Source organism: Moraxella lacunata, assembly GCF_002027545.1.
In the GTDB taxonomy this organism is placed as follows: domain Bacteria; phylum Pseudomonadota; class Gammaproteobacteria; order Pseudomonadales; family Moraxellaceae; genus Moraxella; species Moraxella lacunata.
The window spans coordinates 1-57,671 of the sequence record NZ_MXAN01000012.1 but is presented as its reverse complement, the minus strand read 5'-3'; the positions used below and the strand labels follow the sequence as shown (position 1 = coordinate 57,671).

At 43.0% G+C, this 57,671-nt stretch carries 48 protein-coding genes, 2 tRNA genes, 3 pseudogenes and 1 CRISPR repeat array (1 of these 54 running past the window's edge); of the genes and pseudogenes, 38 read left to right on the top strand and 15 right to left on the bottom strand.

Annotated features, from left to right (window positions below):
• From B5J94_RS02605 to B5J94_RS02590, 4 genes are all read left to right on the top strand, one after another.
• On the top strand, positions 1-1,487 hold the 3' portion of the coding sequence (locus B5J94_RS02605; protein ID WP_062498788.1) for an AbgT family transporter. It extends 85 nt beyond the left edge of the window; the window shows 1,487 of its 1,572 coding nt (coding positions 86-1,572); the start codon falls outside the window, past its left edge; the stop codon is at positions 1,485-1,487.
• A gap of 346 nt (positions 1,488-1,833) precedes the next feature.
• Positions 1,834-1,923: transfer RNA gene (locus tag B5J94_RS02600), tRNA-Ser, on the top strand.
• A gap of 103 nt (positions 1,924-2,026) precedes the next feature.
• Positions 2,027-2,103: transfer RNA gene (locus B5J94_RS02595), tRNA-Arg, on the top strand.
• A 553-nt stretch (positions 2,104-2,656) separates the two neighbouring features.
• A complete protein-coding gene (locus B5J94_RS02590) occupies positions 2,657-3,208 on the top strand; it encodes an RDD family protein (protein ID WP_062498800.1) in 552 nt (183 codons plus the stop codon).
• A 173-nt stretch (positions 3,209-3,381) separates the two neighbouring features.
• Here B5J94_RS02590 and B5J94_RS02585 read toward each other — a convergent pair whose 3' ends face one another.
• Positions 3,382-3,789, bottom strand: coding sequence for a hypothetical protein (locus B5J94_RS02585; RefSeq protein ID WP_062498789.1), 408 nt, complete (start codon positions 3,787-3,789; stop codon positions 3,382-3,384).
• A gap of 192 nt (positions 3,790-3,981) precedes the next feature.
• Positions 3,982-4,836 carry a bifunctional DNA-formamidopyrimidine glycosylase/DNA-(apurinic or apyrimidinic site) lyase gene (gene mutM, locus B5J94_RS02580; protein WP_062498790.1) on the bottom strand — a complete coding sequence of 285 codons (855 nt, stop codon included), beginning with the start codon at positions 4,834-4,836 and terminating at the stop codon, positions 3,982-3,984.
• Positions 4,837-5,240: 404 nt separating this feature from the next.
• On the opposite strand from mutM, the gene B5J94_RS02575 reads away from it, so the two are divergent.
• From B5J94_RS02575 to def, 5 genes are all read left to right on the top strand, one after another.
• Positions 5,241-5,648 carry a hypothetical protein gene (locus tag B5J94_RS02575; RefSeq protein WP_143821885.1) on the top strand — a complete coding sequence of 136 codons (408 nt, stop codon included), beginning with the start codon at positions 5,241-5,243 and terminating at the stop codon, positions 5,646-5,648.
• Positions 5,649-5,660: 12 nt separating this feature from the next.
• Positions 5,661-6,125, top strand: coding sequence for a hypothetical protein (locus B5J94_RS02570; RefSeq protein ID WP_062498792.1), 465 nt, complete (start codon positions 5,661-5,663; stop codon positions 6,123-6,125).
• A 118-nt stretch (positions 6,126-6,243) separates the two neighbouring features.
• Positions 6,244-7,905, top strand: a complete 1,662-nt coding sequence (gene ettA / locus B5J94_RS02565) for an energy-dependent translational throttle protein EttA (RefSeq protein ID WP_062498793.1) — start codon at positions 6,244-6,246, stop codon at positions 7,903-7,905.
• A gap of 69 nt (positions 7,906-7,974) precedes the next feature.
• Positions 7,975-9,270 carry a hypothetical protein gene (locus B5J94_RS02560; RefSeq protein ID WP_062498794.1) on the top strand — a complete coding sequence of 432 codons (1,296 nt, stop codon included), beginning with the start codon at positions 7,975-7,977 and terminating at the stop codon, positions 9,268-9,270.
• Positions 9,271-9,445: 175 nt separating this feature from the next.
• The gene (def, locus tag B5J94_RS02555) at positions 9,446-9,958 is read left to right on the top strand and encodes a peptide deformylase (RefSeq protein ID WP_062498795.1); all 513 of its coding nucleotides are present in this window, start codon (positions 9,446-9,448) and stop codon (positions 9,956-9,958) included.
• An 82-nt stretch (positions 9,959-10,040) separates the two neighbouring features.
• Here def and ompR read toward each other — a convergent pair whose 3' ends face one another.
• Both ompR and thiM read right to left on the bottom strand, forming a co-directional pair.
• The gene (ompR, locus tag B5J94_RS02550) at positions 10,041-10,787 is read right to left on the bottom strand and encodes an osmolarity response regulator transcription factor OmpR (RefSeq protein ID WP_062498796.1); all 747 of its coding nucleotides are present in this window, start codon (positions 10,785-10,787) and stop codon (positions 10,041-10,043) included.
• 317 nt (positions 10,788-11,104) lie between these two features.
• Positions 11,105-11,926 carry a hydroxyethylthiazole kinase gene (thiM, locus tag B5J94_RS02545; protein WP_062498797.1) on the bottom strand — a complete coding sequence of 274 codons (822 nt, stop codon included), beginning with the start codon at positions 11,924-11,926 and terminating at the stop codon, positions 11,105-11,107.
• A 190-nt stretch (positions 11,927-12,116) separates the two neighbouring features.
• Here thiM and B5J94_RS02540 point away from each other — a divergent pair, with 190 nt between their 5' ends.
• From B5J94_RS02540 to B5J94_RS02530, 4 genes are all read left to right on the top strand, one after another.
• A complete protein-coding gene (locus B5J94_RS02540) occupies positions 12,117-12,392 on the top strand; it encodes a GNAT family N-acetyltransferase (RefSeq protein WP_062498798.1) in 276 nt (91 codons plus the stop codon).
• A gap of 159 nt (positions 12,393-12,551) precedes the next feature.
• Entirely contained in the window at positions 12,552-12,854 is a 303-nt protein-coding gene (locus B5J94_RS02535) for a 4a-hydroxytetrahydrobiopterin dehydratase (RefSeq protein WP_062498799.1), read from the top strand.
• Between the two features lie 342 nt (positions 12,855-13,196).
• The gene (locus B5J94_RS14915; RefSeq protein WP_265734258.1) at positions 13,197-13,319 is read left to right on the top strand and encodes a hypothetical protein; all 123 of its coding nucleotides are present in this window, start codon (positions 13,197-13,199) and stop codon (positions 13,317-13,319) included.
• A gap of 96 nt (positions 13,320-13,415) precedes the next feature.
• Positions 13,416-14,525: an AOC03_06830 family ribosome hibernation factor gene (locus tag B5J94_RS02530; protein WP_062501299.1), complete on the top strand. Its 1,110-nt coding sequence runs from the start codon at positions 13,416-13,418 to the stop codon at positions 14,523-14,525.
• A 74-nt stretch (positions 14,526-14,599) separates the two neighbouring features.
• Here B5J94_RS02530 and B5J94_RS02525 read toward each other — a convergent pair whose 3' ends face one another.
• Entirely contained in the window at positions 14,600-15,463 is an 864-nt protein-coding gene (locus tag B5J94_RS02525; RefSeq protein WP_062501300.1) for a PhzF family phenazine biosynthesis protein, read from the bottom strand.
• Positions 15,464-15,577: 114 nt separating this feature from the next.
• Here B5J94_RS02525 and B5J94_RS14655 point away from each other — a divergent pair, with 114 nt between their 5' ends.
• The 4 genes from B5J94_RS14655 (at position 15,578) to tmk (ending at position 18,057) form a co-directional block, all read left to right on the top strand.
• Positions 15,578-16,000, top strand: a complete 423-nt coding sequence (locus tag B5J94_RS14655) for a hypothetical protein (protein WP_228144504.1) — start codon at positions 15,578-15,580, stop codon at positions 15,998-16,000.
• The gene (gene mltG, locus B5J94_RS02520; RefSeq protein ID WP_228144503.1) at positions 15,918-16,658 is read left to right on the top strand and encodes an endolytic transglycosylase MltG; all 741 of its coding nucleotides are present in this window, start codon (positions 15,918-15,920) and stop codon (positions 16,656-16,658) included. The genes B5J94_RS14655 and mltG overlap by 83 nt, the downstream gene beginning before the upstream one ends.
• Positions 16,659-17,146: 488 nt before the next feature.
• A complete protein-coding gene (locus tag B5J94_RS02510; protein ID WP_143821884.1) occupies positions 17,147-17,398 on the top strand; it encodes a hypothetical protein in 252 nt (83 codons plus the stop codon).
• A gap of 8 nt (positions 17,399-17,406) precedes the next feature.
• A complete protein-coding gene (gene tmk / locus B5J94_RS02505) occupies positions 17,407-18,057 on the top strand; it encodes a dTMP kinase (protein WP_062499349.1) in 651 nt (216 codons plus the stop codon).
• A 189-nt stretch (positions 18,058-18,246) separates the two neighbouring features.
• Here tmk and B5J94_RS02500 read toward each other — a convergent pair whose 3' ends face one another.
• The 7 genes and pseudogenes from B5J94_RS02500 to B5J94_RS02470 form a co-directional block, all read right to left on the bottom strand.
• Positions 18,247-19,881, bottom strand: coding sequence for a surface lipoprotein assembly modifier (locus B5J94_RS02500; protein WP_062499350.1), 1,635 nt, complete (start codon positions 19,879-19,881; stop codon positions 18,247-18,249).
• 1 nt (position 19,882) lies between these two features.
• Positions 19,883-22,879 (bottom strand): lactoferrin/transferrin family TonB-dependent receptor, encoded by a 2,997-nt coding sequence (locus B5J94_RS02495; protein ID WP_062499351.1) that lies wholly within the window; start codon positions 22,877-22,879, stop codon positions 19,883-19,885.
• Between the two features lie 214 nt (positions 22,880-23,093).
• The gene (locus B5J94_RS02490) at positions 23,094-25,709 is read right to left on the bottom strand and encodes a transferrin-binding protein-like solute binding protein (protein WP_062499352.1); all 2,616 of its coding nucleotides are present in this window, start codon (positions 25,707-25,709) and stop codon (positions 23,094-23,096) included.
• A gap of 429 nt (positions 25,710-26,138) precedes the next feature.
• Entirely contained in the window at positions 26,139-26,540 is a 402-nt protein-coding gene (locus B5J94_RS02485; protein ID WP_062499354.1) for an ExbD/TolR family protein, read from the bottom strand.
• Positions 26,541-26,551: 11 nt separating this feature from the next.
• Positions 26,552-27,100, bottom strand: coding sequence for a MotA/TolQ/ExbB proton channel family protein (locus B5J94_RS02480; RefSeq protein ID WP_062499355.1), 549 nt, complete (start codon positions 27,098-27,100; stop codon positions 26,552-26,554).
• A gap of 105 nt (positions 27,101-27,205) precedes the next feature.
• Positions 27,206-28,225 (bottom strand): energy transducer TonB, encoded by a 1,020-nt coding sequence (locus B5J94_RS02475; RefSeq protein WP_062499356.1) that lies wholly within the window; start codon positions 28,223-28,225, stop codon positions 27,206-27,208.
• Between the two features lie 127 nt (positions 28,226-28,352).
• Positions 28,353-28,658 (bottom strand): annotated as a pseudogene (locus B5J94_RS02470) (IS982 family transposase); the annotation flags it as partial.
• A gap of 761 nt (positions 28,659-29,419) precedes the next feature.
• Here B5J94_RS02470 and B5J94_RS02460 point away from each other — a divergent pair.
• Entirely contained in the window at positions 29,420-32,641 is a 3,222-nt protein-coding gene (locus tag B5J94_RS02460) for a lactoferrin/transferrin family TonB-dependent receptor (RefSeq protein WP_062499885.1), read from the top strand.
• A 152-nt stretch (positions 32,642-32,793) separates the two neighbouring features.
• Here B5J94_RS02460 and B5J94_RS02455 read toward each other — a convergent pair whose 3' ends face one another.
• On the bottom strand, positions 32,794-33,111 hold the full coding sequence (locus tag B5J94_RS02455; RefSeq protein WP_062499883.1) for a PepSY domain-containing protein: 318 nt from the start codon (positions 33,109-33,111) through the stop codon (positions 32,794-32,796).
• A 471-nt stretch (positions 33,112-33,582) separates the two neighbouring features.
• On the opposite strand from B5J94_RS02455, the gene B5J94_RS02450 reads away from it, so the two are divergent.
• Both B5J94_RS02450 and B5J94_RS02445 read left to right on the top strand, forming a co-directional pair.
• Complete coding sequence (locus B5J94_RS02450) at positions 33,583-35,094, top strand: surface lipoprotein assembly modifier (protein WP_062499881.1); 1,512 nt, start codon at positions 33,583-33,585, stop codon at positions 35,092-35,094.
• 274 nt (positions 35,095-35,368) lie between these two features.
• Positions 35,369-37,540 (top strand): transferrin-binding protein-like solute binding protein, encoded by a 2,172-nt coding sequence (locus B5J94_RS02445; RefSeq protein WP_062499879.1) that lies wholly within the window; start codon positions 35,369-35,371, stop codon positions 37,538-37,540.
• A gap of 593 nt (positions 37,541-38,133) precedes the next feature.
• Here B5J94_RS02445 and B5J94_RS14910 read toward each other — a convergent pair.
• Both B5J94_RS14910 and B5J94_RS14905 read right to left on the bottom strand, forming a co-directional pair.
• Positions 38,134-38,376, bottom strand: a pseudogene (locus tag B5J94_RS14910) (IS5/IS1182 family transposase); the annotation flags it as partial.
• 18 nt (positions 38,377-38,394) lie between these two features.
• Positions 38,395-38,610: an IS5 family transposase gene (locus tag B5J94_RS14905; protein WP_062501747.1), complete on the bottom strand. Its 216-nt coding sequence runs from the start codon at positions 38,608-38,610 to the stop codon at positions 38,395-38,397.
• Between the two features lie 315 nt (positions 38,611-38,925).
• Between B5J94_RS14905 and dapA the strand changes: the two genes are divergently transcribed.
• The 18 genes and pseudogenes from dapA (at position 38,926) to dapE (ending at position 57,618) form a co-directional block, all read left to right on the top strand.
• Complete coding sequence (dapA, locus tag B5J94_RS02425; protein ID WP_062501463.1) at positions 38,926-39,828, top strand: 4-hydroxy-tetrahydrodipicolinate synthase; 903 nt, start codon at positions 38,926-38,928, stop codon at positions 39,826-39,828.
• A gap of 23 nt (positions 39,829-39,851) precedes the next feature.
• Entirely contained in the window at positions 39,852-40,148 is a 297-nt protein-coding gene (locus B5J94_RS02420) for a hypothetical protein (RefSeq protein ID WP_228144502.1), read from the top strand.
• A gap of 82 nt (positions 40,149-40,230) precedes the next feature.
• Complete coding sequence (gene purC / locus B5J94_RS02415; protein ID WP_062501461.1) at positions 40,231-40,944, top strand: phosphoribosylaminoimidazolesuccinocarboxamide synthase; 714 nt, start codon at positions 40,231-40,233, stop codon at positions 40,942-40,944.
• Positions 40,945-41,198: 254 nt separating this feature from the next.
• A pseudogene (cas1f, locus tag B5J94_RS02410) lies at positions 41,199-42,151 on the top strand (type I-F CRISPR-associated endonuclease Cas1f).
• A 9-nt stretch (positions 42,152-42,160) separates the two neighbouring features.
• Positions 42,161-45,202 (top strand): CRISPR-associated endonuclease Cas3'', encoded by a 3,042-nt coding sequence (locus tag B5J94_RS02405; protein ID WP_062499418.1) that lies wholly within the window; start codon positions 42,161-42,163, stop codon positions 45,200-45,202.
• A gap of 187 nt (positions 45,203-45,389) precedes the next feature.
• Positions 45,390-46,340: a type I-Fv CRISPR-associated protein Cas7fv gene (gene cas7fv / locus B5J94_RS02400; RefSeq protein ID WP_228144500.1), complete on the top strand. Its 951-nt coding sequence runs from the start codon at positions 45,390-45,392 to the stop codon at positions 46,338-46,340.
• Positions 46,341-46,349: 9 nt separating this feature from the next.
• Positions 46,350-47,393, top strand: coding sequence for a type I-Fv CRISPR-associated protein Cas5fv (gene cas5fv / locus B5J94_RS02395; RefSeq protein WP_062499416.1), 1,044 nt, complete (start codon positions 46,350-46,352; stop codon positions 47,391-47,393).
• A 15-nt stretch (positions 47,394-47,408) separates the two neighbouring features.
• Positions 47,409-48,023: a type I-F CRISPR-associated endoribonuclease Cas6/Csy4 gene (cas6f, locus tag B5J94_RS02390; protein ID WP_079363911.1), complete on the top strand. Its 615-nt coding sequence runs from the start codon at positions 47,409-47,411 to the stop codon at positions 48,021-48,023.
• A gap of 177 nt (positions 48,024-48,200) precedes the next feature.
• Positions 48,201-49,309: a CRISPR direct-repeat array (repeat unit 28 nt; unit sequence GTTCCTTATCGCATAGATAACTTAGAAA).
• Positions 49,310-49,434: 125 nt separating this feature from the next.
• Positions 49,435-51,873, top strand: coding sequence for a DNA topoisomerase (ATP-hydrolyzing) subunit B (gene gyrB / locus B5J94_RS02385; RefSeq protein WP_062499412.1), 2,439 nt, complete (start codon positions 49,435-49,437; stop codon positions 51,871-51,873).
• A gap of 103 nt (positions 51,874-51,976) precedes the next feature.
• Positions 51,977-52,342: a hypothetical protein gene (locus B5J94_RS02380; RefSeq protein ID WP_062499410.1), complete on the top strand. Its 366-nt coding sequence runs from the start codon at positions 51,977-51,979 to the stop codon at positions 52,340-52,342.
• A complete protein-coding gene (locus tag B5J94_RS02375; RefSeq protein WP_143821883.1) occupies positions 52,317-52,898 on the top strand; it encodes a transcriptional repressor TCF25 family protein in 582 nt (193 codons plus the stop codon). Before B5J94_RS02380 ends, B5J94_RS02375 begins: the two co-directional genes overlap by 26 nt.
• A gap of 1 nt (position 52,899) precedes the next feature.
• The gene (locus B5J94_RS02370) at positions 52,900-53,100 is read left to right on the top strand and encodes a hypothetical protein (protein WP_079363909.1); all 201 of its coding nucleotides are present in this window, start codon (positions 52,900-52,902) and stop codon (positions 53,098-53,100) included.
• A 229-nt stretch (positions 53,101-53,329) separates the two neighbouring features.
• A complete protein-coding gene (locus B5J94_RS02365; RefSeq protein WP_062501075.1) occupies positions 53,330-54,067 on the top strand; it encodes an IS1096 element passenger TnpR family protein in 738 nt (245 codons plus the stop codon).
• A gap of 32 nt (positions 54,068-54,099) precedes the next feature.
• Positions 54,100-54,705, top strand: coding sequence for a 2OG-Fe(II) oxygenase (locus B5J94_RS02360; RefSeq protein ID WP_062501077.1), 606 nt, complete (start codon positions 54,100-54,102; stop codon positions 54,703-54,705).
• 10 nt (positions 54,706-54,715) lie between these two features.
• Positions 54,716-55,606 carry an ADP-ribosylglycohydrolase family protein gene (locus B5J94_RS02355; RefSeq protein ID WP_062501079.1) on the top strand — a complete coding sequence of 297 codons (891 nt, stop codon included), beginning with the start codon at positions 54,716-54,718 and terminating at the stop codon, positions 55,604-55,606.
• Between the two features lie 65 nt (positions 55,607-55,671).
• Positions 55,672-55,965, top strand: a complete 294-nt coding sequence (locus tag B5J94_RS02350; RefSeq protein ID WP_062501080.1) for a type II toxin-antitoxin system TacA family antitoxin — start codon at positions 55,672-55,674, stop codon at positions 55,963-55,965.
• Positions 55,962-56,426, top strand: a complete 465-nt coding sequence (locus B5J94_RS02345; protein ID WP_062501082.1) for a GNAT family N-acetyltransferase — start codon at positions 55,962-55,964, stop codon at positions 56,424-56,426. Before B5J94_RS02350 ends, B5J94_RS02345 begins: the two co-directional genes overlap by 4 nt.
• A 13-nt stretch (positions 56,427-56,439) precedes the next feature.
• Positions 56,440-57,618 (top strand): succinyl-diaminopimelate desuccinylase, encoded by a 1,179-nt coding sequence (dapE, locus tag B5J94_RS02340; RefSeq protein WP_062501084.1) that lies wholly within the window; start codon positions 56,440-56,442, stop codon positions 57,616-57,618.
• Positions 57,619-57,671: the final 53 nt, after the last annotated feature.

The following is a 57,671-nucleotide window of genomic DNA, read 5'->3' as shown; positions in this document are numbered from 1 at the left end:
TTTTATTTGTATGGATGTCGGTCATTCTGCTTGTAGCGTCTGCCATTTTGTCAATGATGGGCGTGTCGGTGGTTGATCCACGTCCAGAGGGTGCTAAGGGGCGTGGCGAAGATGGCATGATTTATGTTGTCAATCTCTTAAATGGTGATGGACTTGCTAAGATTGTTGAAAATCTGGTATCCAACTTTACAGGATTTATACCACTTGGGACGGTGCTTGTCGCCTTGCTGGGGGTGGGAATTGCTGAGCGTTCAGGCATGATTTCAGCAGCTTTGCGTGGGCTTGTCATGAACGCTCCACCAAAGATGGTAACTTTTGTGGTGGTCTTTACAGGCATCATGTCAAACACCGCCTCAGAGCTTGGCTATGTGGTGCTAATTCCATTGGCGGCGATGATTTTTCATTCATTGGGCAGGCATCCATTGGCAGGGCTTGCTGCTGCCTTTGCAGGTGTGTCGGGTGGGTATAGTGCCAATTTACTCCTTGGTACGGTTGACCCACTGCTGTCGGGCATCAGTCAAGAAGCGGCACGCATCATTGACCCTGAGTATGTCGTGGGTGCAGAAGCCAACTGGTATTTTATGGCGGTGAGCACATTTTTGGTGAGTGGCATTGGCTACTTTGTTACCGAAAAAATCGTAGAACCATCTTTGGGTAAATACAATCCTGATGATGCCGATGACCCAAGCGTACTTGATACTAAGGTAGAGAGACTGACTGCTTTGGAGAAAAAGGGACTGCTTTGGTCGGGCGTGTCCATGTTGATTTTTTGCTTGCTGCTTGCGTGGACGATTGTGCCTGCCGATGGGATTTTAAGGCATCCTACAACAGGTCTTGTGGCAGGGTCGCCTTTTTTGCATGGAATTGTGGTGTTTATTTTTGTGTTCTTTGCCATTCCAGGGATTGTGTATGGTAAGATTACAGGCACCATCAAGACCAATGATGATGTGGTAAATGCCATGAGTGCTGCCATGAGTTCGCTTAGTATGTACATCGTGCTGGTGTTCTTTGCCGCTCAGTTTACCGCCTTTTTTAATTGGTCAAACATCGGTTCGGTCATGGCGGTATCAGGGGCAAATTTCCTAAATGACATTGGGTTGACAGGACCTTTGTTGCTCGTGGGCTTTATTTTGATTTGTGCCTTTGTCAATCTCATGCTAGGTTCAGCATCGGCTCAATGGGCGATTACCGCACCGATTTTTGTGCCAATGCTCATGCTGACAGGCTATGCCCCAGAGATGATTCAGGCGGCTTATCGTATCGGCGATAGCAGTACCAACATCATCACGCCGATGATGAGCTACTTTGGGCTTATCATGGCAGTGGCGATTCGCTACAAAAAAGACACAGGGGTCGGCACGCTCATGTCGCTTATGATTCCGTACTCGCTCTTGTTCTTGGTGGGGTGGACGGTGCTGTTTTGTGTTTGGGTGTTTGCCTTAGGTCTGCCCGTAGGGCCAGGGGCTGCGACTTATTACACGCCTTAATCTTATTAGACGATAAAAAATCCCTTGTTTGATGACAAGGGATTTTTAAAGTGGTTTACTAAACCATTTATCAGGTCATTTACTAAGCCATTTGCCAAACTGATTTGCCAAATCATCTAAAATAAGTTTGGTTTGTTGGGGCAGGATTGTCTTTTTGTAAAATATGTCAAGCAAAAGCGTGTGGGGAATGAAGAGGTCAATTTTTATGGTGTGTAGCGATGGGTTTGGTGGGGGTTTTTGATGGTTTTTAAAAATTTATCGCAAAAATTTAAAAAACCCCTTGCATTTTTGCCAAACTTTGCTATAATCATCGCCCACAGCTTTTGACAAATTTGTCAATCAAAACGGTGACGTGGGTGAGTGGCTGAAACCACATCCCTGCTAAGGATGCATACGGGAAACTGTATCGAGGGTTCGAATCCCTCCGTCACCGCCATTTATTTTAAAAAATAAATAAAAAGGCTTGACATCCTAAATTTTTGATGTATAATAGCCCACCACAACGAGTGGTAAAGATTGATAATCACATCAGTTGTACTGCACCCGTAGCTCAGTTGGATAGAGCACTTGGCTACGAACTAAGGGGTCGGGAGTTCGAATCTCTCCGGGTGCGCCATATACCAAACACCAAAACTTGATTAAGTTTTGGTGTTTTTGTTTGTGTGGGTTTGTCAAATGGATTTGTCAAATGGATTTATAAAGATAATTTGATGGTTTGACATGGCATAAATTTAGGGTTTGGCTTAGCTTTTGAGATTAAGTATGCCATTCTCAACTTTGTATAAATGATTGGTTTATCAAGGGCGAATTGCAATTCACTCCTACGACCCAAAAAATAATTATCAAATAATCAATAAGTTACCATTTTAAGTAATGAAGTATCAAGTGTCAAATAGTCATTTATGTAAGACGGATGAAAGCGTGAAATTTTATCAAATGCCAATAAAATGGTATTAATGACAATCGCACCCTAAGACTTTAACACATAAAAGTGTCATAAATGTTCAACACGCCCCAAAAGTCATGGTAAAATAAAGCCTATTTTGACTCTATTTATCACCATGGCTAAAAAAAACAAAACCCCAAAACCCCGTCCATCAACTAAGACACACAGCGAAGACAAGCCCATACAGGTAGACCCTGATGAGCTACCTGCCATCGCCAAACCCTTGGTGCGAGTGACGGCACTACTATATGATGGCATGTTGATATTGGCGATGTTGTTTTTGGTGGGGACGATTGGGGCGGTGGTCGGTACGCTGTTGTTTATGGAAGTGGGGACGGACTCGGCACACGCCCAAAGACTGCCAACTTGGTATCAAAATGGGGTCATGACACCGCTGTTTGTGCTGACCTTGATAGGTTTTTATGGACTGTTTTGGCGAAAATCAGGGCAGACGCTCGGCATGCAGACATGGCGATTAAAGACAGTGGATAACGCAGGACATCTGCTGACGTGGGTACAAAGCACTCGCCGTATCATCAGTGCCTGCCTACTGCCCATACTCTGTGCGACCATCGGTGGGGTGCTACACGGCTCACGACTGGCGGTGCTGATGAGTGCCATGCTGGGGTTTTTGTTTAATTATCTGTTTTGTGCGTTCAATACTCGGGGGCTTGCGGTGCATGACATGCTATCTAACACCATCACCTTAAAAGTTCCCAAAATCCAACATGAAAGCCTATGGCAATCATGGCGTAAAAAACAAGAAACTCCCTAATAAACAAGAAATCTAAAAATCGCCCAGTCTGTATGGATTGGGCAATTTTATATAAGGGCTTTGATTTGTAAAGTTTGCCATATTATCACTTTGATATCCAAATAAAAAACCTATTTACCAAAGGGCGGTAAATAGGTTGGAGAAACAAAAACAAGTAAAAAATCAGCCATCAATCAACGTGGGTTTACAACCACATTTTGGTCGGTATTGATGATAATCTCAGAAGGTCTGTCCACAACGATACGTACTTCGTTAGGGTTTACTTCGTTGGCGTTACGATAGTTGTCATAGGCTTCGGTACAGCCCACACAGCGAGAGAGTGCCGACCAAGGCTTGACAACCAAAGTCTCATAAGAACTCTCCACGCTACCTGATGCCATAGAAAATGGTAAGCCTACCGCATGAAGTGCTGTGCCTGCAACCGCACCAACCAACTGTAATGGTTTGGCAACGGTAATATCAAGCACCGCAGAGCCATAGGTAGGACCAAAATGCTCTTCATCAATCTCGATGGCAGCGTGAGCGGTGGTGCTGATAAGGGCGGTGGCAGTCAGTGCCAATAAAGTGTGTTTGATTTTCATGAGAGTATCCTAATGGGGGCGATTTGCCCAAGATAGATTTATGCTATTATTAAAACAAGTTCCGCCCATATTATCAAGCCTATTTTGCCAGAAAGTGGGTGGACGGTAAAATTTTCCGACAAGGGGTAAACAAATCGGTAACATTTGGCGATGCCCAATGATTGCTAAAAGCTAATGAATTAAACAGTTGAATTAAACAGTGGGGTTAACAGCTGGGTCAAGTGGCTGACAGCTCGGGCAGTACACACTGGCTCGCCCACCGATTTTAATGTTTTCCAAAATCTCTTGGCATGCCGTACATGGCTCACCTGCTCGTCCATAAGCCAGTAGGATTTGTTGAAAATAGCCCGTTTTGCCCGCCCCTACGGTAAAGTCCCGAAGACTTGACCCGCCTTGTTCGATGGAGCGAGCGAGTATCGCCTTGATGTTATCGACCAGTACAGCCATCTTGTCTTTATCTATCTGATGGGCAGGCGTGGCAGGGTGTACGCCTGACATGAACAGGCTCTCCACGGCGTAGATGTTACCCACACCAACCACGATGGACTGCTCCATGATGACGGATTTGATGGGGCGGGCGATGGGGCGCTTGGGGTTTTTGTGAATCAGCCCGTGCAGATAGTCAGCATCAAAGGCATCATCCAAAGGCTCTACCCCGAGTTTGTCAAGATAACGCTCGGCATCATCTGCCCACATCACCATGCCAAAACGCCTGGGGTCATGATAATGCAGACGCACCGATGAGTCATCAAAGCCAAAGATGACGTGGTCATGCTTGCGTGGGGCAAGGGAGTCATGTTGTTGCAGACTGCCTGACATGCCTAGGTGAATGAGCAGGCGTAATGGTGAGCCGTTTTTATTAAAATCAAGCAGTAGATATTTGGCACGGCGAACCACACGCACAAGTTTCGCCCCGATAAGCTCGTCTAGGTCGTCTGGTATCACTTCACGCAAGCGATGAGCGGACGTGTAAATGTCGCTGACACGCTGACCGATGAGTGGGGCAAGGCTGGCTTTGGTTGTTTCAACTTCGGGTAATTCGGGCATGACTGTATTTCTGATAAATCTGGCAGGAGTGATAAGTGGTTATTTGCTTTTGTAGCTAGGTTTGTTATTATAGCTAATTTTAAGAAAGAGTGCCATGACTGGGCTTGTGATGTTTTGGGTGTGTTGTTATCAAAGCATTTGTTTGTACACCCAAGAAACTTTAAAATTACTACAAATACAATGATGTGTGGACGTAGGGGCGTGCTGAGCACGCCTTGTATAGTAATATCATCAAAGGGTGTGCTCAGCACACCCCTACAAACCCGTGGTAAATATCAAGTTGGTTGGGAGTATTTATCAAACGGTAAAAATGATAAAGGTATTTTAAAAGGAAAAGTATGATGAAATATCCCATCAAACAAGTCATCATCGACATTCTTTTTCCAAAATCTTAAAAGGAGAGTTTGACGAATAATAAAAATAAATACCCAATTTTAAGAGTAATGACGCTTTATCCATTGTTGGGTGGTATTATCTTTTGCGTTATTTCTGTCTTAATAATGTGGTTAATTTTATTAACTAATGGTGTAAAATTTTCATTAGAATATTTTTACTCTTATTTGATGACCTTTTATTTTATTGGTTTTATTTTAAATCTGATAATAAGTTTTATTATGGTAATTTTTAAAATGACTAATAGAAAATATTCTAAAATTTTTGGGGTGGGGTTTTTGGTTTGTTTTTTAGCCAGTTTTATTTTTCTACACCCTAATATGAATGCAGGTCAAGCATTTTTATTCGTGCTTGGTTTTGGTTTGTTAGGCGGAACATCATCAGCCATTTTAGCTAAATTTATTTTACCAAAATCTTAAAAGGGAAATTTTATGAATAACAATAAAGAAAACAAATACCCAACTTTAAAAGTCATCATGCTTTATCCGTTATTGGGCGGAATTGTTGGTGGTCTGCCCGTTACTTTAATGGTTTTTATTGGAATGTTAATAGACCAAGATTGGAGTTCTATTCTTGAAATATTATGGGTAATTGTCGCAATAACTTTTTTAGTAGGTTTTATTCCATCGGCATTGACAGGGATTTTACTGGCTTGTTATAAGGTTAGAATTTTAGATACAGCAAATTATTTAAAAGCATTCTTTATTGGTTGGCTTTCTACTTTTTTGCCAACAATGACTTTAGTAATACTTGCAAATATTGATGCATTGTTCGATTGGCAAATAATGGATATTATGTTGGTCTTGGTTATGTCTATGGTGGCAGTTTCTATTTTTGCATTGTTAGGGGGTTTAACATCAGTCATTTTAGCCAAATTTATTTTACCAAAATCTTAACGCAACAAACTTGCCCCACCGCCCAAACCATGCGATAATAGGCGGTTAAATTGGCAAAAATTTGGCAAGTTCTAAATCAGACCAATTTTTAAAAATCTCTTTTAATTCAAGGATTTGTATGGCTCAATACATCTACACCATGAACAAAGTGTCAAAACTTGTTCCGCCTAAGCGTGAAATTTTAAAAGACATTTCATTGTCCTTTTTCCCAGGGGCAAAAATTGGCGTGCTGGGTCTTAACGGTGCCGGTAAATCCACCTTGCTACGCATTATGGCGGGCGTGGATACCGAATTTAGCGGGGAAGCTCGTCCGCAAGCGGGCATTAAGGTGGGCTATCTGCCCCAAGAACCCCAACTTGACCCCACCAAAGACGTGCGTGGCAACGTGGAAGACGGCGTGCGTGAAGCCCTTGATGCCCTAGAACGCCTTAACCAAATCTATGCCGAATATGCCGAGCCTGATGCCGATTTTGACAAATTGGCCGCCGAGCAAGGCAAAATGGAAGACATCATTCAGGCGTGGGACGCTCACAACCTAAACACCCAGCTTGAAAAAGCAGCGGACGCACTTCGTTTGCCACCGTGGGACGCTGACGTCTCCAAGCTGTCAGGAGGCGAAAAACGCCGTGTTGCCCTGTGCCGTCTGCTCCTATCCAAGCCTGATATGCTCCTGCTTGACGAGCCGACCAACCACTTGGATGCAGAGTCTGTGGCGTGGCTAGAACGTTTCTTAAAAGACTACTCTGGCACGATTGTGGCGATTACCCACGACCGCTATTTCCTTGACAATGTCGCCGAGTGGATTTTGGAGCTTGACCGTGGCTATGGCTACCCATACCAAGGCAACTACACCGAATGGCTAGAACAGAAAAACAAACGCCTAGAACAAGAGCAAAAGCAAGAAGAAGCCTTTGCTAAGGCTCTAAAACAAGAGCTAGAATGGGTTCGTAAAAACCAAAAAGGTCAGCAAGCCAAATCCAAATCTCGCCTTGAACGCTTTGAAGAGATGAACTCTCGTGAGTTCCAACAGCGTAACGAGACGGCAGAGATTTATATTCCACCAGGACCCCGTTTGGGCAATAAAGTGATTGAAGTTAATAACATCTCAAAATCCTTTGGCGACCGTTTGCTGTACGAAAACCTATCGTTTAGCGTGCCACCCATGGCAATTGTCGGTATCGTGGGACCAAACGGTGCGGGTAAAACGACCCTATTTAATATGATTACGGGCAAAGACAAGCCCGACACCGGCACGGTAGAAGTGGGCGAGAGCGTCAAAGTCGCCTATGTGGGGCAGGTTAGAGATGAGCTTGACGACAACAAAACCGTGTGGGAAGAAGTGTCAGACGGACTTGACATGATTACCGTGGGCGAATACACCACGCCAAGCCGTGCCTACATCGGACGCTTTAACTTTAAGGGTCAAGACCAACAAAAACGTGTGGGCAGTCTGTCAGGCGGTGAGCGAAATCGCTTGCAACTTGCCAAAACCCTAAAACAAGGGGCGAACGTTATCCTGCTTGACGAACCGTCCAACGACCTTGACGTGGAGACCTTGCGTGCCTTGGAAGATGCGGTGCAGGTGTTCCCTGGTACGGTCATGGTGGTGTCCCACGACCGCTGGTTCTTGGACCGTATTTGTACGCACATTTTGTCGTTTGAAAACGAAACGCCAGAGTTCTTTGACGGTAACTACACCGAATACGAAAAATGGCGTAAAGAGCGACTTGGGGCAGATGCCACGCCTAAGCGTATGAAATATAAGAAGATTGGGAGCTAGACGTTATATAGTAATAAAGACTCAAACAAAGGATTGTTTGAGTCTAATTTTTAATTTAAGAGCTTCAAAATGCCAAGAAAAGAATTGAAAGATGAAAATCCAATTTTGGAATCCAAAGAAGAAGTGGATTTTAATAAATTTTTGAACACTATCAATAATGGTAATATTGATAAAAAATATGATGATATAATAAATAAATTATTATCTGTCTTAGGTTTTTTTGTAAAATTACTGCCCATTATTACTGTTTTTAGCATTGTAATAGGTTTTATAAATATAAGAATATATCTTGATATCATAGACAAATCTTTTTTATTTCCAGATATCATTTCAAAATCTTATAATTTGATAGCAATTATTAGTTTCTATTTACTAAATATTATGATATTGCTGTCATTATTTTTTATACCTAAACTTATCGGACTTTTAAGTAATACGTTAAAAAATGACATATCAAAAAAACCGAATATTTCAACTTTTTTAACTATTTTGTTTATATTTTCGTCCCTTTCTTTTTTGTGCAATGTAATACTAGGCTATATTTTATCAATATCTTTCATTGTTTTATTTTTTATATTAATCTCTATAATATCGGTAGGTGAAAAAAGTAATGTATTGAGTAATTTGTTCAGTGATTTTGTGCTATCTTTATCTCTTTTAATATTATTCTCAACAGTTTTACTGTTTTATTTTTTTAATAATATCACATATCAATCATTAGAAATAAATAGTGATTTTGAAACTAATTTTTTTATCTATTTCTTGGGTTCCATTATTTTTATATTTTTAAATCTATTCTTTACATTTGATGATGTTATTAAAAAAGTAAAGGACAATAGAATTTTAAATACTATTTTATTGCTAGTAACCATTGGTTTTTATGTATTTTCTATAACGGTAAGTAAGGGGCATGTTATAAGCTCTTTATCCTTCCCTAAATTCATAGAAAAACCCCAAGACAGCTCTTGGTATCTTATTCATAATGGTAATACCACTTCTGAAAATATCAATGGCTTATCCAAAAGAGATATTTTGGCACAAAAAGATATTTTTAATGCTTACAATTGTACAGGTTTAAAAAATGAAGAGAGTAAAAAGAAATGCCAAGATGATAATAAAGATATTTTTAATAATAGAGATAATGCCTTATATGGCTATATGGCATGGAATTTGGGTAGCACCAAAGTTTTCTGCCCTGTATCGGTAGATTTTTTCAAGTTTGCTACTGATGAAGAAGGTCGAATCAATCAGTCAAAAGACATTGCAAAAACAAAAACTAAAATACAACAGGAGAAATCCGCCAAATGTCTTGTGATTGACGATAAATATTTACAGCCTGTTAGTGAGCATTATTTGGCCAAATGATGTTGTGTGAAAAACCCATGGAAATATATAAATTGGAGTTTAGTGGCGGTTTGTTTTGTCTTTTGCAGGTTATTTTTGATGACAAAAAGACTGCCAAACCACGATAACCCTAAATCCATTTTACCAAAACCCAATTTTCCGATATAATACCCCAAAACCAACGACAAGAGACATTATGGCACTATTACCCATTTTACATTATCCTGACCCACGTTTGCGTACTGTGGCAAGCGAAGTTGATGAGATTACTGATGAGATTAAGACCTTAATTAGCGACATGTTTGAGACCATGTATGATGCCAAGGGCATTGGACTGGCGGCGACACAGGTGGACAGGCACGTGCAAGTGGTGACCATGGACTTAGCCAAAGAGGGTGAGGAGCCACAGCCCAAGGTGTACATCAATCCCAAAGTTACGCCACTGACCGATGAGCTTGTCCCTTATAAAGAGGGTTGTTTGTCCATTCCTGAGGTGTATGATGATGTCAGTCGCCCTGCCCGTGTGCAGATTGATGCTTTGGATGCTGACGGCAAGCCATTTAGCGTTGAGGCTGATGGACTGTTGGCGGTGTGCATTCAGCATGAGCTTGACCATCTAAAAGGCATTGTGTTTGTGGATTATCTATCCCGCCTAAAACAAGACCGTGCCAGAGAAAAAGTGCGTAAAGTGGTCGCCAAAAAAGGCTGATTTGCAAGCGTTTATACAGATAGTCTAAAATAGACACTTAGTAAAAAACCAAACAACAAAGCGTTGTTTGGTTTTTGTGTTATCAGCTCTCCGCCCCATCAGGCACAAAGACATAGCCCACGCCCCACACCGTTTGGATATAGCGAGCCTGAGATGGGTTATCTTCGATGAGTCGTCTTAGGCGTGAGACCTGCACGTCAATCGAACGCTCCATCGCTCCCCATTCACGCCCACGGGCTAGATTCATGAGTTTGTCACGGGTCAGTGGCTCTCTGGGGTGCTGAACGAGTGCTTTTAGAACGCTAAACTCGCCTGTGGTTAGGGTGACGACATTGCCGTCTTTTTTTAGGGTGCGAGTGGACAAATCAAGCGTCCACGAGCCAAACTCCACCACTTCCATCTGCTGAGATGGGGCTCCGGGTAGCTCCCGGTTGTGACGGCGAAGCACCGCTTTGATACGAGCCAGTAGCTCTTTGGGGTTAAAGGGCTTAGGCAGGTAGTCATCCGCCCCTGCTTCAAGCCCTGCGATACGGTCGGTGTCCGAGCCTTTGGCGGTCAGCATGATGATGGGAATGTCGGCATTATCAGCACGCAGGCGTTTGCAGATGGCGATGCCGTCTTCGTCGGGCAACATCAAATCAAGCACGATGAGCGAGAACATCTCACGTTGCATGAGTTTGTCCATCTGCTTGCCATCATGGCACGCACGCACGGTAAAGCCATCATCTTCTAAAAATCGCTGTAATAAGGCACGCAGTCTGGCGTCATCATCAACCACTAAGATACGATGACTGGCATTTGGGTTTGGGTTGGCGTTGTCTTCGGTCATGTGTCACCCCTGATAATTGTATGGCTCTTAGTTTACAACATTACACAAAAAAATGTAACTGTTTTTGTCATTATAAATAATATTTTAAGGTTAAATTATATCGAATGATTAAAAAATCTAAAAACTGATGAATTATCATACCACGATGAGTGCCAAAAGTCGGTAATATTTTGGTAAATGGGTTTGGTGAAATGCCGTGGTTTTGTCTAGATACGGCTTTGATGAGTGATATTGTGATCAAAAATGCCATTTTAAAGATGATATCAAGCCATCTTATAATTTATCAATCACCTTAAGCATACTTTTACCACGTGCCATCACACCACGTCAAAGCGAGCATGCTTTTGTACATCCTGCTCGCTTATCTCGCCAAGTTTATCGATGAGTTTGGTATAAAACGTACCGCTTTGGCTCTCGCCCAGTCCATCACTGGCAAGCTCTCCGGCGATGGTATAAGTCAGTACAGCGTCTAGCACACCCAACAGCGTGTCGTCATGCACTGCTAAGAACGCCCCACATACTACCCCAAGCAGACAGCCCGAAGCGGTGATTTTGGGAAACAGGGGCGTGCCATTATGCACGGCGATGAGCTTATCGCCATCGCTGATGTAGTCGGTTGCTCCGCTTAGGGCGACCGTGGTTTGGTACTTTTGGGCACAAGTTTTGGCGATGTGAGCAAGCTGACTGCCATCGCCATGCCCTGCATCCACGCCACGAGATGACCACTCCACACCTGCCAGTTGTGCCATTTCGCCAGCATTACCACGAATGAGTGCGACTTTGACATTTGCCAAAATCTCATGGGTCACGTCTTGGCGATAACTGCTCGCCCCAACGCCCACAGGGTCAAGCACCACAGGTTTGCCAAGCTCATTCATCGCCTGCCCTGCTTCTATCATGGCTCGCACCTGTTCACGGCTTGGGGCACCTAGGTTTAGCGTCAGAGCATGGGTAATGCCGGCGAGCTGTCTCATCTCATCATATACCCCCGACATAATCGGCGATGCCCCAAGGGCAAGCAAGCCATTGGCACTAAAATGAGCAGAGACGATGTTGGTGATGTTATGAATCAGGGGGTTTTGGGTGCGGATTTGGGGCAGGCGAGAAGAGTAAAAATCAGTGGGGGCAGGGTAAGACATGACAATCCTTTATAATGGGTCAGCTGATGTGTGGTTCATCTTAAAAGTTTTTGGGGGCTTTGTCAATGTGCTGTGTATGGCAGGGCAATCTGTGGTAAGCATGTAAACAGACTTTCACTCCAATAAAATTTGTGTTAGCATAAGAGTGGTATTTTTAGCTTTTAACATCAACCATTTAAGGACGCACCCCATGACTGACATCATCCATAACCCTGCCACACAGCGTTTTGAAGTGACCATTGACGGACATACTGGCTTTTTAAGCTATGAAGTCATCGATGGCAATACACTAAACTACAACCACACCATCGTCCCCAAAGAGCTGGGCGGACGTGGACTGGGTACGGCATTGGTCAAGCACGCCTTGGATTATGCTCGTGATAATGACAAAAAAGTCGTGCCAAGCTGTTCCTTTGTGGCAAGCTACATTGACAGACGAGATGAATACCAATCGCTGTTGGCATGAGTACGATCCAATGCTTCTTATCATGATTGGGTAACAACTAAGTTGTGATAATCGTTTACAAAAATATTGGTAAATTTGCCAAAAATCTTGCCGAAATTTTGAAGATTTTGGTAAAATGGCTTGGTGTATTTTTATCTTTTACCTAACCAAAGGAACATCATGAGCAGTCTTACCGCAGACCAAGTCGCCTTACAATTAGAAAGATTGCAAGGCTGGGCATTAGATGGCAACAGCCTTGTCAAGACGTATGAATTTGCCAGTTTTGCTGACGTCATCGCCTTTACCACCCGTGTGGCGTTTTATTGTGAAGAGCTAGAACATTACCCTACGTGGGAGAATACCTATACTTTGCTCAAAGTACGCATTGGCGAGCTTGACCAATATGAAGTGCATGGGCGAGACATTCAGCTTGCCAAACGCATGGAAATGGCAAGAGGCGTGGTCTTTGATAAAAAAGATTAAAAATAAATTGCTTTGGAAAAATGGGTGTCATCGCCCATTTTTTTGTGTTTTTGATTTGTATTTTTAGGTTTAAAAACCGCTCTAAAAACCTGCCAACTCCCCATTATACATAAACTCCCTAGTCAAAGTAGGTATTTTTACAAAGACTTACAAGCTTTCTTATCAATCTTACACAGCAGATTTTTTGGCTACATTTTAACCATAAAACAGCACATTTTTTAACAGACAAACGCCCAAAAAACTCGCTACAATCATCATCAGATTTTAAATTTAGATTTTATAATCGGACGGTTAAATTTAATTAATTATGTGATTAGGGCGTGCCTTCCTTTGGTATTTGCAATGAAAAATGAGAAAAATCGTACGTTTTTCAAGGAAAAAACGCAGGCTGATAGTCATTCTATCAGACAAGTTTTTGACGAAGAAAAACAAGATTTAGCCATTTTTCATGCAAAAATTGATTAAAATTGTCCAATTTTCATCTTATTTTTATAAAAATGTTATCAATGTTCAACACGCCCTAATGATTAACCATTTAGCAATCAAATTAAGGAGTTTGTTATGAAAGCAACGTTAAAAGACCTAAAAGCCACCCGTGGCAACCCTGCTGTGAGTATCTTTGTCAAAACCCACCGCACCCACCCAGAAAATGAGCAAGACCACATTGCCCTAAAAAATCAACTAAAAGTTGCCGAAGAGCGTATCACAAACGAGCATGACAAACGCACAAGCGATGCCATCATGGAGCTTATCCATGCCAAGACGGACGAGCTTGACCATAATTATAACTTAGACACGCTTGCTATTTTTGCCAATGAAAATGAAGCCGAGATTTTGCGTTTGCCATTTGATGCCAAAGAGCGTGTGATTTTGGGCGAAAAGTTTGCCACCAGAGACTTGGTGCGTGATATGTCCGAAGCGGTGCATTATTATGTACTTGTGGTAACAAGCGAACACGCTCGCTTGATTGAAGCGACCAACGACCGTGTGGTCAAAGAAATCGGCGGTGAAAGCGAACGCCAATCGCAAATGAGCGAGCTGACTTTCCCAATCAACAACACCAGCCTGCCCACAGGTTCAAAAGCCGACCGTACAAGCTCATCAGATGACGACAGCTATCTAAAAGAGTTCATGAACCGTGTGGATAAGAGCATGCAGGAGTTTCGTAACATTGACCCATTGCCTGTAATTTTGGTGGGTGATAGCCGTACCTTGGGATTTTATAAGCAAGTTGTGGACAATGACAGCTTTATCATTGGCAAAGTTGACCACCTACCCAACCTAAAAGACGGACGTGCCGAAGACATCGTGGCAGGCGTGCAAGACGTGGTGGAGACTCAGCGTGCCACTCGCTATGAGACCGCCCAAGGCGACCTTGAAAAAGCCCGTAACGAGAAAATGGTACGCACCGATTTACAGCAAATCTACCGCTCAGCGGTCGAAGGCAATGCCGTCAAACTCCTAGTACGTCAAGGACACATCGTGCCTGCGACCATTGATGAGACTGCCTTGACTTTGCTTGTATCAGACGATGCCACAGCAGATGGCGTAACCGATGATGCGGTCAGTGAGATTATCGAGATAGTGAGCCACAACGGCGGTGAAGTGGTATTTGTCCCCAAAGACAAAATGGACGAAAAAGAGCCGATTGCTCTGATTACTCGCTACTAATTAGTATGTATCAAAGCACAAAAACCTGCCTACGGGCGGGTTTTTGGTTTTGGGAGAAATTTATTTGGCATTATTTAGGTCAAATAAAATTCGCCCCGCCCGACTTGCCTTACCTGTCCACCCATCTGTATGCCGTCATTAAGCCCCAAAAACAGACGGTTTGGGCGGTGTAGATGGTCGCCTTGATGAATGGTAAATTGTCTGTGGTTGGTGCCATTATCAAGCAGATACGCCCCCAAATTCACGCACGCCGAGCCTGTGCCACTGTCTTCTAAGATAATCCCATTTTGTTCAAAAAATAAGCGAACATGAATGGTATCATCATTCATGCACCACAGATATAGCGTGTGTTCAAGCGTTATGCCTTGGTTGATGGCAAGGGTTTTGTTATTATCAAAGATGTTTTTTAGACTTGTCAAACACACCTTGGCACGCTCTAACGCTTGTGTATCTTTGACTTGCAAAAGAAGCTGGCACACTCCTGCATTGACAAAATATGCCTTATCCGCCAACATCTCTTGGGGCAAGGCGGTCAAGGTGCTAAGGGCGTGGCGGTCTGTTTGGGCAGGGCAAAGGGCGTAACTGTTGGTGGTTAGCGTGGTGCAAGATGGCATATGGTTGAGATGAACGGCGCGAGTTTGTGTACTGATGTCAAGTGCTGACAAGCCGTGCGTTGTCGCCAAATACCACCCCGACCCAATGGTTGGGTGCCCTGCAAAGGGCATTTCAATACTTGGGGTGAAAATGCGAATGCGTGCGGTGCGGGCTTGTTTGTCAAAATGGGTGATAAACACCGTCTCATTGAGATTGAACTGGCAAGCGATGGCTTGCATGGTGGCGTCATCAAAATTGGCGTGGGGAAAGATTGCCAACGGATTGCCCCCAAAGGGCGTACCATCGGTAAAGACATTGGCAAGGATAAATGGGTGGGCGGTCATGGGTATGCTTATGAATTGTCCAATATAAAATTATCCTGTTAATTTTACAATAATCTTAAAAACTTTTGTGGTAATTTGCTACAATAAGCATAACTTTTCTCATCCAATGTTGCCATGCCAAACAAAAAATCTTCCAAAAAATCCCCCCTAAAATGGCTCACTCTGGCTGTCGTACTAGCCTTGATTGCCCTGTGGGGTGCCATCGTCTATGTAACCGCCTTTGCTAAGACCGACCGCCCCGCCCAGACTTTGACGGTGGATAAGGGCGACACTTATCATAGCCTACTTGTCAAGGACAAATGGCAGACCAGTCCGCTTGCGTCCAGCACCGCCACACGACTGTATCTTAGATTCCACGCCAAAGGCAACCTAGAAACAGGGACATACCAAATCCCACAGGGGGCAAGCCTTGCCGATGTGGTCAAGATTTTGGGGCAGGGGGGGGCAAGTTGCCATGATAAAGGTGCAAATCATCGAAGGCAAAACGGTCAAAGACCTATACCACACCCTAAAAACGACCGATGGGGTCAAGCTTGAATTGCTCACGCCGCTCCTGTCGGACGCTGATGGGTATTCGTGGGCGGACGTGGCACGAGACAACGCCAAAGTTGCCAAAGCCCTAGATATCAGTACGCCTAACGGCAATCTGGAAGGACAATTTGTCCCCAATACCTACTTTTTTAATCAAGGCACGTCCGACACCGCCATTTTAAAAAAACTGCACACCGACCAAATGGCGATACTTGATAAGGCATGGACACAGCGTGATGAGAACTTGCCCTACAAGACACCTTATGATGCCCTGATTATGGCAAGTATCATCGAGAAAGAAACGGGTATCACGTCCGAGCGTAATGATGTGTCAGCGGTGTTTGTCAATCGCTTACGTCAAGGCATGAAACTGCAAACCGACCCGACCATTATCTACGGGCTATTTGACCGCTATGACGGTAAGATTTATAAATCCAACATCGCCGAGCGAACCGATTACAACACCTATCAAATAGACGGCTTACCGCCCACGCCCATTGCCTTGCCGTCTGCCGAAGCCATACAGGCGAGTTTGCACCCGTCCGATGTGCCGTATATCTATTTTGTGGCGACAGGTAAGGGCGGGCATAAATTTAGCGTAACGCTTGCTGAGCATAATAAAGCGGTGGCGGAATATCGGGCGGTGATGGCGAGTAAGGAATAACAAGTTAAAATAATTAACCCATGAAACCCCAAACCATATTAAATAGTTTGTATCAGCATATTAAAAATACTGATGTATTATTAAATTATACTCATGTTTATTATTATGATGATATAATGAGCTGTATTCATATTACATACAATACGGATTATATGCTGTCCGAGTTTATTGTATGGGATACTTTTTGTTATTTAATGAACGTGATAGATTTGGTGAAAGACAGTCATGTGGTTAGTGAAAACAAGGGTTTTAAGGGTTTACATACTGTCATAAAAAAGTTTGATGAAGATCGTTGTTACAGTTAACAAATTTGAATTTTACTACGAAAACCGTTCACCCTGAGCTTGTCGAAGGGTCGGTTTCCGTTATGGTTCGACAGGCTCACCGCGAACGGAAACCGTAGTACTTTTTCATTTTGCAGAGTGTATATCAATAAATTATCAAGTTATCAGTATTTAAAACCTGTTAAAATCACTTGGCATCAAAATTTGCTTGCCGATATTAAAATTAAATCAAATAACCATCATATTTTATATAGTCAATATAACACAGAGATGACAACGTGGAGTTTGGTTTATTATTTTGATAAAACGCCTAATTATCAAAGCGTAATTAGTTATGGTAAAGTGATGTTTTTAATGCCAAATGCTCCCCATGAATTATTAAAAAGTGGTATGATTTTTAAATTCATTAACGCTGGGCGTGTATATGGCATTTGTGAAATTTTAGACAAACAATAAGGAAGATTATGACAATAAACAACCCCCAATTTATCACCTTTGAAGGTACCGAAGGCGTGGGCAAAACGACCGCCATAGATAACTTTTGCTGTGAGCTTGATAAACAGGGCATCTCTCACATCCGCACCCGTGAACCAGGGGGTAGCCTGCTTGCCGAAGCATTGCGTAAAATCCTACTAGACAACAAAACCCACATCAATGATGACACCGAGCTTTTACTCATGTTTACCGCACGAGCTGACCATTTGCACCGCACCATTTTGCCAGCACTCTCGGACGGCAAATGGGTCATTTGCGACCGTTTTTTTGACAGCACCGTGGCGTATCAAGGCTTTGGGCGGTTTGGGGGCGATGAGCGTGAACTTGCTAGGATTGAACGGCTCATAAATGACTTTATCCCAAAACAGCCTGATTTGACTTTTTGGCTGGATTTAGACCCTGCCATTGGCTTGGAGCGAGCAAGTCAGCGAAGTCAAGCAGATAGGTTTGAATGTGCAGGGCAAGGATTTTTTGACAAAACTTATCAAGGTTTTTTGTACCAATACCAAAAAAATCCCGAGCGTATCAAGCGAATCAATGCCAATCAAAGCCCTGATGGTGTAACAGATGAGATTATGCAGATTTTCAAGATTAGCCAAAAGCGGTTGCTCTTGCTTTGATATGCTTTAACGCTTAGCTCTGTTACTCTTGTGTCATCATGCTTGTTGATGGGGTGATGGTAATGGTAATGGGTTTTGTCTTTGCTTAAATGGGTTTTGATGGTATAAATAGTTGTCATCAAAGAAGCTTAATAATACCACAATACTCAAAAACCGCCAACCGCCTTAACCTACTCTTAGGCAATTGAGTTAAAACGACCGACTAAGCTCCAAATAAAAATTTTGTTTATTATGGCTATAAAGTGCTGGTAAATTACTGTTATTTTTACTGTAACGATAAGTCAGCTTTGGCGTTAATCCAAGCCAGCGAATGTCTTTGTGCCAAATGGAGGTTTGTAGGGTTAGGGTTTTATCTGTGCGATACACATCATCAGGATTGACCAGACGCAATAATTTACCATGATAACGCTCACGCTCAGCACTCACCCTACCTTGCACGGTCAGACCATTTGGTAATCTTTGCAACACCCCAAAATGTATCTTTGTGGCATGACTGCTTTTTGTTGCATCTTGCAGATGACTAAGCTGATACCCCACGCCCAAAGAATAACGACGATTTGGGCCATCTTGCAACAAAATGGTGTCATTCACATGATAACGCTTGCCATCATAACCTTGATAACGCTCGGCATAATTACCTTTTTCCATGCGTACAAAAAACGCATTTTGCCATTTATCATTGATCCGATGATGGCTACCAAACGCCACGCCCTGACTGTCTTTTCTGGGGGATAATCTGCCATGCTGCTGATTGGTGGCAAAAATACGCCCAACAAAAGGCACGACATCAACATAACCTTTTTGGTGGTCTTTTCTTAGCCCAGCATGAGCAAAAACCGCCAGTTCATTGTGGCTTTTGTCATCATAAAACTTACCATCAACATCTAGGGCTGTATAAATACTAATACCATGACTAAGTGGCGTGTATTTATTCACACCAAGCGATAAGGCAAGCCCATGAGCAGGTTTTGGGGCGTCTTTTTTAATGTTGGGCTGTGTGATGGTGGAGGCGGCATTGATATTGTCCAAATGCAGATAGTTGATGCCCAAATCCAAGCCCATTTTGTATTTTTTATGCAAATGGCGACTTTGCGACAGCACCCATCTTTGTTCTTTTTTGCTTAATTTTAAAAAGTGGGCATCGTCTTTGAGTTCATCTAGCACCATTTGGGCGTGTTTATCGTGCCTTTTGGTCAGAAGCAAAGAGGCAAGTTGTAATTTCACCGCCGTAAGCGTTGGCTCTTTGTTACTCAAATCGGTCAGCAGATTTAATGCCAATTTGGTATTACCATCACTTAGGGCAAGTTTGCTTTGGGCAAATAACAACAAAACATCATCTTGATAATCATCAGGCAGGCGGTCATAAAATGGCAATAACAAGCGTAATGTCGCCACATCATCTTGCACAATCGCTTGATGAAAGACATGATAAAATGCCTCTGGCTGGGCAAGTAAAAAATTGACATCTACGGTCGGTGGGGCAGATTGGTTCTCATTGCTCTGATTGACGGTCAAGGCATTGATGGGCAAGGTATTGATGGGCAAGGGGCTTTTATCACTCTTTAAGCCATCACTGGTAAAACCATCGCCTAAGCCACCTAAGCCATCTGGGCTATCCAAACTGTCCAAATCTTTACCCAAACTTTCATCTGATAAAGCATCAGCAGATGGCATCTCATGCGTGGGCGTATGAATGGGCGTATGATGGCTGTGGGCATACGCCTGTGCTGTTAATGTATCAACACAGAGCAATAACAGCAGCTGCTTTAAAAGTCTGTGCTTGACTTTTAAAGCAGGGTTGGTCTTTGATAAAAAACAGGTCATATTAAAACTTCATTTCAAGACTGGCAAAGTAACTGCGACCTGGTGCAATGTAACGGGTTGATTGGGTACTGCTTGCAGCTTCACTGGGCAGTTGGCGTGCCGCCTCCCATGTGGTGTAGCGGGTGTTTAACACATTGTTAATGCCAAGGCGGGCGGTGATGCTCTCAGTTGGGCTATAATAACCTGTCATGTCCATTAAAGTATAGGCTTTGGGTATTGTGTGCGTTAAAGTTTGTGTTTCTCTTTTGCCATTTCGGATTCTAAGGGCACTAAGCTCATTTTCATCTTTTTGTTTGCTGTGCGTTAAAGTTGTGCCAATGCCCCATACTTGACTTGGGTGGTCATAGTTTAGACCGACCACATAGCGTGCTGGGGTGATGGCGTCCCAAAAAGCAGGGCGAGCCTGATACCAACCATCGGCATCTTTGGGTGCAATGTAATCAAATTTCCCCAATTTGGTATGACCATAACCTAAGGTCATTTCAAGACCATCTGGCAGCTTTGATGTCATGGCATGCAAATCCAGTTTACCTTTGACGCTCACCCCTTTGATGGTTGCATTGTATAAGTTAGCAAATACCTCATCACTGGTTTTGGGCGTGGGTGGATTGCCAACACATTCATTGGAATCCAAATGAGCCTTACAATACTCTTGCTGGGCTTTGGTTAGGTTTGGTATGGCTTTATCTAACATGTCCTTGTAACGGCTTTTGAACATGCTCACCTCAATATCCCCCCAAGGGTGCTGATAGCGAAAGCCATATTCGTTGGTATTGGAAGTTTCAGGTTTGACATCAACCGCTCGTTTGGGGAAAGACACATCAGGGTCGTTTTTATGCTGGGCGGCAGTGCTGTTATAGTTGTATAACTCATAAAAACTTGGCGTACGAAAGCCTTTGGCAGTTTTATACAACAGGCTAAAATCAGGTGTCAGATGAACCGCCGCCCCAAAATTATAGCTCTTATTGGTGTAAGTTTTGTTGATGATGTTTGAATCGGTGCTGTGAATGCGTTGTTTGTCCAAGCGTCCACCAAAACTTAAATCCACATAATCATTTGGTGTATAAAGGTTGTTAATGCCCACATATTGGTTACTGCCATGAATGGGAGCGCGTTCACATTCATTGGCATTGCCACAGGCGTCTTTTTCTTCTAAGCGTCCAAGGCGATTTTTGACAATCCATGCCGCCCCTGATTGCTTAAATTTGGCTTGCTCCTGTGCTGTCAGCGTGCTTTCATCAATGATGGCATCGCCTTGGGTGGTGTCAATGATTGTGCGTCTGCGGTTGTTGGCACGAAATTGGCTTTTAACTTTATCTGCACCAGCCAACACCGTCAAATCGTGCTGACCCAGCAGGTCAAAATTAAAATCAAGTTTGCCTGTCAAACTGGTACGCCCTTCTTTATAATGGTAATTATTTTGATATTCATAATGCCCAATTTCACTGATGCCACAATTTAAATCCACCTTGGGATATTGGCTGCACGATTTTTTAATGTCATGGTTAATGATTTGGATATTTTGTTGATGTAGGTTTAATTTTGCTTGTTTAAACCATGGCGTGTCAGGCTTAAACTCAAAACCTAACCCATAGCGAGTTTTGCCATGCTCTTGGTTAAACACACTGCTTCTGGCATAAGCCAGTTTTGGAATGGGGGCGTCATTAGCCCCTGGTCTAAATGATGCTTGTGATGCGTCATTGGCATTTAGATACTCTTGATAATCATCGCAAAGGACAATAGAGCCACCATTGGCAGGCTTACCGTCATTGCCCAATCTTGCCCCATGATAACTACAATGACGCATATCACGAATGTTGTATGTTTGCTTGGTGTCTTCTAATAACAGTTTGCTGACCAGATTTGGGGTGATTTTGATGTTAAGGCGTGCCAAATACGAGTCTGAACGATAGTCCATGGGGTCAGGTAACAACCGATAAGTGCCTGTATAATCTTTGGCAGAGACAACCTCATGGGGGTGCATGGACGCCAAATATTGTGCTTTTTCAGCATCATTTAACTCAGAAAAATTGCGATTGCCGATGCCATCTGGCAGGGCTTTGGTGTAAACATAAGGGTATTGTACGCAGTTTTTTGGGTCATCACTTGCCAAACAGCTTTCGGTGATGTAGCTTGTGCCTGCAAACAGTTCGTTAGGCTTTCTTAAATCATATTTTTGTTGCCATGCACCCAAGCGATATAGGCTTTGGTTGATGCCATTTAGGTCGCTGTGTGCTTTGTTTTCTTTGCCTTTACGGCGAGTGTATTGCACCATCGCCTCCACACGCTCGGTTTTACCTGCCGCTGCCAGCGTCTGACTAAAATGGTCATTTTTGCTGTTATAAGTGGTTTTGCTTTGAGCGCCAAGATTGTTACCAGATTTTAAGACATCGCTCACATCTTTGGTATGAAACGCCACCGAACCGCCCAACGCACCAGAGCCTGCTTCTAGGGCATTACCGCCTTTATTGATGGCAACGGCGGAAATGTTTTCAATCTCTATCTCGTTCATCGCCCCAGAGCCTGCACCAGCTCGTTTGGTGGATTCATCTTTGTAGGATTGAATTTGGGCAATGCCATCTACGGTAATCCCCACTCGGTTTTTATCCACGCCATGAATGGCAAATCCACTACTGCCACCACGCCCCTGCTCAACCACACTCACCCCAGTTTCATAACGCACCAAATCACGAATGCCCTGCACTTGTTCTTTTGCCAGCGTGTCAGCGGTTTTGACTGTTTTGCCAAGCCCTGTTACATCGGTGTCAAACCGAGAAACAGGGGCAGATGGGGCGGCGGTTACTGTGATGGCATCTAAATAGACGACAGGTGTTTTTGTGTCTTTGGCATCAGAGTTGGCATCTGTCTGAGTGTTCTCTTGCGCCCAGACGGATAAGGGTAAAACTGCCACACCAAATAACGCCGCTTTGATGGCAAGGTTTAAGCGGTGCGTGGTCATGGTATGGACTGATGGTGTGTGTGTGATAGATTTTGACATAAAAAATCCTAAACTTTATTTTCTATTTTCTGGCGATGTTTTATCAAGATATTAGCCCAAGGCAAATCTGGTGTATTTATCCAAGAATTCGCCCAAGGCATTGTTTTAAGACATTGTTTCAAGACACCATTTCAAAGTGCTGTTTTAAGGCATTGCCAAGGGCGTCATCAACTGTTGGTCAAGCGACTAAACGACTAAACGATGATGGGGGGCGTTATTTGGTCTCTTTGACAGCCCCAAAGACAGCCCCTGCTTTTTCGGCGGTGTCATTGATGCCATCGCCTTTGTCATACTGTAACTGTCCTGCCAACTCTTCGCCATTTGTGCCAAAAAATTGCCCCTTAACATCAATGTCTTGAATATTGTATAAAAATCCGCCACTGCTGTTATTGCCAATCTCATGGCGATAATCGGACACATCGGCTTTGGCGGTAAAGGCTGTGCCATCAATCTTGCCATCTTTGATGTTAAAAACAATGTCGCCATTATTGTCATTGAGATTGCCTGTCAGGCTGTTGGTGTCAAAATCCACATCAAACTTAGCTTTATTTTTACCATCTAAGGAGAAGGTTTTTTCATAAGTAGGCTCGTTAATGGGCAAGTGCTTGTTGGCAAATTCAGGGCGAATATCACCTTTTTGATACACATTATCTGCACCATCATCATCGGCGTCTGCATCATCATCTTGGAGGCCAGCAGATGCGACCAAATCATCGTCATCTTCTTCTGGGGTAAAGTCTTCGGTTAACAGATAACCTTGATGACCTTTTGCCTTGATGATCTCTTCTTTATCGCTATAACCTTTATCCTTTTTTTGGGTAAGATAGCCTGCCCAAAGACCGTTGTAGGTGAATTGACCTGCCTTGGGCAGTGTGGTGCTGGTATCGGCCCTACCGCCTTGCACAAAATAACTGCGTGTTGGGGTTTGGTTGGCATCGTTATACAGCGTCTCGCCAAAACTGATGTGCTGATAGCTTTTGGCACGAATGGCGGTATACGGCTTACCACCTTTGGCTTCTTGTAACACGATGGTGGTAACTTGGTTGTCTTTATTTAGTTTGGCATCAGGGTATTTTTCTTTAATGGATTGGTTGGCTTTGACAGCATCGGCAGGGGCTAATTTATTAACACTGCTGGCTGATAGGTCATAATAGTTGCCATTAAAATAAAATTTATCATGTTGCCCAAAATAAGCTGGTACGGCTTGGGTACTGCTGCTGACTTTTTTGGTGAACTCTGCTTTTGGCTGACCCCAAGGATATTCATCATAGCGTTCATCACTGATAGGAATATCACCATCATAAATTTTCTCATTCACCGCATCATTTAACTTTGCTTTATCAATGATTTTACCAATCGTTTCATTATCCACAAAACTGGTGTTGGGTTTTTCAAAGCCTGCACTAAAATACACCGTTTTTGTGGCGACAGGTTTGGCCGTTTTGTCTCGTTTGCCACCAAAGACCACATAAGATGCGTTGTCATTGGATAAAAATTTACCCGCCAGCTCATCGCCCGACTTACCATAAAACCCGCCTTCTAGCGTGTCTGAGTTGGGGTTTGGGTTGTTTGGGTTGGCAGCATCAGAGAACAGCTCTTTGATAAAAGGTGCGGTTTGTGTGTTTTCGTTAACCAAAGATTTGGCTGTACCGACAAAGCGGTTGCCTTTGATTTTGGCATCAATTTGATACACATCGGTTTCATTGACTTTTTTGGTAGTGTCAAATTGGCTTTTAATATAGTCGCCTTTATCATTTTGCTGATTGGGATTATCATAATAAGACAGCTTGCCTGTTAATGAGTTTGTGTCAAAATCCACCTGATAAGTGGCAGGCGTGTGCTTATATTGAAAGCCGTTTAGATAAATGTGGGCGGCACTGACGACATCGCCCTCGTTGGCCTTGCCACTGGCATTGAGATAGACCCCCACTCGATCATCTGCTGCTGAAAGGGCGGGGCGTTTTTTGACATCACTTAGGTACAGCCAGTTGCCTGTGTAGTTAAATTTACCAGCACTGGGCAACTGGCTGCTGGCGTTTTCTCCATGATAAAACAAAATGGGCATGGGTTTGGGAATGCGGTCTTGGTCATTTTGAGTATCGGCATTTTTTTGGGTCAGGCTGCTGCCTTGTAGTTCAAGATACCCAAAACGGATATTTTCATAAGCATCGGCGGGCTTTTTGGCTTTGGCATTATCAGCTTGCTGATGATTGATGTGAGTGTTGTTGTTGGACGGTGTTGTTAAGTTGCCATAACCATACACTTTAATGGTGTTTATCTTTTGGGGGTCAAAACGATGGCGTTCACTGTCTAAGTGCAAATCAGACAATGCAGGGAATTTGTTAAAATACAAGGGTTTGATGTCATTGGCGGTGATGGGCTGACGCAAGTTTTTACCTGCTCCGATGCCATCTGGGCGATGGGCATCAATACCAACATATAATTTGCCTAGCCACTGCTGTATCAAATCATCGCTATAATCTGGGTCATTTTTTGGGCTGGTATCACGAATCTTACCCATCACAAAAAACCCTGCGGCGGCGGCGGTCTTTTGTGATTGTGTCAGTTGGTTGTTATCGCCATTTGGGTCAGTTGTGCTGGTGTTGTTATCCGTGTTGTTGCCCTGATTGTTGGCATTATTGGTGTTGTCATGACCTGTGTTCGGTGTTGGTAAAACTGTGCCTTGGGGCAGTTGGGTAACATTGGGTGCATTGGCACTGATGTCATCAGAGCGGCAGCCTGTCATCAGAGCGGCAGCAAAAATACTGGCGATGGCAAGACTAAGGGTGTGTTTTTGGTAGAAAATGTGGGGGGCTTTGACAGTACTCATGGTGATGTCTCGTTTGGTGTGTTATGAAGACCGCTTTACTAAATCAGCCCAAGCATCCACCACGAAGAAAAGTGCAATCAACTCCCATAAACACATAACAAGGCAAAAAGCACAATCAGCCGATGCTGTTATGCTAAGCTTGCTGTCAATCAGACAATCCGCTCACCGTTTGGTAATTGTTAAGATGGGGGATGAAGTTTAGCAATGGATATCTTGGCACTAATGATAATTAGTATCATATAATAACATAAAAATTTACAATCTAGCAAGTTATTTTCTGATATTTTTCTGTGACAATATTAATGGTGTAATAAGATTTTTTGGTAAGATAAATCTTTATGGTTGATAATTTATGGTTGATAAGTAGAATGATGGGCAATAATTAGGGTGTGTTGAACCAATGCTCAACACACCCCAAATCAAATCCATCTATTCGCTGACAAAAGCGATTTTGCCCAGTCCTGCTTTTGATGCCTCAGCCAAAACCTGTGCGACGGTGTCGTATTTACCCTCTTTATCAGCACGCAAATTAATTTGAGGGTTTTTGCCTGCATTAACCTGCTCGGTGAAACGCTGACTTAGCTCATCTAAGCTCAGTGCTTCACGGTCCCAATAAATCCCCCCTGCCTCATCAATGCTAATTTGTAAGACCTCAGGCGGTGCATCATTCACCGATGCCGAAGTTTTTGGTAAATCAAGCGGTACACTTGGGTTTAGCACCGTTGCTGTTACCAAAAAAATAATCATCAAAACCAACATGATGTCAATCAGCGGAATAAGGTTCATCTCATTCATGCCGTTATTGTCATGATCACCCAATTCAAAAGCCATCAGAATCTCCTTTATCGTACAATCTTAGACAGAATTTGATGGGCTGTATCAGTTGCCAGATGAATCGCTTGCTTGTTGATGCGTGTGGCAATGTTATAAAAGATCACCGCAGGTATTGCAACCGCCAAACCCAAACCTGTCATAATCAATGCCTCGCCCACAGGCCCTGCCACTTGTGCCAAGCCTGCTTGACCTGTTGCACCGATGCTATGAAGGGCATGAAAAATCCCCCAAACTGTACCAAACAGCCCAATAAAAGGTGCGATGGAAGCTGTTGTGCCAAGAACGGGCAGACCTTTTTCAAGTTCATAACGATGACGAGCGATTTGTTGGAGCAGTTTTTGCTCTGTTGCCATCTTGCGTTGGTCAAATGGCAAATCATCCAAGTTTTGGATATTGATTTGGGAGGTTAGCTCATCAACAATATTTGCTGTGCGACGCCGAGAGTTAATCACACGCATGATGCCCACAACCCAAGATGTCATTGATAAAGCCAATAAGACAAAAAACAGTGTCTTACTCACCGCATCGGTATGCGACCAATAAAATCCAAAATCCATAAATTCACCTCAAATTTTCAAAACCTAATCAAATGACCAAATATCTGGGCAACTCAACTAAGTTATCATAAGAATTATTGCTAAAAATCAGTTAAAACCACAAAATTAGTTGGTACATGACTCATCTTTTGGTAGTTTTAACGTAATCGGATAAATTGCAGTGCCAACACGTGTGATGTTACCCTCTCTAAACGGATGCAGGCGACCACGACCGATTTGACGGATAATCTGTCGGTCTAATTTGGCATCGCCTGTTGAGCCATTTAAATTGACATTAGAGATTTTACCCTCAGCATCAACACGGAAACTCACTTGAAGCGTGGTGTCAATATCACTTCTTGCTGAACAAAAATTATTCACTCTGGGCTTGGTTTTCCAGCTGGCATTACTGATATTAATACCACCTTCCACGGTCTGATTTTGGGCAGGCTGACCGCCCCCATGATTGCCTGCTTTTTTGGCGGCATCAGCCGCCGCTTGGGCGGCCGCTTGTCTTGCAGCAGCCGCTTGGGCTTCTTTTTGTGCTTGTTCTCTGGCTCTGCGTTCGTTGTCAAGTCGCTCCTGCTCACGTCTTGCGTTTTCTAAGCGTTCTTGTTCTAGCCGTTCTTGTTCAAGTCGCTCTTGTTCTCTGCGTTCATTTTCAAGGCGTTCTTGTTCAAGTCGCTCTTGTTCTTGAATTTTGGCCAATTGTTTTTGCTGGGCAACCCAAGCCTCTTGAAGTCTTTGTTGTTCTAAGATGGCTTCTACATCAATCTCGGGCTCAGGTTCAGGCTCGGGCAATGGCTCAGGTTCAGGAATCGGTTCAGGCTCGGGCAATGGCTCAGGTTTGGGTGGCGGTTCAGAAATGGGTTCAGGCGGTTCAACAACCTCAGGAGTAGCAACCTCTGGCTCTACAACAGGCTCTGGCGTAACAACAGGTTCGCCTGGTGGTTCGGGCGATTCAAGGTCATTAAGTGCGATGGGTTCAGGCACTGATTCTTTGATGAATTCAATCTCTAAGGGCGGCGTTACAGGTGGTGGTGTTATTGGTTTTATGGTCATATTCGCCAATCCAAAACCTACCAATCCATGCAAGACAGCTGCGATAGAGATAGCCAACACTTTGATTTTTTTGGAATTATCCACTTAAAACACCCATAAACAACTAAATGTAGCACATCTATTTATAGAAAATTAAAAATATTAACGATTATCATTTGTTATATTATAAATAATTTGATTATAAATTGCAACATTTTGGTAAAATTTATTTCACCAAAAAAGCACCAAGCACGCTCATCATCTTATCCTTAATCCAAACCAAGTTAGCACAGTGTTTGGCAAAGTTTAGGTAGGAGCCTAATTTAGGGAGATAGTGAGTGTAATGATTGGTAAAATAAGCCCAAATGCCTTTGTCTGTATAAAGACCTAAGCACTCTCCAACAAGCTCCATGGTAATGATTTTTGCATCAGATAAAGCATGAGTAAAACCTTTGCCTCTTAAAGGTTTGGTTACAATATTTTGATACAAAGTCTCTACCAAAAGATAGGCAACAATGATAAAATCATCATACGACATGGCTTGCTCTGATTGTTTTGTGGTGAAACTTAGGATTGGGCTATGTCGTTTTTGTTTCAAGGGGCTTGGGTGAGTTTAGTTGAGAGTGGAGTTACGAGTAGGTCATGGTATTTAGAATCCCTATTTAACGGATGTTAGGGTATTGTAGCATATTTGGGGTTTGTGGGGTGTACCTACTTTCCATGACGGACGATAAGGATGCGGTTATCAAGGTTGGTAATCTGTACTAGGGCGTGCCTGCCCTTTATAACACTATTTGCAATATAGAAATATTTTAGAGATAAACTAATCGTTTTTGCATGAAAAATGGCTAAATCTTGTGACTCGAAGTCAAAAGCTCGTTTGATAGAACGACTATCAAACGAGCTTTTTCCTTGAAAAGCGTGCGATTTTTCGTGATTTTCATTGCAAATACAAAAGGCAGGCATGCCCTATTTTGTTAATAAAAACATTTGTATTATCTCATATAGAGTTGATGTTAATGGTTTGTATTATTCCTTGTTTATCACTTGCATTTGTATGATGCTTTGTATTATAATTTTACTTATTTTTACAAACTTTAAACCAAAATAACCAAAATCAAAAATTAATCACTCTGGTTGGGTGGTTTTTATCAAGCAAATGGTTATTTTGGTAAAAAATAAGTTTTCAAAGACGATACACTTCATACACATTTTTGGCATCTTCAATTTGATGCCTGCCTTGTGATTGATTGGGGTGTATCGGTGTGTCAAAGTGCAAAAGCCAACAGGTGGTCATTGATGAATCAATCAAAACAAAACAACAAATCCAAAAAGTCCAAACAAGTATTAAAACTTAGTGCCTTGTCTTTGGGTCTGCTTAACATCACGCAGGTGGCACTGGCAAACACAACGGCCGATAAGGCGGAGGCAACAGATAAGACAAACCTTGTTGTTGTCTTGGATGAAACTGTTGTAACAGCGAAGAAAAACGCTCGTAAAGCCAACGAAGTTACAGGGCTTGGCAAGGTGGTCAAAACTGCCGAGACCATCAATAAAGAACAAGTGCTAAACATTCGAGACTTAACACGCTATGACCCTGGCATTGCTGTGGTTGAGCAAGGTCGTGGGGCAAGCTCGGGCTATTCTATTCGTGGTATGGATAAAAATCGTGTGGCGGTATTGGTTGATGGCATCAATCAAGCCCAGCACTATGCCCTACAAGGCCCTGTGGCAGGCAAAAATTATGCCGCAGGTGGGGCAATCAACGAAATAGAATACGAAAATGTCCGCTCCATTGAGATTAGTAAAGGTGCAAATTCAAGTGAACATGGCTCTGGGGCATTATCTGGCTCTGTGGCATTTGTTACCAAAACTGCCGATGACATCATCAAAGATGGTAAAGATTGGGGCGTGCAGACCAAAACCGCCTATGCCAGTAAAAATAACGCATGGGTTAATTCTGTGGCAGCAGCAGGCAAGGCAGGTTCTTTTAGCGGTCTTGTCATCTACACCGACCGCCGTGGTCAAGAATACAAGGCACATGATGATGCCTATCAGGGCAGCCAAAGTTTTGATAGAGCGGTGGCAACCACTGACCCAAATAACCGCACATTTTTAATGGCAAATGAATGTGCCAATGGTGATTATGAAGCGTGTGCCGCTGGCGGTCAAACCAAACTCCAAGCCAAGCCAACCAATGTGCGTGATAAGGTAAATGTCAAAGATTATACAGGCCCTAACCGCCTTATCCCAAACCCACTCACCCAAGACAGCAAATCCTTGCTACTTCGCCCAGGTTATCAGCTAAACGATAAGCACTATGTCGGTGGTGTGTATGAAATCACCAAACAAAACTATGCCATGCAAGATAAAACCGTGCCTGCTTATCTGACGGTTCATGACATTGAAAAATCAAGGCTCAGCAACCATGCCCAAGCCAATGGCTATTATCAAGGCAATAACTTTGGTGAACGCATTCGTGATGCCATTGGGCCAAATTCAGGTTATGGCATCAACTATGCTCATGGCGTATTTTATGACGAAAAACACCAAAAAGACCGCCTAGGGCTTGAATATGTTTATGACAGCAAAGGTGAAAATCAATGGTTTGATGATGTGCGTGTGTCTTATGACAAGCAAGACATTACGCTACGTAGCCAGCTGACCAACACGCACTGTTCAACCTATCCGCACATTGACAAAAATTGTACGCCTGATGTCAATAAACCTTTTTCGGTAAAAGAGGTGGACAACAATGCCTACAAAGAACAGCACAATTTAATCAAAGCCATCTTTAACAAAAAAATGGCGTTGGGCAGTACGCATCATCACATCAATCTGCAAGTTGGCTATGATAAATTCAATTCAAGCCTTAGCCGTGAAGATTATCGTTTGGCAACCCATCAATCTTATCAAAAACTTGATTACACCCCACCAAGTAACCCTTTGCCAGATAGATTTAAGCCGATTTTAGGTTCAGACAACAGACCCATTTGCCTTGATGCTCATGGTTATGGCAGTACCCATAACCATGCTTGTAACACCAACAACAGCACTTATCAAAACTTTGCCATCAAGCAAGGCATAGAGCAATACAACCAAACCAATGCCAATAAGATTGATTATCAAGCCGTCATTGACCAATATGATAAACAAAACCCCAACAGTACCCTAAAACCCTTTGAGAAAATCAAACAAAGTTTGGGGGAAGAAAAATACAACGATATAGACAGACTGGGCTTTGATGCTTATGCAAAGCTACGCAAAGAATGGGCGGATTGGAGCAATAACAACAGCCGACAAAATGCCAATAAAGGCACGGATAATATCTATCAGCCAAATCAAGCGACTGTGGTCAAAGATGATAAATGCAAATATAGCGAGACCAACAGCTATGCTGATTGCTCAACCACTCGCCACATCAGTGGTAATAATTATTTCATCGCTTTAAAAGACAACATGACCATTAATAAATATGTTGATTTGGGGTTGGGTGCTCGCTATGACAGAATCAAACACAAATCTGATGTGCCTTTGGTGGACAACAGTGCCAGCAACCAGCTGTCTTGGAATTTTGGCGTGGTGGTTAAGCCCACCAACTGGCTGGACATCGCTTATAGAAGCTCGCAAGGCTTTCGCATGCCAAGCTTTTCTGAAATGTATGGCGAACGCTTTGGCGTAACCATCGGTAAAGGCACGCAACATGGCTGTAAGGGTCTTTGGTACATTTGTCAGCAGACTGTCCATCAAACCAAGCTAAAACCTGAAAAATCCTTTAACCAAGAAATCGGAGCGACTTTATATAACCACTTAGGCAGCCTTGAGATTAGTTATTTTAAAAATCGCTATACTGATTTGATTGTTGGTAAAAGTGAAGAGATTAGAACCCTAACCCAAGGTGCTGATGCAGGCAAACAGCGTGGTAAAGGTGATTTGGGCTTTCATAATGGACAAGATGCTGATTTGACAGGCATTAACATTCTTGGCAGACTTGACCTAAACGCTGTCAATAGTCGCATTCCCTATGGACTATACTCAACACTGGCTTATAACAAAGTTGATGTTAAAGGAAAAACCTTAAACCCAACTTTGGCAGGAACAAACATGCTGTTTGATGCCATTCAGCCATCTCGTTATGTGGTGGGGATCGGCTATGATGCCCCAAGCCAAAAATGGGGAGCAAACGCCATGTTTACCCATTCTGATGCCAAAAATCCAAGCGAGATTGTGGCAGATAAGAACTTAGGTAATGGCAACATTCAAACAAAACAAGCCACCAAAGCAAAATCCACGCCGTGGCGAACACTTGATTTGTCAGGTTATGTGAACATAAAAGATAACTTTACCTTGCGTGCTGGCGTGTATAATGTATTTGATACCTATTACACCACTTGGGAAGCTCTACGCCAAACATCAGAAGGGGCGGTCAATCAGCATACAGGACTGAGCCAAGATAAGCATTATGGTCGCTATGCCGCTCCTGGACGCAATTACCAATTGGCACTTGAAATGAAGTTTTAACCTGCACTTTTAATCAGTGGTTTGGATGTGATTTTGGCATGCCAAACCCCAATCAACCAATGAATAAAGCCCCCATTTACCATGAGGGCTTTATTCTATCATCGCTAAGTGATGCTCTTAGCGGTCATCACTCATGATTAGTAATTAATTTATTAGTAATCACGCTGCTCTTTTAGGATGTTAAGTGATGGGTATTCAAGAACGATGTCATACTCAGCACCGTTTTTATAGGCTTCTACTTCAAAGACAGGCTTGCCCAAATAATCATCAACTTCAATCTTGGCAACTTGATAGCCACGAGAAGACAACATTTGCATGGCTTTTTGACGATTTTGGTTAAAATTGCTGTCGCCATAAGCTTGTGCTTTAATACGGTCGTTAGCAACTGCGGTGGTAGAGAAGCCAATGGCAGGCAACAAAACAGCAGCACTTAACACGCCAGCCAATAGTTTATTGGTTAAATTTTTCATAGTAGTTTCCTGATTATTATCATTGTAATTCATGTTTATCGTTATAAACAATCGTTATAAATAGTTATAAAAAACCGTTATAAATAACTGTGTCGTGATAACCATCAATCACAAATGGGTTAAATGCCTTTTGTCCGATGGCAAATAGGCACAACGCTCTGTTTGTTCTATGATGATGACTTTGTTAATCTCAATGCTTGTTTGATTTGAGTGTCATAATCATAGTGTGCAAACAGGTTTCGTATTTTACGGATATTTATCCAGATGTCTGTGGTATTTCATAGATGATTTGTAAAATAATTGTCAATAATTATTATCAATTGTAAACTTGTGGCTAATGATGGACAAAACCATGAACAACTTTTTCATCAGATACTAGTTTTTGACAAAATAATCATTATTATTCACATTTTTATTTTTAAATACCATAAAAAATGGTAAAATATGCTCGCTTTTTTGATAGGAGCTGTCATGACAATCACGCCTGTTTATACCACATTCACCCCCAGCAAAACACCCATAAAAATTTTTATGGCTGGCTTGACTTTTCTAATCGCTCATATCAGCCATGCCGATGATGGTCGCACCGACAATCAAGAGCCAATCAATCAAGAAATCACCGCCCTTGAACCCATCATTAACCATGCTCAGCCTGAACTATTGCCCCATGCTACATTAACACCAACAACAGAACCAACACTGGCACAAACGCCAAATCCTACCGAGGATACGCTCATCGCCGATGAAGCGTTACTGCTTGATAATCCCGATTTGCTTAATCACGCCCTAAATTCTGCTGTCATGACCAATCATATGGCAGGCGTTCACGCATTATTGCCCATTTATCAAAAACTGCCCAAAGACCATCAAAATGGCATTTTACTTGGATATGCCAATGCACTGGTTGCCTTGGACAAAGGCAACGCCAAAGCAGCCATTGATGAGCTGCGTCGCATCATCGCCATCATGCCTGAATATAATGTGGTACGTTTTCATCTGGCAAGGGCATTATTTATGGACAAACAAAACGAAGCTGCCCTTGACCAATTTAATAAATTACATGCTGACAACTTACCAGATGATGTGCGGCAGGTTGTTGGGCAGTACAGACAAGCGTTAAAACAACGAGATTCATGGACATGGCAAGCAGGCATGAATCTGGCCAAAGAAGACAACATCAATCAGGTGCCCAAAAACACCACGCAAGGTCAATGGACTTTTGACAAACCCATTGATGCCATCACCCTAAGCTATCAATTAGGGGCGGATAAAAAGTGGTCTTTGCCCAAAGGGGCATATGTGGGAGCGAACGCCCAAATCCATGGCAAACATCATCAAAATCACAAAAAATACAACGACCATTGGGGCAGACTGGGGGCAAATTTGGGCTTTGCTGATGCCAAAAAAGACCTTGGCATTGAGGTCTATGGTGAAAAAAGATTTTATGGGCATGAGCGTTATACCGACACCATAGGCATACGCATGTCAGCTGATTATAGAATCAACCCAAAATTTCAAAGCCTAAACGCCATAGACATATCACGCCTAACCAACCATCGGACGCCTAGGGCTGACAGTAACAACACTTTATACAGCACATCATTGATTTATTACCCAAATGCCACACGCTATTATCTTTTGGGGGCAGACTTTTATGATGAAAAAGTGCCACAAGACCCATCTGACAGCTATGAGCGCCGTGGCATACGCACAGCGTGGGGGCAAGAATGGGCGGGCGGTCTTTCAAGCCGTGCCCAAATCAGCATCAACAAACGCCATTACCAAGGGGCAAACTTAACCAGCGGTGGACAAATTCGCCATGATAAACAGATGCAAGCGTCTTTATCATTTTGGCACAGAGACATTCACAAATGGGGCATCACGCCACGACTGACCATCAGCACAAACATCAATAAAAGCAATGACATTAAGGCAAATTACCATAAAAATCAAATGTTTGTTGAGTTTAGTCGCATTTTTTGATGGGATAAGCACGCCCTGCTTTTGTTTTTGTAAAAAAAAATGTACCATCATAGACAATATCAAGAAAAAATCAAGAAAAAATCAAAAATATAATAGATAATTGTTATTGTTTATGTTATTATTTATCAATGTAAATTTACCGTATTTTGTCCATCACAAACGCATTTATCATAAATGCCCAAACAAATACGCCAAATGCACATTGTCAGCATGCCAAAATAGGCATTAACAGACTTGTTTAGATAATACCATCAACCCATCAGAGGATTATTTTATGAAACACATTCCTTTAACCACACTGTGTGTGGCAATCTCTGCCGTCTTATTAACCGCTTGTGGTGGTAGCAGTGGTGGTTCAAATCCACCTGCCCCTACGCCCATTCCAAATGCAGGCAATGCAGGTAATGCTGGCGGTACAGGAAATACAGGCGGTACTGGCAGTACTGATAATGCAGGCAATACAGGCGGTACTGGCGGTGCAAACTCTGGTACAGGCAGTGCAGGTAATTCAGGTAATGCAAACTCTGGTACAGGCAGTGCCAACACACCAGAACCAAAATATCAAGATGTGCCAACAACGCCCAATAACAAAGAACAAGTTTCATCCATTCAAGAACCTGCCATGGGTTTTGGCATGGCTTTGAGTAAAATTAATCTATACGACCAACAAGACACGCCATTAGATGAAAAAGATATCATTACCTTAGACGGTAAAAAACAAGTTGCAAAAGGTGAAAAATCGCCATTGCCATTTTCGTTAGATGTAGAAAATAAATTGCTTGATGGCTATATGGCAAAAATGAATGAAGCGGATAAAAATGCCATTGGAAAAAGAATTAAAGAACAAAATAAACAAATCTCCGATGCAGAGCTTGCCAAACAAATCAAAGAAAATGTGCGTAAAAGCCCTGATTTTCAGCAAGTAATAACATCACTGGAAAACAAAATTTTTCATTCAAATGACAAAACAACCAAAGCAACCACACGAGATTTAAAATATGTTGATTATGGTTACTACTTGGTGAATGATGCCAATTATCTAACCGTCAGAAAAACAGATGAACCAAGACTTTGGAATTCAGGTCCTGTGGGTGGTGTGTTTTATAATGGCACAACGACCGCCAAAGAGTTGCCCACACAAGATACAGTCAAATATAAAGGACATTGGGACTTTATGACCGATGTTGCCAAAAATAAAAGAAACCGATTTAGCGAAGTGAAAGAAACCTATCAAGCAGGCTGGTGGTATGGGGCATCTTCAAAAGATGAATACAACCGCTTATTAACCCAAGAAGGCTCTGCCCCTGATGGTCATAGCGGTGAATATGGTCATAGCAGTGAATTTACGGTAGATTTTAGTAAAAAGAGCCTAACAGGTGGGCTGTTTAGTAACCTACAAGACAGCCATAAACAAGCAGTAACCAAAACCAAACGCTATGACATCAATGCCAGTATCCACGGCAACCGCTTCCGTGGCAGTGCCATCGCACATGATAAAAAAGAAGAAAGCAAAACCAAACACCCCTTTACCAGCGATGCTACAAACAAGCTAGAAGGTGGTTTTTATGGACCAAAAGGTGAGGAGTTGGCAGGTAAATTCTTAACCGATGACAACAAACTCTTTGGTGTCTTTGGTGCTAAACAAGAGGGTAAAGTAGAAAAAACCGAAGCCATCTTAGATGCTTATGCACTTGGGACATTTAATACAAATAACGCAACCACATTCACCCCATTTACCAAAAAACAACTGGATAACTTTGGTAATGCCAAAAAGTTGGTCTTGGGTTCTACCGTCATTGATTTGGTATCTACCGATGCCACCAAAAATGAATTCACCAAAGACAAGCCAGATTCTGCCACAAACAAAGCGGGCGAGACTTTGATGGTGAATGATAAAGTTAGTGTCAAAACCTATGGCAAAAACTTTGAATACCTAAAATTTGGTGAGCTCAGTGTCGGCACAAGCAACAGTGTCTTTTTGCAAGGTGAACGCACCGCTACCACAGGCGAGAAAGCCGTACCAACCACAGGCAAAGCCAAATATCTGGGGAACTGGGTAGGATACATCACAGGAGCGGACTCATCAAAAGGCTTTAATGATGCCAAAGATGTTGCTGATTTTGACATTGACTTTGAGAAAAAATCAGTTAATGGCAAACTTATCACCAAAGACCGCAAAGATCCTGTATTTAGCATCACAGGTCAAATCGCAGGCAATGGCTGGACAGGTAAAGCTAGCACCGCCGAAGCGAACGCAGGGGGCTACAAGATAGATTCTAGCAGTACAGGCAAATCCATTGTCATCAAAGATGCCGAGGTTACAGGTGGCTTTTATGGTCCAAATGCAACCGAGATGGGCGGGTCATTTGTACACAAAAACAACGGTGATGATGGTAAAGTCTCTGTGGTCTTTGGCACAAAAAAACAACAAGAAGTCAAACCATGATTTAAGCACAATGCTTGGTTTGGCTGATGGGGTGGATACTTAATCAAATATGAATGATTAAGATGATAAGCTCAAGCCATGCCAATCATTGGCGGTATCTGTGGCAGATGATGAGGACTCATCATCTGCCATTATTATTGCTTGTCATTTGGTGGATTTCACTCGGTGGTTTGGATAGGTTTGGTTGTGATGCCCCATTTTTAGAGCAAGTGGTCGGATTATTTTCATATCAAATACTTACCTATAAAAACTTATGGTCTGTGCTACTTAAAAAGCATATACCCTCTGCTGTCTACAATGGACATTTTTATGGCGAATACAAAATTTCAACACGCTTTAGGGTATGCCTGCCTTTTGTATTTGCAATNNAAGATTTAGCCATTTTTCATCCAAAAACGATTAGTTTATTTCTAAAATATTTCTATATTGTAAATAGTGTTATAAAGGGCAGGCACGCCCTATTAATTTTTATGATATATTCATAAAATTAAGTTAAGTTTTATTTATACTCACCAAACCCCAAAATAACACCTCAAACCTTCTTCGATTGTCTCAAACTTTGACAAATGACTCCTAAGCCATCGCTAACCCATTCACAATCTTTTCAACAACAACGCAATAAAAGCTAAATTCACAAACTGCAAGCTTGTATTTAAGTATCGCTTGCAGTTTTTCCTTAAAATGACTTTAAACTTGTGTAATTCATCACGTTTAGCCACTTCGGTTGTGACTGTTTCACCTAAAATGCTTTTGATACAATGAGTAAACGTCTCGTCACGATAACCGCCATCAACCATGACATTTTTTACTCTGGTGAGTTTTTTACTGCTGCTTTGGTTTTTTAAATAACTGCACTAACCTGCCTGATTTGACCACCTAAAAAAATCACGATGAATGCTATAATAGTTGCCAAGCTCACAAGGCAAATCTTCCCACGAAATGCCTGCACGAATGCGATACAAGATGCCTTCTGCGGTGTTTCTTAAACTGTGCTTGTTATAGATGCCTAATTGTAGTAAAATGGTTTTTAACTTGTGCCATTGTTCATCTGTGAGTAAGGTGCGAGCCATAGCGATTTTGATACTTTGACTGGGTTAGAGCTTTCATTGTGCCAAAATCGTTATTTGTTTTGTAAATAATTGTCGGGATGCTCTAGGGCGTGCCTGCCTTTTGTATTTGCAATGAAAATCACGAAAAACAAGATTTAGCCATTTTTCATGCAAAAACGATTGATTTATTTCTAAAATATTTCTATATTGTAAATAATGTTATAAAGGGCAGGCACGCCCTAATAAATGAAATAATTTTAATTTAAATTATTTTAAAACGCTCAGTAAAATGTTAAACTAAGCCATTTGATACAAAATGACAAAATCAGGTGCTTTATGACAACTTATGATGAGATGAAGGCAAGACTACAAGGCTCGATGACAGCACTGGTAACGCCCATGACGGCAGACGGTGCGGTGGATTATGATGCGTTGGCTCGCCTGATTGAGTGGCAGATTGAGTCTGGCACGCACGCTTTGGTGGCGGTGGGAACAACAGGCGAGTCCGCCACGCTTTCTATGAAAGAACACGGCGATGTCATTGAATTTTTTGTCAAACAAGTGGCAGGTCGCATTCCTGTGATTGCAGGAACAGGGGCGAACAACACCGCCGAAGCCATTGAGCTGACCGCCCACGCCAAGGCAGTTGGGGCGGATTTTGTCCTGCTTGTCGTGCCATATTATAATAAGCCCACCCAAGAAGGGCTGTATCAACATTATAAGACCATTGCCGAAGCGGTGGATATCCCCCAGATTCTCTATAACGTCCCTGGTCGCACGGTCGTGGACATGAATGAGGACACCGTGGCACGCCTTGCCGATATTTCCAATATTGTCGCCATCAAAGACGCCACGGGTGATTTGGTGCGTGGCAAGGCACTTATCGAGCGTGTGGGCGAGCGTCTTGTGGTCTTGTCGGGCGATGACCCAACCGCCCTAGAACTCATGAAATTTGGAGCAAAGGGTAATATCTCAGTAACATCCAATGTCGCCCCCAAAGCGATGAGCGAGATTTTTAGCTTAGCTTTGGCGGGTAAGTTTGATGAAGCAAGTGTCATCAACCAAGGTATTGAGCATTTGCACAAAGAGCTGTTTTGTGAATCTAGTCCCCAACCTGCCAAATACGCCCTGCACAAGATGGGCATGATTGACACAGGCATTCGCTTGCCTTTGGTGTGGCTGTCAGCAGGCAATCAGTCCATCATCGACCAAGCATTGCAAAAAGCCAATTTGATTTAACAGCAAGAATAAGTGAGAATAACATGACCATGCTAAAAACAACACTAAAACCAACACTAAAACTAACCGCCCTTGTCATGATGAGCGTGGTGCTACTGACGGGGTGCCAAAGTGTCAAAGGCGTACTGGGCAAGCGTGATAACGGCAGTTTGGACTATGTTCACGCCACCAAGCTAGACCCCATCCGCCTACCTGCCAACCAAGCATCCGCTCCATTTATCCCTCTGTATGATGTGCCAGAAGTGGCAGGCGAGATCACCCCGTCGACCAATGAGTCAGGCAAGCAGTACCAATTACCCAGACCACCACAGGTAAGATGATTGTTTGGCACGAGCGTTGCTGTTCGTGCCTTTTTATTGTGTAAATTTATCGTGCAAACCGCCACCAAACACGGAGAAACCCATGCAAAAGCAAGCCCTACTTTATGCTGGCAAAGCCAAATCTGTCTATGAAACGGACAACCCTGATTATCTGATTTTGCATTTTCGCAACGATGCGTCCGCCTTTAATGGCGAAAAAATCGCCCAACTTGACCGCAAAGGCAGAGTCAATAACCGCTTTAACAGCTTTATCATGAGCAAATTGGCAGACGCTGGCATTGAGACCCATTTTGAGCGTGAGCTGTCTGATGATGAGGTGCTGGTCAAACGCCTAAAAATGATACCCGTAGAATGCGTGGTGCGTAACTATGCCGCTGGCGGTATTGCCAAGCGTTTGGGGCTTGCTGAGGGCTTGCCACTTATGCCACCGACCTTTGAGCTGTTTTATAAAGATGACAAATTGGGCGACCCCATGCTTGCCCCAAGTACCGCCATTGCCTTGGGTTATGCCACCGCAGACGAGTTGGAGCAGATGAGTGTGCTGACTCACAAGGTCAATGACGTGCTAAGTCAGATTTTTGATGAAGCGGGTCTTATGCTGGTGGATTTTAAATTAGAATTTGGACTGTTTCATGGGCGTGTGGTGTTAGGCGATGAGTTCTCGCCTGATGGCTGTCGCCTGTGGGACAAAGAAACCAAGAAAAAGCTCGACAAAGACCGTTTCCGTCAAGGTCTAGGCGATGTGGTTGAAGGCTATGAAGAAGTGGCAAGACGTATTGGCGTACCGCTTGACTAACTTGGCTAAGAAGTACACCTAACAAACTTAATATTTGCTACAGGCTTTGTAGGGACGTGCTGAGCACGTCCTTTTAATGTTGATATAACATGCTTATTTCTTACATGCAAACTGTGGTATAAGTCCATCATGCCCCTGCACGTCTGCCCAAAATACAACCATCCAAACCCACCCCAATCCGTCCCCAATCCACCCCAACGATTGACGGCACAGTACACATCTGTTAATATCCATGTTATTTGTAAGGATAACACATGGACACCCTACGCCCCACCGACCTAAAAACCATTTTACATTCCAAACGTGCCAATCTGTATTATTTAGAGCATTGCCGAGTCATGCAAAAAGACGGACGAGTGCTGTATCTGACCGAAAGTAAAAAAGAAAATCTCTACTACAATATTCCCATTGCTAACACCACCGTGATACTGCTTGGCACAGGCACGTCCATTACCCAGTCTGCGGTAAGGCTACTGGCAAGTGCAGGCGTGCTGATTGGCTTTTGTGGGGGCGGTGGCACGCCTTTATTTATGGGGAGTGAGATTGAGTGGCTGACGCCACAATCAGAATATCGCCCCACCGAGTACATTCAAGGCTGGCTGTCGTGGTGGTGGGACGATGATAAACGTCTGGCAATGGCAAAACGCTTGCAAATGGCTCGGCTTGATTTTATGAATGACGTGTGGGGCGTGATAAGGACTTGCGTGGGGCGGGCTTTGATAGTAAATCTGATGAAATCATAAGCTTACAAAATCATTACCGCACCCAAATTTTAGGGCAAAATAGCGTCTCAGACCTGCTCGCCCTAGAAGGACGTATGACCAAAGAGCTGTATAAATTTGCCGTCAAACACACAGGCTATAAGGGATTTAGCCGTGATTATGACGGTGTGGACAAAGCCAATCAATTTTTAAATCACGGCAATTATTTGGCATACGGCTTGGGAGCAACCACCGCTTGGGTGCTGGGCATTGCCCACGGATTTGCGGTCATGCACGGCAAGACACGGCGTGGGGCGTTGGTGTTTGATATTGCCGACATTGTCAAAGATACAATTATCCTGCCACTTGCCTTTATGTGTGCGTCTGATAACGTCCGTGAGCAGGAATTTCGTGAACTGTGCCTGTCTTATTTTACCAATTATCACGCCCTTGATGTGATGTTTGAGACGGTAAAGGGGCTTGCTCTAAACAAGGAATTTGAATAAGGATTTTGCATGATTGTAACCTTTATTTCTCAATGTGAGAAAAAAGCCATTAAGCGTACTCGCAAGATTTTGGACGCTTTTGCTAATCGCATTGGCGACAACGTTTGGCAAACCAACATTACTGAAATCGGTCTAAAAACGGTGTATGAGCTGTTAAAATCCACCGCCAGTAAATCCACTGCGGTCGCCTGCCACCGTATCGCCACTCGCCACCGCACCGAGCTTGTGTGGGTGGTGGGGAATAAATCTGCTTTTAATCATCAAGGTTATGTGCCTGTGAATCGTACTTCTATGGAGTTATTTATGGATATTGCTGTTAATCAAACATTTTTTGCCAACTCTCACGGTCAATTATTAAGTCATCATTTATTTGCAGTGGGATTTATTGCTTATCATTTGATTAAAAAATTGGAAATTGATGATGATAGATTGGCTCAATCGGCATTTATCGCAGGAATATTACACGATATGGGCAAATTAGACCCACAATTTCAAACGTGGCTTGCCAAAAAACTTAATAAAACCGATGAAGAGATTTATTTATCTGATGACGGCGTGCATATCAATGGCAGTGATAAAGGATTTGCCAAATTTAATTTTGAAAATCATCCACGTCATCACGAACTATCTTGGATTTTGGCATTATCGCTACTGCGTGAAAATAATACATTAAATTCCAGCCAAAAAGAACAAATTGCTCACGGTATTTATTGGCATCACACTCGCCCTTATCGCACCAAAAACGAGAAATTTTTTGAATCATCACAAGGCATTGATAAATTATGGCAAGAAACCTTACAAACAAGCGATAATATGCCAACCAAAGTCAGTAATGTATTAAAAGACATTCAACAAATCGCCAAGCATTTTAATGACGGTACAGAATTACTCATTCCGTTTTGGCAATATCAGTGTGAATGTGTCAATAGCTCAACACCGAATTATAAAAATTACAGCGACATTTCAAACAATATTAAAGATTTTGTTAATGAAATCCGCCCCAATGCGTTAAATAATTTGGTAAGAATGGCGGTAATTTGTGCAGATAGGTGGGTATCGGCATTATCGGCTGATGATTTACAAGAATATATCAATGAAGGCAGTTTAATTCGCCTTTTAGATGATAAAGACATTGGTGAGCTGTCGGATAATAACGTTTTAAGACAAGGCATTGCACAATGCCTAAATAATTTTGAGCAAAAATACCCAAACAGCGAACGCAATATTGCCCAAAGTCAAATTGCCAAAGCGTTGGCGGAATTAAAAGACGATGCCGAATTTGCCAATGCAGATAATATCGCCGTTCTACAAGGGCCAGCAGGCTGTGGCAAAACCAAAATCGCCCTAGAATGGGCATTAAACACCCACGCCAAACAAATTATTTGGGTGTGTCCCCGAGTGCAGGTATGTTTGGGGCTGTTGCACGATTTGACGCAGGCGGATTATTTGCCTGATTGTCAAATTGAGATTTTTACAGGCGAATACAAAAAGATAATCGGTCAAGGCGTAGATTTTGATAATACTGATGATACCTTGCCACAGGATTATTTTTCTGGCGATATTGTCATTGCCACAATAGATCAAGTGGTTAATAACATCATTTCACATCAAAAAGTCGTGGGGCTATTTGATTTTATGAATGCTCATATTGTATTTGATGAGTTTCACGAAATCATCAATATCCCTGCATTAAATTTATTATTTGCCGAGTTGATTGAAGCTAAAAAATTACGCAAAGCAAATGCCAATGTATTGCTTGTCTCTGCCACACCGCACGATTATTTTGTCAAAAATGTATTGGGCATTGATGAAAATTATATCGTGCGTATGCCAAGTTTTAATACATCGCAATACGAATTGCAATTTATCAGTTTTGATGAAACCGAGCAAAAAAGTCCGCTTGTTTTGGATAAGGTGGATAAAACCAAAACCGCATTTGTGATTAGTAATACCGCCCAAGATGCCCAGCTTGGATTTTTATTGCATCAACAAGATGAAAATGCCATTTTGCTACATTCAAAATACACTCGTCAAGATAAAAAAGCATATTTTGACAAGGTATTTGATAGTTTTAAACAAAATGGCTCTGGGAAATATGATTTATTAAGAAGTGGTCCTATTGTGCAAGCATCATTAAATATCAGTTGCGAGCGAATGTTTAGTGATTTTACCAATGCTGAAAATTACCTACAACGTTTGGGACGGTTAAATCGGTTTGGCGAAAATGACCAAATTAGCATTTATACTGTTGTTTATCCCAAAAGTTTTGATAATAAAAAACAAAGTAGCAGTCAAGCAAAATTTTTGGCAAGTCTAAACAGTTGGCAAAGCAGTTTGGCGTGGTATGAATTTTTGACCAATTATTTGTCCATTCATCACATCAAACACATTGGACTAAATCAATTATATGAAATTTATCAAGCGTTTTATCAAGATAAAGACAGCGTACAAAAAATCCAAGATGACATAGAAAAATCACTCAAACAAAGCCGAGACATCATCAACAAAAAAGTCATTGATCCGATGAGTACTCCCACTCGGGCAAAACAAAAAGACAGCATGATGAAAATCGCCAGCACGTCCTTGCGTGGGGATAACCGTTTTGTACAAATGGCGGTATGTGAAGTGGATAATCAGCTCAATCCCACGTTTATTGATGAGTATGCCTATGATGAAAATACCAATCATTGTGAGATGATTGTCGGCTTGACCGAAAGTGTGGACAGGATTCAAGGTGGGCGTTTTGAGATGCGAGATGAGGACAAAAATTTGGTGGAATTTATGCGTAAAAAACACCACAACATTATGGCGGAAAAATACCCCAATGAAACATTTAAACAAGCCAAAGATGCGTGGGAGCTATTAAAACTGGCTCGCTCGCCTGAATTTCCGATTTATCTAAGCTATACCGAGCAGGATTTGGCGGTAGTTGGTGGCGACAAGGCAAGACACCCTTTTGCCATATATTATATCAAAACCGCCAAACAAGCGGTGGGTATGATGCCTGTGGATAGACTGCAAAACCCAACTCAGGTTGGCGATGACGAGTAAATTACCTATGCGGTAAGGAACGTAAATAGTACTAATTGCTAAGTCATCTGTACGATGATGACTTAGTATAACACAAAATTTTATTTTTATAATAGTACTAAGGTTGAAATTGGTTTTAATCAATACTACAATTGTACCGTTAGTGCAAGCTAGCATTATCTAACCCACTCCAAATAAGGAACCAGTAATGAGCATTCAAAAAGTAACAGGTGTTAAAAGCGTTGATTTTAAAATCACGGCATACGGCTATGGCGTGGTAAACTGGAATGGTCCAACCACACTAAGCAGTGAAGGGCGTACGGTGGATAACCACACCTTGCCAAAACTGCGTGGCTATACCAATTTGACAGGTAAAATCAAGGAAGAGACAGGCTACAAATACAAAAAAGAAGCCACTGACATTGATTTTAAAGAAACGCCACTCTACATCAGCCAAAACTGTATCCGTCATCATCTGTTTCGTGAACAAGCCTTTGATTTGCATTTTGCTCACGAAAAAGGCTTGGATAAAGTGCTTGCGTCATTGACAGGGTTGGTGCGTGGTTATGTTGTGCCTGCCAGTCAATGCAAACGCACCAGTCCGCTATTGCTTGAAGATTTTATTGATGAACTTGGCAATGGTAATTTTGAACAGTTTGGGCAAGCAGGCGAGCGAGACAGTTCGTCATTCTTTTCAAAAACAACCTTTGGCGATACCAAATATACCGCTTATGGTTCTATCAGCATTGAGCAGTTGCAGTTTATTTCATTGGATAACAAATTTGACCGTTGTGCGATGATTATCAAGGACAATCAAGGCGATGAGATTGCCCAAAAGGTGCAAGATTTTATCCAATCGCTAGACCCAAGCCGTACGCCAAAAGCCACGTTCCACGCCAATTATGTGCGTAAAGGGACGATTTATGAGCAAGGCGAAGTGGGTATTTTGCTAGATGACGTTGCCATTGATATTTTGGTGCAGACCACGCTGGATTTGATTGGCGAGCTGTTTATCCGTCAAGCCAAAGGCTATATGTATGTGGACGAGCTGAGTGTGGATTATAATGACAGCAACAAAATGATGCGTATCAAACGCACCCCTGAACAAGCCAACCCCCAAAAGATAAGCGATTATGCGGTTTATTTTGAAGCCAAATAAGGGGGCGTGATGAGAATTATCATTCACTACGAATCATCGTGGCGAAATTCGTTTTTGGACGGTAGCAACGATGAACCCTTGCCCAAAAAGGGGCGAAATTTTATCGCGTCAATGACCGAGCTTGGCAAGGCGGAGAATTTTCATGCCCGAGCGGTAAGTCATAATACCGTCATGGGCGTGCTGTGTCGTTTGATTGGCGACCAGCGAAAACTCTATCAGGCTCGCCAAAGCGATGATTATTATTTTGCCAATTTGGAAAATCAGATTAGTTTTGTGGATACACCAAGTGTTATCAATCACGAGATTGCCTATATTCGCAACATGAAAGGCAGTACCGACCAGAACTCTTTTACAGGTATGATACAGAATAGTCATCAAACTTTTAATTCAGATTACTCAAAAGAGTTTTGGGGGGTTTTGTGGTTATCACTCGATGAAATATATGATTTCTGTCATTACGATAGTTACTTGGTTAATAGTATTAATGATGACAATATTTTAAATCCAATAGACGTGCTAAATCGCTCATTATTTTTGAATGACCTAAAAAGTGTTAAGCAGGATGAAAAAATTAAATCTATTATTTCTTTTATTAAAAGTTACTTTTCTGACGAGCAATATATTGAGAAAAATGATTTAGTTAAACCAATCAGATTGTATTCAGCCTTGCTATACATTCAGCTTAATCGCTTGAAGGAAAAATATGAAATGAGTGGTGCAGTAAATAAGAGAGGAAAGGGTGAAAATACAAAAGAATTTATCTTTGGTTACTCCAAAAGAGGATTTAATGGTAAAAGAGATTTTATGAAAAATTTTATTACTGGTGAAGAAAAAATTATCTATGGCAACCCCTATATCCGCAAAGAGTCTGTCAAAGGCGAAGGCAAAATCAACCACACCTTAACCAAAGCGAGCGGACAGCTTGAAATTCATTTAGACATTGACACCGAACAAGCCAAAATCCTAAAACAAATGATTGATAATGCAGGCGTGTCATCATTTTATCTGGGTAAAAAGGGTCTTGCTTATGTTGATGACATTCGCCTACGCTAACGTAAGGATAATATGATGAAAGTGTATCAAGAAATCACCCTAATCCCAAACGATGACATACCGCCCTATGCGATATGGAGCAAGCTCTACAATCAGCTTCATATTGCCCTAGCAGACGTGGCAAATACGCATGGCATTCGCACCATTGGCGTGGCTTTTCCCAATTATCGCTATGTGGAGCGAGACGGCAAGACATTTGCTACGCTTGGTGGTCGCTTGCGGATATTTGCCCCAAGCCGTGATGAGCTTGAAAAGCTAAACCTTGTCAAATGGCTTGACCGTTTGACCGACTATGTGCATATCAAAGCGATAGCGGACGTGGGCGAGCGTGCGACAGGCTATGTGGTGGTAGAACGCCAACAGCGAGCGGATTTACAAAAACAAGCCGAGCGATTTGCCGAGTTTAAAAATCTGACGGTGGAGCAGGCGTTGGAGCATTGTTTGGCGTACAAAAAACAGCCAAAGGCGTATCCGTTTATTGAACTGTTTAGCCAAACCAATCAAGTGCCGTATCGGCTGTATGTCAAACAAACGGTCGTGGATAAGGCGGTGGACGGCGAGTTTACGGTCTATGGCATGCACAATCAAGGCGGAGCGATGACGGATAAGGCAACTGTTCCGCATTGGTGATTGAGTTTGATTGTGCTAAAATAAGGGGTATGATACAGGTTTATACTCTTTATTTTTTGACTATTTAAAAACTTGTTAACAATCAATCACTTATAAAAAGGCAAAAAAGCATTGGGTAAATGCCCAAAATATGGCTTTAAGTCTTGATATAAGTGGGTTTTATGTTGTATAATTCTAGTTCCTTATCGCATAGATAACTTAGAAAAATTATCACTGGGTTTGTTTTGGACGGGATTAGTTCCTTATCGCATAGATAACTTAGAAAAATACAGGAATGGCATCGCCTTGATTGTAACCGTTCCTTATCGCATAGATAACTTAGAAAAACAATGCTTTGCAATTATTCACGCACAATGAGTTCCTTATCGCATAGATAACTTAGAAATGTTCTTGTTCCTGCTCTTTATTGGCGACATCGTTCCTTATCGCATAGATAACTTAGAAAATTATCCGCCTTTACGCAAATGCCAATATCAGGTTCCTTATCGCATAGATAACTTAGAAAAACTGGGGCAAACCCTACAAGCGATAACCCCTGTTCCTTATCGCATAGATAACTTAGAAAATTCTTGGGCTTTACAGAGCGTATATCCACGTGTTCCTTATCGCATAGATAACTTAGAAACTTACCGAGTGATGACCGTTGAGCAGTATTTAGTTCCTTATCGCATAGATAACTTAGAAATATCGGTCGGTCGGTCGGAACGGTCTGGGGGAGTTCCTTATCGCATAGATAACTTAGAAAAAGGTTGATTTGTGCCATTCTGACACAGTGATGTTCCTTATCGCATAGATAACTTAGAAATAGTCCGCAGGCGTTGGCGTACTCATTAGCAAGTTCCTTATCGCATAGATAACTTAGAAAAGACGGTGGCAACAACCCCAAACACATGCAAGGTTCCTTATCGCATAGATAACTTAGAAAGTTTTTAACAACAACGTTTTTTGCCCAAATGTGTTCCTTATCGCATAGATAACTTAGAAAGTTAAATATGACTGCGTCGGTGTCATCGAGTGGTTCCTTATCGCATAGATAACTTAGAAAGAGAAACCGTCATAATATCAATAAAATATAAATGTTCCTTATCGCATAGATAACTTAGAAATACATAACGACCCACCAGTTTGATATTGGTGTGTTCCTTATCGCATAGATAACTTAGAAAACCAGCTCACGTACAATCATCTCGTAGTGGTCGTTCCTTATCGCATAGATAACTTAGAAAAAGCAGTTCCATGACGGTCATCGCCACCGCCAGTCCCTTATCGTACAGATAACTTAAAAATTGTATTGAGCTGTAATTGCAATACAACCCAATACAATCCCCACCACACAGATAGCTTACAAGGCAAAAAAATGCTATAATAACCCACATTTTTCAAAGAATTAGGCGTATGCCAAAGGATTTTTATGAGCGAGCAACTTCCTACCAACGACTACAATGCCAGTAGCGTGCGAGTTTTGCGTGGACTAGAAGCGGTGCGAGTCCGCCCTGGTATGTACATTGGCGACACCGATGACGGTTCGGGCTTGCACCACATGGTGTTTGAGGTGGTGGATAACGCCATTGACGAGGCACTCGCTGGGCATTGCGATGAAGTGCTGGTTACCATTCATGCCGATGAGTCGGTGTCGGTCATGGACAACGGACGGGGCATTCCTGTGGACATTCACCCCGAGGAGGGTGTGTCGGCAGCCGAGGTCATCATGACGGTGCTTCACGCAGGGGGTAAGTTTGATGACAACAACTACAAGGTCTCAGGCGGTCTGCATGGCGTGGGCGTGTCGGTGGTCAATGCCTTATCCAAGAAACTTACGCTCAACATCTGGCGAGACGGCTACGCCCACACCCAAGACTACACGGACGGCGTGCCTGATTTTCCCCTAAAACGCCTTGACAAAACCGACAAAAAAGGCACCGAAGTTCGCTTTTATCCAAGCGATGAGATTTTTACGGGGACGATTTTTGATTATGACATTCTTGCCAAACGCTTGCGTGAATTGTCCTTTTTGAACTCAGGCGTGCGTATCGTCTTAACCGATGAGCGAGACGGCACGCAACATATTTTTGAGCATAAAGGCGGTCTTGGCGAATTTGTCGGCTACATCAATGACGGTAAACAAACCCTAAATGACATTTTTCATTTTACCGCCCAAAGCACGGACGGCATTGGCGTGGAAGTCGCCTTACAGTGGTCGGACAGTTATAATGAAAAGGTTTTGTGCTTTACCAACAACATTCCCCAACGAGACGGTGGCACGCACTTATCGGGCTTTCGCTCGGCTCTGACTCGCTGTCTGAACGCCTATATGGACAGCGAAAACATCGGCAAAAAAGAAAAAGTGGCGGTAACGGGCGATGACGCTCGTGAGGGACTGGTGGCGATTGTGTCGGTCAAAGTGCCAGACCCCAAATTTAGCTCACAGACCAAAGACAAACTCGTATCCAGTGAAGTCAAATCTGCCGTTGAAACGGTCATGCACGAAAAACTGTCCGAGTTTTTATTAGAAAATCCAGCGTCCGCCAAAGCCATCGCAGGCAAAATCCTAGACGCAGCTCGTGCAAGAGAAGCGGCTCGTAAGGCTCGTGAGATGACACGCCGTAAGACCACGCTAGACATCGCAGGACTACCGGGTAAACTTGCGGACTGCCAAGAAAAAGACCCTGCCTTATCCGAGCTGTACCTTGTGGAAGGGGACAGTGCAGGCGGTTCTGCCAAGCAAGGGCGTAGCCGAAAAACGCAAGCGATTTTACCCTTAAAGGGGAAAATCCTAAATGTGGAGCGAGCCCGTTTTGACAAAATGCTGTCATCTGCCGAAGTTGGCACGCTTATCACGGCACTCGGCACGGGCATTGGCAAGGATGAGTACAATCCCGACAAACTTCGCTATCACAAAATCATCATCATGACGGACGCTGACGTGGACGGCTCGCACATTCGCACGCTACTGCTCACGTTCTTTTTCCGTCAAACGCCAGAGCTTATCGAGCGTGGGCATATCTACATCGCCCAACCGCCACTTTATAAGGTCAAAAAAGGCAAACAAGAGCTGTACCTAAAAGACAATGACGCTCTAAAATCCTATCTCTTGTCGTCCACGATTGACGACAACCAACTATTTTTGAGCAAAGATACCCCTGCTATTCGTGGCGAGGCATTGGAGAATCTATTAAATGATTATAGCCTTGCCCAAAATACCAAAAACCGCCTAAGCCAAAAATATCCAGCCAGTCTCATCGATGCCCTAACCTTTGTGCCAAAGCTAGAAAATGAGATGCTAAAAGATAAAGTGGCGTTGCAGACATGGGCGGATAAGTTGCTAAATGTGCTAAATGGCAAGGCAAGCGAGCTGTCGCCACAGATTAGCCTAGAACCTGTGGGCGGTGCGGACAATGCCGAGACTGCCGAGATATTTTTGCCAAAAATCACCATATTTGTGCATAAACTGCCCCAGCATTATACGCTTGACCCTTTATTTGTCAATTCGGGCGAATATGCCAAATTGTTAAAATTATCAAGCACTTGGAACACGCTACTGACCGATGAGAGCTTTATCAGACGAGGTGATAAAGATTTTGCGGTCAAGGATTTTGACCATTTGTGGGAGCAGTTTATGGCGGAGGCTCGCCGTGGGCTTGCCATTCAGCGTTATAAGGGCTTGGGCGAGATGAATGCCGACCAGCTGTGGGAGACGACCATGGATCCTGAAAACCGCAATATGCTCAAAATCACGATAGAAGACGCCATTGAAGCCGACCGTCTGTTTAACTGCTTAATGGGCGATGAGGTTGAGCCAAGACGGGTGTTTATTGAAGAAAATGCGTTGAATGCGGATATTGATACTTGATGACTGCTTGACATTGGCTTGTTTTGGTAGTTTTCATTGTCAAAAACCGTAAGAGCGAAATATTCGCCCTTTTGTAAAATCAGATTAAAAAACAGGAGTTGTTATGAGAGTTTGCTCTACTTATGTCTCCAATGACGGCGGTGATTGGCTATTTCATTACCATGACTCTGCCGACAATCACGAGCCCAATCCCCAAACCATGGCAAGGTTTCAAAACGAATTGCCCGAGGTGCTGGCGTTATTGGATAAAGAAAACATTGAGTCCGAAGAGCAAGCCTTTGAATTATTCATGGAAAAAATGCTGACCGACAAGGATTTTTTGGACGACATTAGCATGGACATGCCCCAAGCAGACATTGACATGGATAACGCCTTAGAAGAGTTATTCAACAGCCACACCCCCAAAACCGAAGACAAAGCCTACCAAAAGATAGACAAACTTTGTGATAAATACCCCCCAAAGAATTGACTTTTTGTATAACGCCTACGAATTTGCCCCAGATTGGTTTGTGGACAAAGGATTTATGCGACTGAACATGGCGGTACTTATTGGGCTTAACGCCTTAGCACAGGCAGGATTTGATTGGCAAAAAGATGAGTTGCACTGGGGATTTGTCGAAAACCGCCCCTTTATGCGTGCCTACGCTCGCTACGCCCAAGAAATCATGGAGCGATATCACGACATAAGGCAAGTGATGTTTATCCAACAGCGTTTGTTAAAAGCCTGTCCGACCGACAATTTAGGCATACGCCATGAATACGTCCAATCCTTATTGTTTTGCAAAAAATACAAAGAAGTCATCAAATTATACAAAACCTACCCCGATGATTTTGACCCCAGTATCGTTTATGGCGTGGCGTTTGCGTCGTGGCAATTAGGGCAAAAAAGTGCCGACAAATACCTAAAAAAAGCCATCCAAGAGTTTCCTTTGTGTGCCAAGGAATTATTAGACTTCTTTCCAAACCCTGATTTTTATGGATTTTTAAAAACTTCAACCCCAATACTTATAAGGGTTTATTTTTAGTTTGGAAAGAGATTTATTAAAAAAACGCCACACCATGCCGTCAGACGGCTATGCCCATGGCGGTATTATGGTTGGCAGTCCTGCACAAGCCTATGAGTTTTGGCAACAGCATGGGCAGTTTTGGCAAAAGGATGCGTTGGACTGGCTAAAACAGCACACAAATGAGAAGGACAAAAAGACAAAATCACCCAATAAAAAATAAATGATGTTATGGGGCGTGCCTGCCTTTGGGTAATGTGATTCGCCCCGACACGCCCAAATTTTAAAATCATCTTAAATCCATACACTCTACAAAATGAAAAATTGCTACGGTTTCCGTTCGTGGTGAGCCTGTCGAACCATGACGGAAACCGACCCTTCGACAAGCTCAGGGCGAACGGTTTCCGTAGTAAAATCCGATTTTGTTAGCTGTAACATCAAAGGAAATCCCCATGAACACCTACCGCCTAAAAATATCCTTAGTAGAACCGCATTATCCCATTAACGAGTTGCACCGCATTGTCGAAGTGTCGGGCAACATCCGCTTTGACGAATTGCACCAAGAGATATTTCGCCTGTTTGAACGCCATGACGAACATCTTTGGCAGTTTTTTATCGCTCGGAGCAAAATGGACAGTTTTAATAAACTGTTTAATGATTGTCATGAATACGTTCTACTAGATGACAGTTGGCAGTTGGCTGATGAGTTATTTACCAGCGAAAATAAAATCCACCCCACATCGACCACGCTAGATGAGCTAAGTTTAGCCGAAAAAGAATACATCTATTATTGGTTTGATTTTGGTGATGATTGGCTACATCGCATTCGCATTGAAAAAATCACCCAAAGCGATGACTTAGACGGCTATCACTTTACCGTCATCAAAGCCGTGGGCGAGATACCACCCCAATATGCCGATGAAATGGACGAGCTTGCCGATACACCCTTTGACCCAAATAACATCAGTCCTGAGCTGGATTTGGAGCTGTCTTTGTTGTCCGCCATGATGCTTATCGTGGGTGATCCGACCAATCCCACCCGCTTTGGCGATTTGGTGGAAGCGGGCATTGCCGATGAGATGCTAAAAAGAGAGCTTATCAAGCCTTGTGTGAGTCTCACGCACAGAGTGCAACTGACCGCCAAGGGCGAGAGCGAGCTTGTGCGGGCGATGGAGATGCTTGGGATTTGATTTTGGTATTAACATTTTCATAGAGACACACCATGACAACCACGCTATTTGCTACCGACTGGCACGCCCTAATAGACCCCAAACTTGATGATTTTATCGCCACAGGTACCATGGTGCTTGATGATGTGTTTGGTGCAGACGACTTGACCGCCTTACAAGCTGAGAGCGGATTTATAGACTACAAAGAAGCTCATCTTACCCATGGCGAGCGAGAAACCGCCATTCGTGGCGACAGCATTCGCTGGATTGATGAGACCTGCTCTGTGGGGTCGGCGTACCTTGGGGCGATTGACGAGCTTGGACGGTATTTTAACGCCACGCTATATACAGGCATTCGCTCATCAGAAGCCCATTATGCACGCTATCCGTCAGGCTTTGGCTACAAATGGCACTCGGACAACCCCAAAGGGCGAGATGAGCGGGTCATCTCTGCGGTGTTTTATTTAAATGATAACTGGACGGCGGACAATGGCGGTGCGATAATGGTGGTGGATAAAGTGGGCGAGACTACCCAGCTTTTACCACAACTTAATCGTCTTGTGGTGTTTGATAGCAATCTGTTACACCAAGTAGAAATTACCAATCGCACTCGGTTTTCTATTGCGACTTGGCTTCGGCGTGATGAAAGGCTTATCTAAAAGGAAAAATATGAATAAACTAAATAAAAGCCAAGGTTCCCTGCTTGGGCTTGCCATTGGCGATGCGGTCGGCACAACGGCAGAATTTAAACCCCGTGGCACATTTAGCCCCGTTACCGACATGGTGGGCGGTGGCGTGTTTGGTCTTAAAAAAGGGCAATGGACGGACGACACGTCTATGGCGTTGTGTTTGGCGGATAGCTTGATTGCGTGCAACGGCTTTGACCCAAAAGACCAAATGGCACGCTATCTTCGCTGGTATAAGCAAGGCGAGAATTCGGTAACGGGCGAATGCTTTGATATTGGCATGGCAACCGCCAACGCCCTAAGAAGTTTTCAATCCACAAGCAACGCCTATGCAGGTAGCACCCACGAATTATCGTCTGGCAATGGCTCGCTTATGCGACTTGCTCCCGTGCCTATTTTTTATCATGATGACTTGCAAAAATGCGTTTATTACTCGCATGAAAGTTCAAAAACCACGCACGGCTCGCCTGATTGTCTCTCGGCGTGTGCCTATTTTGGCGAAGTGCTGTATCATGCTCTAAATGGCGCAACGGACAAGGACAAACTGCTTACCCCAACCAGTAACTATGCCTTTTCTCCAAAGGTGCAAGCGGTCATCAATGGCAGTTTTAAAACCAAAATCCGTGATGAGATTTTTGGGACAGGCTATGTGGTGGATAGCTTGGAGGCGAGCCTTTGGGCGTTTTATCATACGGATAATTTTAAAGAGGCGATATTGCAAGTGGTCAATTTGGGCGATGATGCCGATACCACAGGGGCAATTACAGGGCAGATTGCAGGGGCGTATTATGGGCTTGACGGCATACCCAGCGACTGGGTACGAGATGTGTCGTGGCGTGAGCGGATTTTGGGTTTGGCGGAGAAGTTGATTTAAAAACATTGCCAATCATGCTATAATGTACATCCATAAAACATACAACAGACACACAAGGGGACACCATGCACGCCACCGAACGCATTAGCCTAAGAACCACGCCCCAAGCCAAAGCCGTGATTGAAAGAGCCAGTCAGCTTATGGGCGTGAGCATGAGCCATTTTATCCTAACGACCATGTACGAAAAATCGCTACATCTCATCCAAGACAGCCACGATGTGTTTGAGATGAGCCAAACATGGGAATTGTCCGAAAAGGACAGCGAACTTATCAAAGATTTATTAGATAATCCACCCAAAGCCAATGACGAATTAAAAGAATTATTGGCACTTAGCCGTGATGTGGTAGATTTGACATGAATGTTCAAAGGCTTGACAAACATCATGACAGGCAAAGTTTTGATTGCGGACAAGATGATATTAACACCTATCTAAAAACACTCGCCAATCAACACACCAAGAAAAACATCGCCAAAATTCATGTCTTGACCGATGCTGATACACCCAATCAAATCATCGGATTTTATAGCTTATCCAATACCGAACTTATCATGAAAATCAAGGGCTATCCCAACAAAATCCCTGCCATTTTGATTGGTAAATTGGGCGTGGATAAAGCCTTTCAAGGGCAAGGATTGTCAAAAGTGTTGTTATCGCACGCCCTAAATAAAGCCAAACAATTAAGCCTTGATACGGGCATTGCCTTTGTGATTATTGATGCCAAAAATGATGAGCTGGCTAGATATTATCAGCGTTTTGGCTTTTTGCCAACGGACATTCCTTATCGCTTAATTTTGCCCATTGATACGATTTTAAATTAAACAGGAAAACCCCATGACCCCCACCCTATCCCTATCCACCACCCTATTAAAAGAGCCATCCATTACCCCCAATGATTTTGAGTGCCAAGACATTTTGGCAGAATTTTTGGGTAAATTGGGCTTTCTTTGTGAATTTTTGTATTTTGGCGACCCAAATGACAACGGCAAAAACGCCCAAATCAAAAACCTATACGCCAAGAAAAAAGGCTCCGACCCCACCGCCATCCATCTATGCTTTGCAGGGCATACCGATGTCGTGCCTGTGGGCGATGAGAGCCTATGGACGTATCCGCCTTTTTCGGCGACTGTGGCTGACGGCTATCTGTGGGGGCGTGGGGCAAGCGACATGAAAACCGCCATTGCCTGTTTTTGTGTGGCGTGTGATGAGTTCATAAAGAACCACCCCAACCACAAAGGCGACATTTCGCTACTTATCACCGCAGATGAAGAAGGTGTGGCGATTAACGGTACGCACAAGGTGGTATTGGAGCTTGCCAAACGGGGCGAGCGTATGGATTTTTGTCTGGTGGGTGAGCCGTCCAGCACAAGCGTGCTTGGCGATGTCATCAAAAATGGCAGGCGTGGTTCACTAAATGCCAAACTTATCGTAACGGGTAAACAAGGGCACATCGCCTACCCACATTTGGCAGTCAATCCCATACATGAGCTTATCTCTGCTTTGGCGGAGCTGACAGCGACTAAATGGGATGAGGGCAACGACTATTTTCCTGCCACCAGTATGCAAATCTCCAACATAAATGGCGGTACAGGGGCGACCAACGTGATACCCAATAGCGTGGACGTGCTGTTTAATTTTCGCTTTTGCACCGAAAACACCGCCGAGAGCTTACAGGTAAAAACTCACGCCATTTTGGATAAGCATTTTGCCAATTCAAAGGCGACTTATGACATTGAATGGAGCTTATCAGGCGAGCCATTTTTGACCCCAAAAGGCGAGTTTGTGGATGCGGTGGTATCCGCCATCAAGGACGTTACAGGCACGGACGGTAAGCTATCCACATCGGGCGGAACATCGGACGGGCGGTTTATCGCTCCGATTATGAATGCCCAAGTGGTTGAGCTTGGCGTACTAAACGACACCATTCATCAGATAGATGAAAAAGTGGCGGTCGATGATTTGGAGAGATTAACGCTGATTTATGGCAAGATTTTGGAAAGGTTGATTGTGTGATGAATTTATAAATCGGCATAACAAAAAGGGCGAGTGATTGAACCGCACCCCAA

Excerpts from the sequence above, each read along its gene's own strand:
- B5J94_RS14905 (WP_062501747.1), bottom strand. The coding sequence starts at position 38,610 with ATGGCTCGCACCTTACTCACAGATGAACAATGGCACAAGTTAAAAACC.
- B5J94_RS02405 (WP_062499418.1), top strand. The coding sequence starts at position 42,161 with ATGATTGTAACCTTTATTTCTCAATGTGAGAAAAAAGCCATTAAGCGT.
- B5J94_RS02445 (WP_062499879.1), top strand. The coding sequence starts at position 35,369 with ATGAAACACATTCCTTTAACCACACTGTGTGTGGCAATCTCTGCCGTC.
- dapE (WP_062501084.1), top strand. The coding sequence starts at position 56,440 with ATGACCCCCACCCTATCCCTATCCACCACCCTATTAAAAGAGCCATCC.
- B5J94_RS02460 (WP_062499885.1), top strand. The coding sequence starts at position 29,420 with ATGAATCAATCAAAACAAAACAACAAATCCAAAAAGTCCAAACAAGTA.
- def (WP_062498795.1), top strand. The coding sequence starts at position 9,446 with ATGGCACTATTACCCATTTTACATTATCCTGACCCACGTTTGCGTACT.
- B5J94_RS02350 (WP_062501080.1), top strand. The coding sequence starts at position 55,672 with ATGCACGCCACCGAACGCATTAGCCTAAGAACCACGCCCCAAGCCAAA.
- ettA (WP_062498793.1), top strand. The coding sequence starts at position 6,244 with ATGGCTCAATACATCTACACCATGAACAAAGTGTCAAAACTTGTTCCG.
- B5J94_RS02455 (WP_062499883.1), bottom strand. The coding sequence starts at position 33,111 with ATGAAAAATTTAACCAATAAACTATTGGCTGGCGTGTTAAGTGCTGCT.
- B5J94_RS02360 (WP_062501077.1), top strand. The coding sequence starts at position 54,100 with ATGACAACCACGCTATTTGCTACCGACTGGCACGCCCTAATAGACCCC.
- B5J94_RS02450 (WP_062499881.1), top strand. The coding sequence starts at position 33,583 with ATGACAATCACGCCTGTTTATACCACATTCACCCCCAGCAAAACACCC.
- B5J94_RS02585 (WP_062498789.1), bottom strand. The coding sequence starts at position 3,789 with ATGAAAATCAAACACACTTTATTGGCACTGACTGCCACCGCCCTTATC.
- B5J94_RS14915 (WP_265734258.1), top strand. The coding sequence starts at position 13,197 with ATGAAAAATGAGAAAAATCGTACGTTTTTCAAGGAAAAAACGCAGGCT.
- tmk (WP_062499349.1), top strand. The coding sequence starts at position 17,407 with ATGACAATAAACAACCCCCAATTTATCACCTTTGAAGGTACCGAAGGC.
- B5J94_RS02525 (WP_062501300.1), bottom strand. The coding sequence starts at position 15,463 with ATGACCGCCCACCCATTTATCCTTGCCAATGTCTTTACCGATGGTACG.
- cas6f (WP_079363911.1), top strand. The coding sequence starts at position 47,409 with ATGAAAGTGTATCAAGAAATCACCCTAATCCCAAACGATGACATACCG.
- B5J94_RS02495 (WP_062499351.1), bottom strand. The coding sequence starts at position 22,879 with ATGTCAAAATCTATCACACACACACCATCAGTCCATACCATGACCACG.
- B5J94_RS02490 (WP_062499352.1), bottom strand. The coding sequence starts at position 25,709 with ATGAGTACTGTCAAAGCCCCCCACATTTTCTACCAAAAACACACCCTT.
- B5J94_RS02530 (WP_062501299.1), top strand. The coding sequence starts at position 13,416 with ATGAAAGCAACGTTAAAAGACCTAAAAGCCACCCGTGGCAACCCTGCT.
- B5J94_RS02365 (WP_062501075.1), top strand. The coding sequence starts at position 53,330 with ATGAACACCTACCGCCTAAAAATATCCTTAGTAGAACCGCATTATCCC.
- B5J94_RS02380 (WP_062499410.1), top strand. The coding sequence starts at position 51,977 with ATGAGAGTTTGCTCTACTTATGTCTCCAATGACGGCGGTGATTGGCTA.
- ompR (WP_062498796.1), bottom strand. The coding sequence starts at position 10,787 with ATGACCGAAGACAACGCCAACCCAAACCCAAATGCCAGTCATCGTATC.
- B5J94_RS02355 (WP_062501079.1), top strand. The coding sequence starts at position 54,716 with ATGAATAAACTAAATAAAAGCCAAGGTTCCCTGCTTGGGCTTGCCATT.
- B5J94_RS02500 (WP_062499350.1), bottom strand. The coding sequence starts at position 19,881 with ATGACCTGTTTTTTATCAAAGACCAACCCTGCTTTAAAAGTCAAGCAC.
- B5J94_RS02420 (WP_228144502.1), top strand. The coding sequence starts at position 39,852 with ATGACCATGCTAAAAACAACACTAAAACCAACACTAAAACTAACCGCC.
- cas5fv (WP_062499416.1), top strand. The coding sequence starts at position 46,350 with ATGAGAATTATCATTCACTACGAATCATCGTGGCGAAATTCGTTTTTG.
- B5J94_RS02560 (WP_062498794.1), top strand. The coding sequence starts at position 7,975 with ATGCCAAGAAAAGAATTGAAAGATGAAAATCCAATTTTGGAATCCAAA.
- B5J94_RS02485 (WP_062499354.1), bottom strand. The coding sequence starts at position 26,540 with ATGGCTTTTGAATTGGGTGATCATGACAATAACGGCATGAATGAGATG.
- thiM (WP_062498797.1), bottom strand. The coding sequence starts at position 11,926 with ATGTCTTACCCTGCCCCCACTGATTTTTACTCTTCTCGCCTGCCCCAA.
- B5J94_RS02570 (WP_062498792.1), top strand. The coding sequence starts at position 5,661 with ATGAATAACAATAAAGAAAACAAATACCCAACTTTAAAAGTCATCATG.
- purC (WP_062501461.1), top strand. The coding sequence starts at position 40,231 with ATGCAAAAGCAAGCCCTACTTTATGCTGGCAAAGCCAAATCTGTCTAT.
- B5J94_RS02540 (WP_062498798.1), top strand. The coding sequence starts at position 12,117 with ATGACTGACATCATCCATAACCCTGCCACACAGCGTTTTGAAGTGACC.
- B5J94_RS02345 (WP_062501082.1), top strand. The coding sequence starts at position 55,962 with ATGAATGTTCAAAGGCTTGACAAACATCATGACAGGCAAAGTTTTGAT.
- gyrB (WP_062499412.1), top strand. The coding sequence starts at position 49,435 with ATGAGCGAGCAACTTCCTACCAACGACTACAATGCCAGTAGCGTGCGA.
- B5J94_RS02535 (WP_062498799.1), top strand. The coding sequence starts at position 12,552 with ATGAGCAGTCTTACCGCAGACCAAGTCGCCTTACAATTAGAAAGATTG.
- mltG (WP_228144503.1), top strand. The coding sequence starts at position 15,918 with ATGATAAAGGTGCAAATCATCGAAGGCAAAACGGTCAAAGACCTATAC.
- B5J94_RS14655 (WP_228144504.1), top strand. The coding sequence starts at position 15,578 with ATGCCAAACAAAAAATCTTCCAAAAAATCCCCCCTAAAATGGCTCACT.
- B5J94_RS02480 (WP_062499355.1), bottom strand. The coding sequence starts at position 27,100 with ATGGATTTTGGATTTTATTGGTCGCATACCGATGCGGTGAGTAAGACA.
- dapA (WP_062501463.1), top strand. The coding sequence starts at position 38,926 with ATGACAACTTATGATGAGATGAAGGCAAGACTACAAGGCTCGATGACA.
- cas7fv (WP_228144500.1), top strand. The coding sequence starts at position 45,390 with ATGAGCATTCAAAAAGTAACAGGTGTTAAAAGCGTTGATTTTAAAATC.
- mutM (WP_062498790.1), bottom strand. The coding sequence starts at position 4,836 with ATGCCCGAATTACCCGAAGTTGAAACAACCAAAGCCAGCCTTGCCCCA.